Origin of the sequence: Pseudomonas sp. B22129 (assembly GCF_044218875.1) — a bacterium.
Lineage (GTDB): Bacteria > Pseudomonadota > Gammaproteobacteria > Pseudomonadales > Pseudomonadaceae > Aquipseudomonas.
The window spans coordinates 2,545,797-2,601,336 of the sequence record NZ_CP162592.1; the positions used below are offsets into that span (position 1 = coordinate 2,545,797).

At 60.0% G+C, this 55,540-nt stretch carries 59 protein-coding genes and 1 tRNA gene (2 of these 60 only partly in view); 35 read left to right on the forward strand and 25 right to left on the reverse strand.

The window, feature by feature from the left end; genetic code table 11:
* Both AB4P94_RS11545 and AB4P94_RS11550 read right to left on the reverse strand, forming a co-directional pair.
* Positions 1-534, reverse strand: partial view of an aspartate aminotransferase family protein gene (locus tag AB4P94_RS11545; RefSeq protein WP_395610621.1) — the start only. Its footprint begins 717 nt before the window's first position; only the first 534 of its 1,251 coding nucleotides appear in the window; it begins with the start codon at positions 532-534; the stop codon falls past the left edge of the window.
* Positions 535-622: 88 nt separating this feature from the next.
* The gene (locus tag AB4P94_RS11550) at positions 623-1,516 is read right to left on the reverse strand and encodes a LysR substrate-binding domain-containing protein (RefSeq protein WP_395610622.1); all 894 of its coding nucleotides are present in this window, start codon (positions 1,514-1,516) and stop codon (positions 623-625) included.
* Between the two features lie 144 nt (positions 1,517-1,660).
* On the opposite strand from AB4P94_RS11550, the gene AB4P94_RS11555 reads away from it, so the two are divergent.
* Complete coding sequence (locus tag AB4P94_RS11555) at positions 1,661-2,689, forward strand: amino acid ABC transporter substrate-binding protein (RefSeq protein WP_395610623.1); 1,029 nt, start codon at positions 1,661-1,663, stop codon at positions 2,687-2,689.
* Here AB4P94_RS11555 and AB4P94_RS11560 read toward each other — a convergent pair whose 3' ends face one another.
* The 5 genes from AB4P94_RS11560 to AB4P94_RS11580 all read right to left on the reverse strand — a co-directional run bounded on the left by AB4P94_RS11560 (position 2,690) and on the right by AB4P94_RS11580 (position 7,511).
* Positions 2,690-3,703 carry a diguanylate cyclase domain-containing protein gene (locus tag AB4P94_RS11560; protein ID WP_395610624.1) on the reverse strand — a complete coding sequence of 338 codons (1,014 nt, stop codon included), beginning with the start codon at positions 3,701-3,703 and terminating at the stop codon, positions 2,690-2,692.
* A gap of 190 nt (positions 3,704-3,893) precedes the next feature.
* Positions 3,894-4,202, reverse strand: a complete 309-nt coding sequence (locus AB4P94_RS11565) for a Fis family transcriptional regulator (protein ID WP_395610625.1) — start codon at positions 4,200-4,202, stop codon at positions 3,894-3,896.
* An 8-nt stretch (positions 4,203-4,210) separates the two neighbouring features.
* Complete coding sequence (locus AB4P94_RS11570; RefSeq protein ID WP_395610626.1) at positions 4,211-4,552, reverse strand: type II toxin-antitoxin system RelE/ParE family toxin; 342 nt, start codon at positions 4,550-4,552, stop codon at positions 4,211-4,213.
* Between the two features lie 190 nt (positions 4,553-4,742).
* A complete protein-coding gene (locus tag AB4P94_RS11575; RefSeq protein ID WP_395610627.1) occupies positions 4,743-6,638 on the reverse strand; it encodes an alkaline phosphatase D family protein in 1,896 nt (631 codons plus the stop codon).
* 87 nt (positions 6,639-6,725) lie between these two features.
* A complete protein-coding gene (locus tag AB4P94_RS11580) occupies positions 6,726-7,511 on the reverse strand; it encodes a VacJ family lipoprotein (RefSeq protein ID WP_395610628.1) in 786 nt (261 codons plus the stop codon).
* 162 nt (positions 7,512-7,673) lie between these two features.
* On the opposite strand from AB4P94_RS11580, the gene AB4P94_RS11585 reads away from it, so the two are divergent.
* A complete protein-coding gene (locus AB4P94_RS11585; protein ID WP_395610629.1) occupies positions 7,674-8,384 on the forward strand; it encodes a response regulator in 711 nt (236 codons plus the stop codon).
* On the forward strand, positions 8,381-9,700 hold the full coding sequence (locus tag AB4P94_RS11590) for an ATP-binding protein (protein WP_395610630.1): 1,320 nt from the start codon (positions 8,381-8,383) through the stop codon (positions 9,698-9,700). The genes AB4P94_RS11585 and AB4P94_RS11590 overlap by 4 nt, the downstream gene beginning before the upstream one ends.
* Before the next feature lie 159 nt (positions 9,701-9,859).
* Here the strand turns inward: AB4P94_RS11590 and AB4P94_RS11595 are convergent, their stop codons facing one another.
* The 3 genes from AB4P94_RS11595 to AB4P94_RS11605 all read right to left on the reverse strand — a co-directional run bounded on the left by AB4P94_RS11595 (position 9,860) and on the right by AB4P94_RS11605 (position 13,287).
* Positions 9,860-12,103, reverse strand: coding sequence for an ATP-binding protein (locus AB4P94_RS11595; protein WP_395610631.1), 2,244 nt, complete (start codon positions 12,101-12,103; stop codon positions 9,860-9,862).
* Complete coding sequence (locus AB4P94_RS11600) at positions 12,100-12,714, reverse strand: biliverdin-producing heme oxygenase (protein WP_395610632.1); 615 nt, start codon at positions 12,712-12,714, stop codon at positions 12,100-12,102. The genes AB4P94_RS11595 and AB4P94_RS11600 overlap by 4 nt, the downstream gene beginning before the upstream one ends.
* Before the next feature lie 195 nt (positions 12,715-12,909).
* The gene (locus tag AB4P94_RS11605) at positions 12,910-13,287 is read right to left on the reverse strand and encodes a response regulator (protein ID WP_395610633.1); all 378 of its coding nucleotides are present in this window, start codon (positions 13,285-13,287) and stop codon (positions 12,910-12,912) included.
* A 252-nt stretch (positions 13,288-13,539) separates the two neighbouring features.
* Here AB4P94_RS11605 and AB4P94_RS11610 point away from each other — a divergent pair, with 252 nt between their 5' ends.
* Both AB4P94_RS11610 and AB4P94_RS11615 read left to right on the forward strand, forming a co-directional pair.
* A complete protein-coding gene (locus tag AB4P94_RS11610) occupies positions 13,540-14,481 on the forward strand; it encodes a phosphoribosyltransferase family protein (RefSeq protein WP_395610634.1) in 942 nt (313 codons plus the stop codon).
* A gap of 43 nt (positions 14,482-14,524) precedes the next feature.
* Positions 14,525-14,899, forward strand: coding sequence for a c-type cytochrome (locus AB4P94_RS11615; RefSeq protein ID WP_395610635.1), 375 nt, complete (start codon positions 14,525-14,527; stop codon positions 14,897-14,899).
* On the opposite strand, the gene AB4P94_RS11620 is transcribed toward AB4P94_RS11615, so the two are convergent.
* From AB4P94_RS11620 to AB4P94_RS11640, 5 genes are all read right to left on the reverse strand, one after another.
* The gene (locus tag AB4P94_RS11620; protein WP_395610636.1) at positions 14,900-16,921 is read right to left on the reverse strand and encodes an LTA synthase family protein; all 2,022 of its coding nucleotides are present in this window, start codon (positions 16,919-16,921) and stop codon (positions 14,900-14,902) included.
* A gap of 79 nt (positions 16,922-17,000) precedes the next feature.
* Positions 17,001-17,606 carry a hypothetical protein gene (locus AB4P94_RS11625; protein WP_395610637.1) on the reverse strand — a complete coding sequence of 202 codons (606 nt, stop codon included), beginning with the start codon at positions 17,604-17,606 and terminating at the stop codon, positions 17,001-17,003.
* Complete coding sequence (locus AB4P94_RS11630) at positions 17,606-18,874, reverse strand: exo-alpha-sialidase (protein WP_395610638.1); 1,269 nt, start codon at positions 18,872-18,874, stop codon at positions 17,606-17,608. The genes AB4P94_RS11625 and AB4P94_RS11630 overlap by 1 nt, the downstream gene beginning before the upstream one ends.
* Positions 18,875-18,897: 23 nt before the next feature.
* Positions 18,898-19,443, reverse strand: coding sequence for a cytochrome b/b6 domain-containing protein (locus tag AB4P94_RS11635; protein ID WP_395610639.1), 546 nt, complete (start codon positions 19,441-19,443; stop codon positions 18,898-18,900).
* Positions 19,443-19,709, reverse strand: coding sequence for a PepSY domain-containing protein (locus AB4P94_RS11640; RefSeq protein WP_395610640.1), 267 nt, complete (start codon positions 19,707-19,709; stop codon positions 19,443-19,445). The genes AB4P94_RS11635 and AB4P94_RS11640 overlap by 1 nt, the downstream gene beginning before the upstream one ends.
* 146 nt (positions 19,710-19,855) lie before the next feature.
* Here AB4P94_RS11640 and AB4P94_RS11645 point away from each other — a divergent pair, with 146 nt between their 5' ends.
* Together AB4P94_RS11645 and AB4P94_RS11650 are read left to right on the forward strand one after the other, a co-directional pair.
* Positions 19,856-20,518, forward strand: coding sequence for a response regulator (locus AB4P94_RS11645; RefSeq protein WP_395610641.1), 663 nt, complete (start codon positions 19,856-19,858; stop codon positions 20,516-20,518).
* Positions 20,515-21,897 (forward strand): ATP-binding protein, encoded by a 1,383-nt coding sequence (locus AB4P94_RS11650; RefSeq protein WP_395610642.1) that lies wholly within the window; start codon positions 20,515-20,517, stop codon positions 21,895-21,897. The genes AB4P94_RS11645 and AB4P94_RS11650 overlap by 4 nt, the downstream gene beginning before the upstream one ends.
* Here AB4P94_RS11650 and AB4P94_RS11655 read toward each other — a convergent pair.
* From AB4P94_RS11655 to AB4P94_RS11670, 4 genes are all read right to left on the reverse strand, one after another.
* The gene (locus AB4P94_RS11655) at positions 21,854-22,336 is read right to left on the reverse strand and encodes a hypothetical protein (protein WP_395610643.1); all 483 of its coding nucleotides are present in this window, start codon (positions 22,334-22,336) and stop codon (positions 21,854-21,856) included. The two genes, AB4P94_RS11650 and AB4P94_RS11655, sit on opposite strands and share 44 nt — an antisense overlap.
* A 4-nt stretch (positions 22,337-22,340) precedes the next feature.
* The gene (locus AB4P94_RS11660) at positions 22,341-22,628 is read right to left on the reverse strand and encodes a colicin E3-like toxin immunity protein (protein ID WP_395610644.1); all 288 of its coding nucleotides are present in this window, start codon (positions 22,626-22,628) and stop codon (positions 22,341-22,343) included.
* Positions 22,629-22,643: 15 nt separating this feature from the next.
* Positions 22,644-23,807, reverse strand: a complete 1,164-nt coding sequence (locus tag AB4P94_RS11665) for an S-type pyocin domain-containing protein (RefSeq protein ID WP_395610645.1) — start codon at positions 23,805-23,807, stop codon at positions 22,644-22,646.
* Between the two features lie 212 nt (positions 23,808-24,019).
* Positions 24,020-24,391: a PH domain-containing protein gene (locus tag AB4P94_RS11670; RefSeq protein WP_395610646.1), complete on the reverse strand. Its 372-nt coding sequence runs from the start codon at positions 24,389-24,391 to the stop codon at positions 24,020-24,022.
* Between the two features lie 108 nt (positions 24,392-24,499).
* Between AB4P94_RS11670 and AB4P94_RS11675 the strand changes: the two genes are divergently transcribed.
* Positions 24,500-25,135, forward strand: coding sequence for a LysE family translocator (locus tag AB4P94_RS11675; protein ID WP_395610647.1), 636 nt, complete (start codon positions 24,500-24,502; stop codon positions 25,133-25,135).
* Positions 25,136-25,137: 2 nt separating this feature from the next.
* Here the strand turns inward: AB4P94_RS11675 and AB4P94_RS11680 are convergent, their stop codons facing one another.
* Entirely contained in the window at positions 25,138-25,830 is a 693-nt protein-coding gene (locus AB4P94_RS11680) for an NBR1-Ig-like domain-containing protein (RefSeq protein ID WP_395610648.1), read from the reverse strand.
* 95 nt (positions 25,831-25,925) lie between these two features.
* On the opposite strand from AB4P94_RS11680, the gene AB4P94_RS11685 reads away from it, so the two are divergent.
* Complete coding sequence (locus AB4P94_RS11685; RefSeq protein ID WP_395610649.1) at positions 25,926-26,612, forward strand: LysE/ArgO family amino acid transporter; 687 nt, start codon at positions 25,926-25,928, stop codon at positions 26,610-26,612.
* On the opposite strand, the gene AB4P94_RS11690 is transcribed toward AB4P94_RS11685, so the two are convergent.
* The gene (locus tag AB4P94_RS11690) at positions 26,562-26,891 is read right to left on the reverse strand and encodes a hypothetical protein (protein ID WP_395610650.1); all 330 of its coding nucleotides are present in this window, start codon (positions 26,889-26,891) and stop codon (positions 26,562-26,564) included. The two genes, AB4P94_RS11685 and AB4P94_RS11690, sit on opposite strands and share 51 nt — an antisense overlap.
* Positions 26,892-26,985: 94 nt before the next feature.
* A tRNA-Leu gene (locus tag AB4P94_RS11695) sits at positions 26,986-27,070 on the reverse strand.
* A 108-nt stretch (positions 27,071-27,178) separates the two neighbouring features.
* Here AB4P94_RS11695 and queA point away from each other — a divergent pair.
* From queA to AB4P94_RS11725, 6 genes are all read left to right on the forward strand, one after another.
* Positions 27,179-28,228, forward strand: a complete 1,050-nt coding sequence (gene queA, locus AB4P94_RS11700) for a tRNA preQ1(34) S-adenosylmethionine ribosyltransferase-isomerase QueA (protein ID WP_395610651.1) — start codon at positions 27,179-27,181, stop codon at positions 28,226-28,228.
* A 5-nt stretch (positions 28,229-28,233) separates the two neighbouring features.
* Positions 28,234-29,349, forward strand: coding sequence for a tRNA guanosine(34) transglycosylase Tgt (gene tgt, locus AB4P94_RS11705; protein WP_276197995.1), 1,116 nt, complete (start codon positions 28,234-28,236; stop codon positions 29,347-29,349).
* Between the two features lie 43 nt (positions 29,350-29,392).
* Entirely contained in the window at positions 29,393-29,731 is a 339-nt protein-coding gene (gene yajC, locus AB4P94_RS11710; protein WP_003175975.1) for a preprotein translocase subunit YajC, read from the forward strand.
* Between the two features lie 62 nt (positions 29,732-29,793).
* A complete protein-coding gene (gene secD, locus AB4P94_RS11715) occupies positions 29,794-31,662 on the forward strand; it encodes a protein translocase subunit SecD (protein ID WP_395610652.1) in 1,869 nt (622 codons plus the stop codon).
* 9 nt (positions 31,663-31,671) lie between these two features.
* Positions 31,672-32,586, forward strand: coding sequence for a protein translocase subunit SecF (gene secF / locus AB4P94_RS11720; protein WP_395610653.1), 915 nt, complete (start codon positions 31,672-31,674; stop codon positions 32,584-32,586).
* A gap of 123 nt (positions 32,587-32,709) precedes the next feature.
* On the forward strand, positions 32,710-33,252 hold the full coding sequence (locus tag AB4P94_RS11725) for a glycine zipper 2TM domain-containing protein (protein ID WP_017135941.1): 543 nt from the start codon (positions 32,710-32,712) through the stop codon (positions 33,250-33,252).
* Positions 33,253-33,457: 205 nt separating this feature from the next.
* On the opposite strand, the gene suhB is transcribed toward AB4P94_RS11725, so the two are convergent.
* Positions 33,458-34,273 (reverse strand): inositol-phosphate phosphatase, encoded by an 816-nt coding sequence (gene suhB, locus AB4P94_RS11730; protein WP_003175971.1) that lies wholly within the window; start codon positions 34,271-34,273, stop codon positions 33,458-33,460.
* Positions 34,274-34,418: 145 nt separating this feature from the next.
* On the opposite strand from suhB, the gene trmJ reads away from it, so the two are divergent.
* The 20 genes from trmJ (at position 34,419) to AB4P94_RS11830 (ending at position 52,599) form a co-directional block, all read left to right on the forward strand.
* Positions 34,419-35,189, forward strand: coding sequence for a tRNA (cytosine(32)/uridine(32)-2'-O)-methyltransferase TrmJ (gene trmJ / locus AB4P94_RS11735; RefSeq protein ID WP_395610654.1), 771 nt, complete (start codon positions 34,419-34,421; stop codon positions 35,187-35,189).
* Positions 35,190-35,191: 2 nt separating this feature from the next.
* A complete protein-coding gene (cysE, locus tag AB4P94_RS11740) occupies positions 35,192-35,977 on the forward strand; it encodes a serine O-acetyltransferase (protein WP_395610655.1) in 786 nt (261 codons plus the stop codon).
* A 299-nt stretch (positions 35,978-36,276) separates the two neighbouring features.
* Positions 36,277-36,768: a Fe-S cluster assembly transcriptional regulator IscR gene (gene iscR / locus AB4P94_RS11745; protein WP_003194020.1), complete on the forward strand. Its 492-nt coding sequence runs from the start codon at positions 36,277-36,279 to the stop codon at positions 36,766-36,768.
* A gap of 50 nt (positions 36,769-36,818) precedes the next feature.
* On the forward strand, positions 36,819-38,033 hold the full coding sequence (locus AB4P94_RS11750) for an IscS subfamily cysteine desulfurase (RefSeq protein WP_395610656.1): 1,215 nt from the start codon (positions 36,819-36,821) through the stop codon (positions 38,031-38,033).
* A 99-nt stretch (positions 38,034-38,132) separates the two neighbouring features.
* Complete coding sequence (gene iscU, locus AB4P94_RS11755; RefSeq protein ID WP_028617851.1) at positions 38,133-38,519, forward strand: Fe-S cluster assembly scaffold IscU; 387 nt, start codon at positions 38,133-38,135, stop codon at positions 38,517-38,519.
* 28 nt (positions 38,520-38,547) lie between these two features.
* Positions 38,548-38,871, forward strand: coding sequence for an iron-sulfur cluster assembly protein IscA (iscA, locus tag AB4P94_RS11760; RefSeq protein WP_003175963.1), 324 nt, complete (start codon positions 38,548-38,550; stop codon positions 38,869-38,871).
* A gap of 8 nt (positions 38,872-38,879) precedes the next feature.
* Positions 38,880-39,401: a co-chaperone HscB gene (gene hscB, locus AB4P94_RS11765; RefSeq protein ID WP_395610657.1), complete on the forward strand. Its 522-nt coding sequence runs from the start codon at positions 38,880-38,882 to the stop codon at positions 39,399-39,401.
* Positions 39,402-39,454: 53 nt separating this feature from the next.
* Positions 39,455-41,317, forward strand: coding sequence for a Fe-S protein assembly chaperone HscA (gene hscA / locus AB4P94_RS11770; protein ID WP_395610658.1), 1,863 nt, complete (start codon positions 39,455-39,457; stop codon positions 41,315-41,317).
* A gap of 3 nt (positions 41,318-41,320) precedes the next feature.
* A complete protein-coding gene (gene fdx / locus AB4P94_RS11775; RefSeq protein ID WP_032890689.1) occupies positions 41,321-41,662 on the forward strand; it encodes an ISC system 2Fe-2S type ferredoxin in 342 nt (113 codons plus the stop codon).
* Between the two features lie 14 nt (positions 41,663-41,676).
* Positions 41,677-41,880, forward strand: coding sequence for a Fe-S cluster assembly protein IscX (iscX, locus tag AB4P94_RS11780; RefSeq protein ID WP_017135947.1), 204 nt, complete (start codon positions 41,677-41,679; stop codon positions 41,878-41,880).
* 92 nt (positions 41,881-41,972) lie between these two features.
* Positions 41,973-42,398: a nucleoside-diphosphate kinase gene (gene ndk / locus AB4P94_RS11785; protein WP_003175956.1), complete on the forward strand. Its 426-nt coding sequence runs from the start codon at positions 41,973-41,975 to the stop codon at positions 42,396-42,398.
* 29 nt (positions 42,399-42,427) lie between these two features.
* Complete coding sequence (gene rlmN, locus AB4P94_RS11790) at positions 42,428-43,576, forward strand: 23S rRNA (adenine(2503)-C(2))-methyltransferase RlmN (RefSeq protein WP_395610659.1); 1,149 nt, start codon at positions 42,428-42,430, stop codon at positions 43,574-43,576.
* Positions 43,577-43,588: 12 nt separating this feature from the next.
* Positions 43,589-44,347, forward strand: a complete 759-nt coding sequence (pilW, locus tag AB4P94_RS11795; RefSeq protein WP_395610660.1) for a type IV pilus biogenesis/stability protein PilW — start codon at positions 43,589-43,591, stop codon at positions 44,345-44,347.
* Entirely contained in the window at positions 44,347-45,324 is a 978-nt protein-coding gene (locus AB4P94_RS11800; RefSeq protein WP_395610661.1) for a RodZ domain-containing protein, read from the forward strand. The genes pilW and AB4P94_RS11800 overlap by 1 nt, the downstream gene beginning before the upstream one ends.
* A gap of 2 nt (positions 45,325-45,326) precedes the next feature.
* Entirely contained in the window at positions 45,327-46,436 is a 1,110-nt protein-coding gene (gene ispG, locus AB4P94_RS11805) for a flavodoxin-dependent (E)-4-hydroxy-3-methylbut-2-enyl-diphosphate synthase (protein WP_101272844.1), read from the forward strand.
* 23 nt (positions 46,437-46,459) lie between these two features.
* Positions 46,460-47,749: a histidine--tRNA ligase gene (gene hisS / locus AB4P94_RS11810; RefSeq protein WP_395610662.1), complete on the forward strand. Its 1,290-nt coding sequence runs from the start codon at positions 46,460-46,462 to the stop codon at positions 47,747-47,749.
* Between the two features lie 41 nt (positions 47,750-47,790).
* On the forward strand, positions 47,791-48,432 hold the full coding sequence (locus tag AB4P94_RS11815; RefSeq protein ID WP_078738983.1) for a tetratricopeptide repeat protein: 642 nt from the start codon (positions 47,791-47,793) through the stop codon (positions 48,430-48,432).
* A complete protein-coding gene (bamB, locus tag AB4P94_RS11820; RefSeq protein WP_395610663.1) occupies positions 48,425-49,576 on the forward strand; it encodes an outer membrane protein assembly factor BamB in 1,152 nt (383 codons plus the stop codon). The genes AB4P94_RS11815 and bamB overlap by 8 nt, the downstream gene beginning before the upstream one ends.
* Positions 49,577-49,845: 269 nt before the next feature.
* Positions 49,846-51,315 carry a ribosome biogenesis GTPase Der gene (gene der / locus AB4P94_RS11825; protein WP_395610664.1) on the forward strand — a complete coding sequence of 490 codons (1,470 nt, stop codon included), beginning with the start codon at positions 49,846-49,848 and terminating at the stop codon, positions 51,313-51,315.
* Between the two features lie 135 nt (positions 51,316-51,450).
* Entirely contained in the window at positions 51,451-52,599 is a 1,149-nt protein-coding gene (locus AB4P94_RS11830) for a pyridoxal phosphate-dependent aminotransferase (RefSeq protein ID WP_395610665.1), read from the forward strand.
* Between the two features lie 178 nt (positions 52,600-52,777).
* Here AB4P94_RS11830 and leuA read toward each other — a convergent pair whose 3' ends face one another.
* Positions 52,778-54,457 (reverse strand): 2-isopropylmalate synthase, encoded by a 1,680-nt coding sequence (gene leuA, locus AB4P94_RS11835; protein ID WP_395610666.1) that lies wholly within the window; start codon positions 54,455-54,457, stop codon positions 52,778-52,780.
* Between the two features lie 425 nt (positions 54,458-54,882).
* Positions 54,883-55,540: the 3' portion of a peptidoglycan DD-metalloendopeptidase family protein gene (locus tag AB4P94_RS11840; RefSeq protein ID WP_395610667.1), read on the reverse strand. Its footprint extends 164 nt past the window's final position; only the last 658 of its 822 coding nucleotides appear in the window; the start codon falls outside the window, past its right edge; the stop codon is at positions 54,883-54,885.

A 55,540-nucleotide genomic window follows, 5' to 3' on the forward strand; every position in this document is an offset into this window, starting at 1 on the left:
CATGGCCTTGAGTGCTTCGGCACAGGTCACGCCGTTATCCGCGCTGGGGTAGGGCAGGTGGTACACCGGGCCTGGCAGTACGCCGACCTTCTGTTTGTAGGGCGCCACCTTGCCATTGAGGTTGAGCGTGGCCAGGGTGCGCCCGTGGAAGGCCCCGTCAAACGCAATCACGGCGGTACGGCCGGTGGCACCGCGCACGATCTTCAAGGCATTTTCCGCCGCCTCCGCGCCGCTGTTGGTGAGCATGCCGCTGACGGCGTAGCCCACCGGGATAAAGTCGGTCAGGCGATCCATCAGTTCGATGTAGGGGGCGTGAGGTGCGGCGTTGAATGCGTAGTGGGTCAGCTTTGTCGCCTGATCCTGAATCGCCTTCACCACGCCGGAGTGGCAATGCCCCAGGTTGAGCACGCCGATACCGCCGACAAAGTCGATGTAGCGTTTGCCCGTGGTGTCCCAGACTTCAGCGTTCTTGCCATGGCTGAGGCTGATGGGGTGAACGATGGAAATCGACTGGCTGATGGTTTCGCGGCTCATGAATCGGGGACTCGCAATGACGGGCGTCTTTTTATCTAAGCTGCGCCACGGGCACTGCCGCAAACGAAATAAAGTCGCCGGGTCATTATTAAAAGTCGGGATGTGCCTTGATGTAACCCACCATCCAGTTCAGGAAGGCTTTGACTTTCGGGATGTCACCGGCGTGCTCGGCATGGGCGATAAAGTGCGCGCCGGCGCTGGGCATCGTGTAATGCCAGGGGATGGTCAGGCTGCCGTTGGCCAGCTCTTCGGCCACCAGGTACTGCGGCACCAGCGCCACGCCATAACCTGATTGCGCGGCGCGAATGCACATGTAGAACGTGTCGAAACGCGGCCCGTGGTAGCTGTTCTGCGAATGCAGGCCCTGCTCCAGGAACCATTCATGCCAGGCTTCGGGGCGCGAGGTGCATTGCAGCAGGGTGTGGCGTGATGAAGCATCGCTGCCCTCGGCGACAAACCCCGGTGCGCACACCGGTACCACGGCTTCGCGAAACAGCTCAATGCACGTCGCGCCCGGCCATGAACCCTGGCCGAAGAAGAAGGCAATATCGGCCTTGGCTTGCAGCACGTCGAAGGGTTCCAGTTCGTTGCGCACGTCCAGGTGAATGTTCGGGTGCCTGGCGGCGAAATCCTTGAGCTTGGGTACCAGCCAGCGATCGCCGAAGGTCGGCTGAGTGGCGATGCGCAGCACTTCGGTCTCGCCGCCATAGGTGAGGATGTAGCGGCTGGAGATGTCTACTTGATTGAGGATTTTACGCACTTCGGCCAGATACAACGCACCCGCCGGCGACAGGTACAAACGCTGGCGCACCCGTTCGAACAGGTTGTGGCAAAGCATCTCTTCAAGCTGCGCCACCTGTTTGCTCACGGCACTCTGGGTCAGGTGCAGCTCTTCGGCGGCGCGGGTAAAACTCAGGTGGCGGGCGGCGGCTTCGAAGCACTGCAGGGCCGTCATCGAAGGGGTCAAACGTTTCGAAATCATGCAGTTCATTCCAAACAGGAAGGAGCCTTTGCCTAAAGGTCGTTTGTGGCAGGCAGGTAAAGCCGTCGATACTGCCCGGCAACACTATAAACCGGCGCGGGCTGTGCGGCGCCGAATAATAAGGAATGACAGGGAGTGCCTCGCATGAAAAACCTCAAGACCACCTTGGCCGCCATCACCGCCGCTGCCGCCTTGGGCCTGGCTGCCAGCGCTCACGCCGGTGCGACGCTGGACGCGATCCAGAAAAAGGGCTTTATCCAGTGTGGCGTCAGCGATGGCCTGCCGGGCTTCGGCGTGCCGGACAGCACCGGCAAGATGACCGGCATCGATGTGGACGTGTGCCACGCCATCGCGGCCGCCGTGTTCGGCGATGCGTCGAAGGTCAAGTTCAGCCAGTTGACCGCCAAGGAGCGTTTCACCGCGTTGCAATCGGGTGAAGTCGACGTGATCTCGCGCAACACCACCTGGACCAGCTCTCGCGATGCCGGCATGGGCCTGGTGTTCACCGGCGTGACCTACTACGACGGCATCGGCTTTCTGGTGAACAACAAGCTGGGCGTCACCGCCGCCAAGCAACTGGACGGCGCCACCGTGTGCCTGCAGGCCGGCACGACCACCGAACTCAACGTCGCTGACTATTTCCGCACCCACAGCCTGAAGTACACGCCCATCACCTTCGACACCGCCGACGAAAGCGCCAAGGGCCTGGAGTCCGGGCGCTGCGACGTGCTGACCACCGACCAGTCGGGCCTCTACGCGCAACGCATCAAGATGGCCCACCCCGACGAGTTCGTGGTGCTACCGGAGGTGATTTCCAAAGAACCGCTGGGGCCCTTGGTACGCAAAGGCGATGACGAGTGGTTCAGCATCGTCAAATGGACGCTGTTCGCCATGCTCAATGCCGAGGAAATGGGCATCAACTCCAAAAACGTCGAAGAGCAGGCCAAGACCACCAAGAATCCGGACATTGCACGGCTGTTGGGCGCCGACGGCGAATACGGCAAAGACCTGAAGCTGCGCAAGGATTGGGTGGTGCAGATCGTCAAGCAAGTGGGCAACTACGATGAGGTGTTCGAACGCAATATCGGCCAGGGCAGCGTGCTGAAGATCAAGCGCGGGCTGAATGCGCTGTGGAGCAACGGGGGCATCCAGTACGCGCCGCCGGTACGCTGATCAGTCCGACACCGTGTCCTTTCCTGCCGCCTTGGCCCGATACAGCGCCTGATCGGCACGCGCCATCAAGGCGGCAGGGGTTTCACCGCTACACCGTGTCACGACACCCAGGCTCAGGGTCACTTTGAAGTCACCCACGGCGCAGACCTGTGTGATGTGCTGTCGAATCCGTTCCGCCAAGGCTTTCGCATCGTCAAGGCTGCTGTCGGGTAGGACCACCATGAATTCGTCGCCACCCCAGCGTGCCAGCAGGTCACCCGGGCGCATGCAGTCCTCCAGGCTTTTCACCACGCGCATCAGCGTTTGATCGCCCACGGCGTGGCCATGCTTGTCATTGATCGGCTTGAAGTCATCGATATCCATGGCGACCAACGCCAATGGCAGTCGGAAGCGCTCGGCGCGATCACATTCTTCCAGCAGCACTTTATCCAGGCGATAGCGGTTGGCGATGAGCGTCAAGGTGTCACGCTCGGCCAGGGAGCGGTTTTCATCGAGTTGCACTTGCAGTTGCTGGTTGACCCGCGACAGTTCGCGCGTGCGCTCGGCCACCAATGCCTCAAGGGACTGGTTGCGCTGTTCAAGCTGTTCGATGGAGCTTTTGCGCAGATGAATATCGCGGTGGGCCCCCACCATGCGTGCCACTGAGCCGTCGGGGTTACGTGCAATGACGTAGCCACGGTCTTCAATCCACAGGTAGGTGCCGTCTTCCTTGCGGCAGCGGTATTCGGTTCTGTAGTGGGGGGCGCGCTGGCAGATGTAGTCATCAAACACCCTCATGACATGGGGGTAGTCTTCAGGGTGGATCACGCTTTCCCAGGTGTGCACGTTGTTATCCAGGGAGTGGCGGGGGTAGCCAAGCATTTCGTACCAGCCCGGGTTGCGGTACACAAAGCCGGTATTGGCGTTCCAGTCCCAGATCCCGTCGCTGACCAACTCCATGACGGCGTGCAGCATGTCTGAATTGAGGTCGGAAAAGTCATTCCTCAATGGGCTGTCATCAGATGTATCGTCCATCCTCTTGCTTCCCTGCGTGCGCTGGCTTTGAAGGCCAATCTTCGTTGACGCCCAGACTCCGTGGCTGACGTTACTTTACAACGGGGGCGGCTGGGTTTGAATAGGAGGGATGTGCTGCTTTAGTGGGGTGGCGGTGAACTGATCCGTTGTTCGATGCCGCAAGGTCGTCGCGATCACTGCCCTCGATGCATTAAATCACCGAGGGGCTTGCATCATTATCAGGCACAAGGCGCACTTCTACCCGTTGACCCAATGCTCTGGCCGCGCTTGCAAGCGTGGCCAAAGTCATGCCTGCATCGTTTTGATCCAGTGCTCTATCTACGGCTGTGCGACTGGTGTGCATGCGTTCTGCCAACGCCTTTTTACTGACTTTTTGCGCTTTCATTGCTTCTGCCAATTGCCATGCGATGACACGCTTCAATGCGGCGGCGGTCACTTCTTCCAGAAGCCCTTCGTCGCTGAGGAAGTCATCGAGGCTGGAGCCGATATGTTTGTTCATGGGGGACCTCATAGCTTGCTCTTTCGATGCTTTGCGGAGTTCAGGTCGACTAACGGAGTTTTTTGACTTTTTTTGATGAAACCGTGCAGTAGCACCATTTCGCTATTCACTAACGTAAAGATGACACGTGCGATGTTCACATCCAGGTCGGTTCGAATCTCCCAAAGTCGATGCTCCAGCTTGCGTACGAGTGGCATTCCCAGCGGCCAACCCAATTGAACGGACTTGATGTCAGTGCCTATGAGTCGCCTTGATTCCCTGGGCAGTTCCGTCAGCCACTCCCGCACGGGCTCGTTGCCCGCCTGCGTTCGAAAAAAAACAACACTCAGCACAACAGGTAGATCGTTCACAGAGAGTGCACCAAAATAGGTTCATGTGGCAATCGGCGATTGATAAGGTTTTCGCAAAGACCAGCCGGAGCCTGACACTTTCTTCAAGGCGTGAGGGTGTTGAAAATTTTCAGGAAATTTCCATAAAAAACAGAGTTTTGTGAAGTTTCCGGGAGGCGGGTAAGAGTAAGTTTTTGCATGTGTAGGAAACTTAGTCGGGCGCAACCATCCTCGTCCTCGGCCTTCCATCCGCGTTGTGCTGGTAAATCGCCTCTGGCTGGCCCCGTTCATTGAAAAACACCTGGCCGATCCCCGCCGAGTTCCACAGCCGCTCTCCCGCTTGGGCATGCTCGGGAATATGCGGCACGACCTCCATGGCTCGGCGGCGGGTGAACCCGTTAAGCGGCGAACGCGGTGAGTAGAGCCAGCGGTTGAGGCGGTCAAACCACTCCAGCAGGCGCGGGGGGAATTCATTCTTGATGCCGCTGCTGGTGATCTGCCAGATCCTGGGGCCGGCGTTGCGGTGGCGGATCAGCACTTCATAGACGAACGAGTAATGCACGTCACCCGACAGGATCACGTAGTTCCCGGGCGTGCGTGAGTGGCGGAAAATGTTGAGAATCACCTGGGCCGCGCCGCGATGGGCCATCCAGTTTTCGGCGTCTACCAGCAGCGGGTGGCCGCACCAACTGAAGACCTTTTGCACGGTCTCGATCAGCTTGACGCCAAAGACCGGCGCCGGGGAGACGATAATGGCCGAGGGATGATCCAGCAGGGCTTGTTGCAGTTCGCTTAAGGCTTCCCAGTCGAGCAAGCCGGAGGGTTGCTTGAGGGTGAATTCGCTGCGCCAGCGCCGGGTACGTGTGTCGAGTACCACCAGCGCGGGCGTGGTGGGCAGCACGTAGTGCCATTGCTGAAACTGCAACAGGGCTTCGATCAGCTCATCCTGCGCGGCCGCATTGAGAGGGGCATTTTGCACCCCGGTCGTCAGCGCCCGGGTTTGGCTGACCAGCTCGGCAAACACCTGCGGCTGGTTACCCCAGCCCTGACACAGCAGGTACGCGAGCAAGGCGTTGCCGATGATGCGCTTGGAAAACGGGTGGCCGTAGGCCGTTTGCTCCCACTGGGCGCTGAGGTTCCAGTCATCGGTGATGTCGTGGTCGTCAAAGATCATCAGGGTCGGCAGATGGGCAAATACCCGCGCGACGCCCGGCAGCCCGTCGCGAAAGTGTTCAACCTGCACCTGTTCGCGGGTATAGCGTGCCTGTTCCTCACGACTCAATTGCGGTGGTTGCGGTGTGATCAGTGCCCAGGGCGTGGGCGACCACACCAGCAAGTACATCGCGATCACTTCAGCCAATGTCACCAGGTGATTGTCCGCAGTGCTGCTGGTGAAAATCGGCTTTTTCACCCCGCCGAAAAACCGTTCGCGCAAGGTCTCGTTGCTGTCCAGTGCCGGTAGCAGGTCGGCGCGATGGTAATAGCTGGCGCGATGCCCGTAGAGGCCGGCGCTGTCGTCCACCACCGCGCCTTCCAGGTATTCGTCAAACAGCCCCAGGCGCGCGATCAGTGCGTGAATCGCCCGCAGCATGGGGCCTGCGACATCGTCGGCGTAAATCTGGTCGCCGCTCATCATCAACAGAGCCGGGCGTTCGGCCGGGGTGCGCGCATCAGCCAGCAGGCGGTCGACGCACAGCAAACCTTCGTCGGCGCGGTGATGGGGTTTGCGGCAGGAACCGTGGACCAGTTGATGGATACGGCTGTGCAACACGAAATTCGGGTAGCCGGTATCCGTGTGCAAAAGGTGCGGCGCCCATTCGGCGATGCCGCTGCCTTCGGTCAGCAGGTCATAGCCGATCACCACGTCCTGAGGCAGCGCGTCGTCCAGCGGTACGTCAATCAAATGAATGAAGGCGTGGCGCCCCACCGGCACGACCTGGCATTGGCCTTGATCCAGCATGATCTCAATGGTCTGGCCTTCGAGGTATAGCCTGAGCGTCAACGCCAGTTCACGGCTGCCCGCCAGCCACAGCACCAGACGCCGGGGTTCGAGGCGGCGCAGCAGTGGCCCGGCGAGGACGGCGGGCAGTGTGTCGGTGTTTGGCATGCAGGCAAAGGTTCCAGGCAGGATCAAACCGGCGAGGTTAGCGCACTGGATGTCGGCATTTTGTTAAGCGGCCGGGCTGCATCTGTATCAAAAGTCGTCGCTGGCGTTTGCACACTCACTGGCCACAGGCGTTGTCGCGCCTTCCTTGCCTTCCACCACAAAGGCTGCGCGATGCTCCGCCACCACGTTACGCAATGCGCTGTAGTAATCCGGCAGTTTTTGCAGGCTATCGGTGAGCGGCAGCAACGACGCGCGCGTGTCCACGGTGCCACCCACCAGGCTGACAGTGCCCAGGGTTTGTACGGTATCGCTGTCTCCCAGTGGCGAGACCAGGAAACTCAAGACCTTGCCCGCCGCATCACGGCTGTTGCCGGTGCCCAGCAGCGGCAACTCGACAATCGGCCCATTGCCAACGCCCCACACGCCAAACGTCTGGCCAAAGTCAGCGGTATGGCGCGGGATGCCCAGGCGGTCCGACACATCGAACAACCCCACCACGCCCACGGTGGTGTTCACTGCAAACCGGCCCAGGGTGTTGATCGAACGGCGCGGGTTACCTTGCAGCAAGTCATTGATGAACACCTTTGGCTCGCTGAAGTTGGTGGCGAAGTTATGCACACCCTGCTGAAAAAAATCCGGCAGGTGGCGGTAACCCCGTGCCACCGGGGCCAGGGCGTAGTCATCCACGGCCCGGTTAAACGCGAACACCCCACGGTTGACCGGTTCGGCCGGGTCATACACCGGGTAGCTCACCTGCGCGCATTGGGTGGTGGGCGCCACGGGCGTGGGGCTGGCGCAGCCTGTCAGGTAAGACACGGTCAACAGCAGCACCGCCTGGCGGGCCAGGTGCTGGGGATAAGTGAGCGAGCGCATGGTCAGTCTCCGCAAAAGGGAGGCCGATGCTGGCAGCCGCTTCTTGCGCAAAGATGTCTGGTTTATTGCGCTGTTGACGCTTTATTGCACGGTTGAAATATATGACGCGACGCGCCGAATGGTTTTAGATAGCCCCTCGACCAACCCATGTGATGCGTGCCGGTGAGCAACCTTTTGATCGTGGACGATGACCTTGAAGTCCTCGCGCTGCTGAAGAAATTTTTCCTGCAACACGGCTATACGGTCGAGACCGCTGCCAGTGGCGCCGGCCTGTGGGCGGCCATGGAGCGCGAACCTGCGGACCTGATCATCCTCGACCTGATGCTGCCGGGCGATAACGGCCTGCTGCTGTGCCAGCGCTTGCGCCAGGAGTATGCGACCCCGGTGATCATGCTGACCGCCATGGGCGAACTCAGTGACCGCGTGGTGGGCCTGGAAATGGGCGCCGACGATTACCTGAGCAAACCCTTCGACGCCCGCGAACTGCTGGCCCGGGTGCGCGCGGTGTTGCGCCGCGCCGGTGAAAGCCGGCTGCCGGTGGGCGAGGCCGCCCGCCCGTTGATCCGCTTTGCCGGCTGGCAACTTGACCTGACGCGCCGCGAATTACGTTCACCCGACCACGTGATGATTCCGCTGTCCTCCGGCGAGTTCGACCTGCTGTTGGTCTTCGCCGAACACCCCCAGCGCGTGCTCACCCGCGAGCAATTGCTGAACCTGGCGCGCGGCCACAGCCACGATGCGTTCGACCGCAGCATCGATGTGCAGGTCAGCCGCCTGCGCCGCAAGCTGGAGTTCGATACCAAGCGCCCGGCGATGATCCGTACCGTGCGCAACGGCGGCTACCAATTCACCGCCAACGTGACCCGCTCATGAGGCGCCTGCCCCGCGATACCGTGGCGCGCTGGATCGCCCTGACCATTCTGCTCGCCATGTTCACCGCGCTGGCATTTAACGCCTTGTTTGTGCAATTGGCCGGTGTGTGGGCGCGGCCGCCGCTGACCGAAATCGGGTTGCTGGAAAAAATCGCCGTGGTGGTGCGGGCGGTGGAAGCCTCCGAGCCCGCCCAGCGTGAGCGCCTTACTCAGGCGGTGGGTGATGAGCAGTTCAACGTGACGTGGGCGACCGAGCGTGAAACATTCGGCTTGCCCGAGCAACTCGAGCCGGACTTTCACTCGGGCGATGAAGTCTTCAAGCATCTGCTGCCCGGCCCGCTCCGGTTGATGGCCGGCTACGAGCCTTCCGACTGGACGGACGGCAAAGGCCACTATGCCTTGGTCGTCCGGTTGGTTGACCATTCCTGGCTGATGTTCAGCGCGCAGTCTCGCAGTTGGGGCTTGGGGGAGGGCCAGCGCAGCCTGGTCGTGTTGCTGCTGGTATTAATCTCCACCGCGTTGGTGACGCTGGTGGCAACCCGGCGCCTGGCACGGCCCCTGCAACAGTTCGCCCAGGGCGCGCGGCGCTTTGGCTCGGACTTTCGTGCGCCGCCCATCGAGCCGGTCGGGCCCCATGAAATCCGCCAGGCGATCCTCGCTTTCAATGGCATGCAGGCGCAATTGCAGCACTTCATCCAGGACCGCACGCAAATGCTCGCGGCCATTTCCCACGACCTGCGCGCGCCCCTCACACGGTTGCGCCTGCGCGGTGAGTTCATTGAAGACGCCGACCAGCAACAACGCCTGTTTCGCGATGTGGATGAAATGCAGGCGATGATTAACACCGCCCTGGAGTTCTTCCGTGATGACGCCCGTCTGGAGGAAGCCACCCAACTGGATTTGGCTGAGCTGCTGCAAACCCTGATCGACGACTACCGCGACCAGAATATCGACATCAGCTTCCGTGGCCCGCCCCGGCTGGTGTATTGCGGCCGGCCGTTGGGCCTCAAGCGCGTCATCACCAACCTGGTGGAAAACGCCATCCATTACGGCGCGGCACCGGAGATCGAATTGCTGTACATCCCGGGCGAGGTCGTCATTCACGTGCTCGACCGTGGCCCCGGCATTCCTGCCGAGCACCGGGAACAGGTGTTTCTGCCGTTCTACCGCCTGGAAGGCTCGCGCAACAAAAGCACCGGCGGTGTAGGGTTGGGGCTCTCCACGGCGCGGGCGATTGTGCTGGAACATGGCGGAACGCTGACCCTGGCAGAACGCCAGGGCGGCGGGCTGGTGGCGATGATTGTGCTGCCCGTCTGACAAACGGCGACAGACGGCGGAGTGTGAATGCGGGCTTGCTGTGGCGAGGGAGCTTGCTCCCGTTTGACTGCGTAGCAGTCGCCAGCTTCAGGGGCGCTTCGCACCCCAGCGGGAGCAAGCTCCCTCGCCACACAAGCCCGCTCCCACAGGTTAACCGTGTCAGATGTGTGAATCCTCGATCACCTTGGGCACGGTGAAGCGGAACTCGCTGCCACGGCCCACTTCACTTTCAGCCACGATCTTGCCGCCGTGGGCCTGAACGATCCCCTTCGTGATGTACAGCCCCAGCCCGCTGCCGGTAGGGTTGTTTTCGGCTTGGGTCCAGTAGCGGTCAAACACATGGGGCAGTTGCTCGGGTGCAATGCCTTCGCCGGAATCGCGCACGACGAATACGATTTCTTCGCCATTGCTCATGGCGCTGATACCGATATTGCCCTGACGCGGCGTGAATTTGATGGCGTTGCCGATCAGGTTCGACAGCACCTGGAACAGACGCTCCGGGTCAGCGTGGATCTGCAGACCGGGCTCGGTGTTGAACGACAGGTCGATACCTTTTTCCATCGCCAGTGGCGTCAGCAGCGAGTAGGCCTCTTCAAATATCTGGCTGACATCCAGCTTCACCGGTTTGACCACGTAGCGTCCGGCTTCGATTTTCGAGGTGTCGAGCAAGTCTTCCAGCAACACGTTCATGCGCCCGGCGGCTTGCTGCATGGTGTCGATGGCCGAGGAAATGCGCCGCGAGGTGTGTGGGCCGTCGGAGCTGAACGCCTTTTGCATCATGCCGCAGAGCATCGAGATGACCGTCATCGGGTTGCGCAGGTCGTGGGACACCACCGCCACCAACTCATCACGCGCACGCACGGCTTGTTGTTCGCGCAGTACTTGGCGGGCCAAGTCATTTTCCAGGGCCGAGCGGCGCAGGTCATTGGCGGCAAACAGGTCGCCGTGGCTCCACTTGGTGGAGATACCGGCCATTTCCACTTTCCAGATTTCAAACGACGTGCGTGGGCGAAGGCGCAGGCCGGCGTCGGAGTTTTCCAGGTCCAGCGGCTTGTTCGGGTCACCGCTCCAGTTGATGTTTTCCTTCACTTCCGGGCGGAACCACAGCACGCCGTTGTCCACCGGCTTGGGCAAGCTCATGGCCAATACGCCGCTGGCGACCTGTTGAAACTCGGCAGCAGGCGGGTAGACCGACGACAGGTTGTGGCTGGAAAACACCGGCTCGCCGGTTTCGATGAGCCACTTGTGCAACGCCCGAATCTGCGCCGGCTCCGGGCAATTGCCGTAACGGTGCAGTTGCTTGTCTTCGATGATCGCCACGCCGCCGGACAGGGTCAGGTCCAGCAGCCACTGTGGCTGCTGGGCGAGGCCGTCGAACACGTTTTCCTTGGAGGCTTTCATCGCCTGGTCAAGAGAGGCCAGGGTCTCGACTTTTTCTTCGCGCTGGCGACTCAGCTCCAAGGCTTCCATGGCACTGATCTGCAGCGACAGTACCTGGCCGATGGTCTGGCACGCGGTGCGTAAATCGTTCGGCACCAACAAGGGCTCGCGGTTGCCGCAGCTGATCAGGCCCCACAGCTTGTCGCCCTTCATCAGCGAGATGCTCATGGACGACAGCACACCCATGTTCTGCATGTACTGGCAGTGAATCGGCGACACGCTGCGCAGGGTGGCAAAGCTCAGGTCCAGCGGCTGGTCGTTGTCCGGGCGCAGCTTGGGCAGCAGCGGCACGGGCTCGTAGGCCGCGTTCGGGATGATGCGCAGCCAGTTGGTGCGATACAGCTCGCGGGCTTGCTCCGGGATGTCGGATGCGGGGAAGAACAGCCCGTTGAACAGTTCCATGGACGGCGCCGACGCTTCGGCGATCACCTGGCCATGGCCTTCGTCTTCAAAGCGGTAGATCAGCACCCGGTCATAACCGGTCATGGCCTGGATTTCATTCACGCTGATTTCGTACAGCGCCTGCAGGGTTTTCGCTGACTGCAGGCGCTGCAGCATTTTGCCCAGGTCGCTGGTGCGACCGTTCAACGCGCGGGGTTTGAAGTTCTCAAGGCGCGGTTCGAACTCCAGCACCAGCACATGTTGATGGCGATGCAGCAGGCCTTCGAACTCGGCGCCGTTGAGCGTGACGTGCAGCGGCGGCGCGTCGAAGAACGTGTTGTTCTCAGCCATGGTTTTCACGGCCTGGGCATGTTCGGCGCCGAGCAGCGTATGCAATGGCTGGCCCAGCAGCGCCTCGGGTGCTTGGCCGAACAGGGCGCCCACGTTGGCGCTGATCTGCACGATGTTCAGTTCCGGCTCCGACAACGTCAGCAGTACACCGTGGGGCTGAATCGCCCCCGGAAAGCGAATGGGTTCGTCGGCGCAGTTGGCAAGCAGCTCTTCAAAATCTTCGGGTTTCATAGCAGTACCTCCTGGCGGTCGAGCCATTGCTCAAAGCCGCTGAATGTCGAACGGGCCGCGTCCACCGCGCACTGTTTGGCGTGCGTATCCAGTGGCAAGCGGCCCAGGTAATCGAGAAAGTCTTTCCAGCGTCGGCCCGTGTCGGCGCCATACACATTGAGAAACGCACCGCCGTTGTCCGCATCGATGCCCAGGCGCTGAGCCATTTCGCGGCGCAGCACCTGGCCGCCCAGCGTTGCGCCTTCCAGCACATAGAGGGCGCCGAGGCAGGCGGCAGGTGTGTCAAAGGTGGGCAGGTCGGAACAGGCCGGCAGGGCGTTGATGGCGTCATCATTCAGGCCGAGGGCGTGCAGGTCGCCCACCAGCGTCGGCGTTTTCACACGCAGCGTCTGGTCAAAGCCGTCGGGGATCAAGCCACTGTCGTACAGCGCCGCTTCCATCGGCCCATAAAACCCGTAATACGCCTGGAGCAAACGCTGATACCAACCGGTATCGAGGCGCTCGGAGAAAAACGGCAGGCGCTTTTCCAGCGCTACATGCAGCAGGCCGGTGCCTGCGCGCAACGCTTCCAGTAATGAGGGCGCATTAACGTCATGGGCCTGTGAATGCATTCAATGAGCTCGAACTGTGGGCCTTTCGGCCATGAATGACGCATGGAAATGGGCGACGATTCTACACAACTCATGGTCGTCAACTGTACGCACAAGGCGAAAAGGCTGACCGGCGGATCAGAAAAGTCGCTCCTTGCATCTTTAATGACCGCAGGGCATCGCTTGAAGTTCGGTTTAAGTGATATCGCTGCGATATCAGTGCAGAGATCCTTGCTGGGTCAGTGCAGTTTGCACGCATTCCAGCAAATGCTCGGCGCTCCACGGCTTGGGCAGGAACCGCACACTGCTGCCCAATTGCGCCGCCAGTTTGGTGTTGCCGGACGTCAACACCACCGGCACTGACGGCCAGCGATGGGCCACCACCCGGCTCAAGTCATAACCATTGAGCAACCCCGGCATCTGTATATCACTGACAATCAGGTCCACCGGGTCGTCGGCCCGCTCCAGGAAAATCATCCCTTCATCCGCCGAAGGGAAGGACGTGACGTGCGCACCGAACTCCTCCAGTACGTCCACCATTAACGAGCGAATGATCTCGTCGTCTTCCAGCACTAAAATCGATGGCTGAGCCATGATCCTTACTCCACCATCAGGGTTCATACAGGTTGAGTGGGGCGCGATTGCAAGAGTTTCGGCGGTCAGGATTTTTGCCGATGGATGGTCATATAGACGTGTTTGGCCTGCGGTTGTCCCCGGAATCCGGGCTTTCAGCTTGCTGGGTTTTTGCGTTTCATCAGGAATAAATCGTCGCTCCCAGGCGTTGTCCGAAAAGGGGTGCTGCAACCGGCGCCGAACTTCCTGACCCTCCCTGAAAAGACCGCGCCTTTGAACCGACCCGTGCTGCCCATTTCCTACGAACATCTGGACCGCTGGATTGCGTCGTTGCAACCGGCGCTGCTGGAGGAGGCTTTCACCTGCGTGATCGGCATCCTGCGCGGTGGCGGGCCCCTGGCCTTGATGGTTTCCCACGTCACCGGCGTTGCCCCGGCATTTCTGCGTTACCAGCGCGCTGACCGCAGCGTGGCCTGGGACTCGTCGATTCCGATTCCGCCGCCCGGCAGCACGGTGCTGTTGTGCGAGGACATCGCCGGCAGCGGCCACACCCTCAAGGATTGCTCCCACTTCCTGCAGCGTCAGGGCCTCAGGGTGAAAACGCTGACCGCCGGTTTCGACGACCTCAGTGCCACCCGGCCTGACTACGGCATCGACGGTCGCGGTTACTTCCTGCAATTTCCCTGGGAGCGCCAGGCACGCACCACCGCCTACCGCGACCACTGGCAGGAAACCCGTGGCGGGCGCACCGGCGAACTGGCCCAGGACCACGAATACGACGCCTATGCCATTGACCTCGACGGCATCCTGTTGCCCGACATTCCCGAAGCGCAGTACACCGCCGACCTGCACGCCGCGCTGCGGCAACGTGATCAACTGGCACCCTTCGAGCACTTGCCCGCACTGGGCCCTGTCAAAGCCATCATCACCGGCCGCCCGGAAATGGACCGCGCACGCACCCAAGCCTGGCTCGACCGCCATGGCCACGGCGCCACGCCGTTGATCATGCGCGACACCACGCGCTACAGCGACACGCCCGAACACGTCGCCCACCATAAAACCAGCGCCACCCTGCAACTGGCCTGCACCCATTTCGTGGAAAGCGACCCGGTGCAAGCGATCCTCATTGCGCAGCAAGCTCCGCTGTTACGCGTGATCTGGTGGGACGCTCAATCCCGGCAAGGTCGCCTGCTCGGTGCAGCGCAGTGGGGCTGATACAGGCATAATCGGCCCACTGTTGCCCGCTGTGGAGCCCTTGATGAAGTACGCCTTGCTGACCCTCGCCCTGATCCTCAACACCGCCCCGGCCGTTGCCGCGGGGGATGCCGAAGCGGGCGGCAAACTGTTCAGCAAGACCTGCGGCGGCTGCCACAGCATCGGCGAAGGCGCGCGGGGCGGGTTCGGGCCGGAACTCAACGGGATCATCGGGCGGCCCGCCGGGACGACCACCGACTATCAGTATTCCGACGCGATGAAGAACTCGGGCGTGGTCTGGACGCGCGACAAGCTCGCTGCCTACATCGAGGCCCCGAAGAAAGTCGTCAGCGGTACGCGCATGATTTTCTGGGGTATCAGCGACCCGGAGAAGATTGAAAACATCCTGGCCTACCTCGAAACCTTCCAGCCCAAATGATCACTCGCGCACGTTCCTGAACAGCATCAGCCGCGCACTCTCGTGCAGCCCGCGTGTCAGCCCCTGCAAGCGTTGAAACTCCTGCGGGTGTTGCTCGGCCACATCCTCCCGAGGGGTTTGTGAAGCCAGGTCGTGCAAGGTCGGCGAGCTGCCGTCATGTTGCATCTGCAGGAGGAAATGCTGAGTCACGCCACCGATGACCGGAAAGGTCCCTTCGTGCAGCACCAACGGCACCATGCGCTCGCCTTCCGGCGCCGGTTGCTGGATGTCCCGGCCCATCGCGCCATTGGTAAACGGGATGCCCGCCATGCCCGCGACGGTCGGCAGCAGGTCAGCCAGGCCCACGGCCTCTTCGATCACCCGGGGTGCAAGGCCCGGCGCGTGGATCAGCAGCGGCACGTTGTTACTTTCCAGGCCCAGTTGTTCGAAGGCGGGCGCCATGTGCGGGATCTGGCTGATGCGCGTGTTGTGGTCGCCGAAGAGCACGAAAATAGTGTTGTCGTACCAGCCTCCAGCTTTGGCAATCTCCATCAAACGGCCGATGTTGTAATCCAGCAAACGCACCGCGTTGTACTGCTCGACGCTGCGCGAGCCGGCGCCCTGGGCTTGTTCCAGTGTCACGTTGTTTAACTGGAAACCGTCGTTTTGTTTAGGGATGGTAAACGGCCGGTGGTTGCCGGAGGTTTGCAGGTAGGCGAAGAAGGGTTGGTCTTTGGGCACCGCGCGCAACAGTTGATCGCCTTCCTTGAACAGGTCCAGATCGGAAATGCCCCACACATCTACCCGTGGCGAGCGCCAGTGGCTTTCGTCAAACAGTTGCACACCATCGATGCTCTGGCGGATCAGCGCGTTGATGTTGGCCCAACCGGCGTTGCCGCCGATCATGTAGAACTTTTGATACCCCTCGAACGCATTGATCAGCGTGTGTTGCCGGGTAATCAGCGGGTTGCGTGTGGCGGTCTCCTGACGCGTGACGTCCGGCACGCCGGTGATGCTCGCCCACACGGTTTTCGCAGTGCCGGTGACGGGCACGTAGAAGTGCTTGAAGAACAGGCTTTGCGTGGCCAGTTTGTCCAGGTTCGGCGTGGGGTTCAGTGGGTTGCCGTAGGCGCCGACCGCGCTGGTGCCGAGGGATTCAAGCATCACGAAGACCACATTGGGTGGGCGATCGCCCGCCAGCCTGTACGGCTGGACGCCTTGTTCGCGTACGAAGCTCAGGTGTTGGGCGTCTGGCTTTTCCACACCCAGGTACTTCGCCACTTGTGGATACAGTGTGCGCACCTGAGCCTCATCGTATTGCGACTGGCCGACCTTGAGGGTGTCGTACAAAAACAGCACCGGGTTCAGGCCGACGGCAGCGACCTGGCTATTGCCGGAAAAAAACGCATCGCTCCAGCGCAAGGGCACCGGGTTTTCCAGGTTCAGATTGGCCACGCGGCCGAGCAGGGCCAACAGCACGACGACCACGCCAACGACGGAGGCAGAAGCCACTGTCAGTTTGCCGATGGCCTTGGGCTCGCGGTCCAGGGTAAGCCGCTCCAGGCAGACCAACGCCCACACCCACAACGCCACTGCCGCCAGCCAGCAGGCGGTTATCCACAGCACCGGGTAGGTTTCCCACACCATCTGTTGAGAAATCTGCGCGTCTTGCAGGTAACGCAGCACTGTCGCGTTGATGCGCACGCCGAGGTAGGCGTAATGGCCGAAATCGAGGATGTACACCAAACCGACCACGGCCAGTACCACCACCAGATAACCGCGCGCCAGCCAGCGCAGGACGGGCAGGGTGGTGAGGTTCCAGCGCGGCAGCCAGGCCAGCACGCCCAGCGGCAACAGGATCAATACAGCCAGGCGCAAGTCGAAGCGCAGGCCGATGCCGAGGGTTTCGAGCAGTGTCGGGGTGTTCAGGGGCAGGCCGGAAAACGCCAGTACAAACACCAGCCGCAGTGCGGCCAGCAACGCAAACACCAACCCGATAGCGCCCACGCCGTAGCGCAGGCGGCGTGATTGCAACGCACTCATTGTTGACCTCTATTCAATCTCAAAAACACCACAAGACCCCTGTGGGAGCTGGCTTGCCTGCGATAGCGGTGTATCAGTCTCAGCCTGTTTTCCTGACACGCCGCCATCGGGAGAAAACCTCTTCCCACCGTTTGAATTGCATTAACCCAGCGACTACGCAGTAGATCGCCAGCAGCGGATCCACGAGATAGTCCCAATAGTTCTCCGACGCCTTAAGCCGCAACGCAAACGCCAGCGTACCCACCGCCAACATCCACACCGCCAGCCCATTACGCAGCCACAACGCCACCAACGCCGCCGCCGCCATCAGCACAATCATCGGCCGAGGGTTAAACCCCCACCGATACGGATCGAAATACGTCAGCCCCAACGTGGCCGGGTACAACACCAGGCTCAACACGCCAAACAGCACCAGCATCTGCGCCCGATGCGGCCGCTCGAGCGGCTGCACCAACCCCAACCGACCCAGCGTCACCCACGCCAACAACACCAACGTGCTGATCGCCAAGTCATCGGTAAAACTGCGCACATATGCCGCCAACGACAGCCCGTTCAGCGGGATAACACTCAGCACCACCAGCATCGGCAGCAGCCACGGTCGCCAGCGCTCGTTAAACCGAAACAGGCTCAACAACACAAACCCCAGCAACACAAAACTCAAATGGGCCTGCCATAACGAGATCATCACAAACGCTCCGACAGCCAGGCTTCGTTGAAGCTGACGTGTTTGATAAAGGTGTTATTCCACGAGTACACCAAGTGGTACATGCCGTCCGGGCTGCGGCTGAAGTACGGGTACTCGTATTCGAATTCGCAGCCACTTGGCTTGCACACGCGGTAGTCCAGGCTGCTGAGAAAACGCTCCTCCAGCGGCAAGCGCAGGGCGCCGCTGGAGGCGCGAAAGCCCTCGCCGATGATTTCTTTATAAGCCTCGGGAGTGAAGGGTTGGCCGAGCGGGTCTGGCGACTGGTCCAACTGCGCGACGGTGTGCCATTGGCTCATAGTGGCGTCGGTGCCGTAGAGGCTGAGCTTGAAGCGGCCGTCTTGCAGGTCGTTCAGCGCCACCAGCAAACCGTCGCCTCTGGTGCCGACTGCCGCGAGCGACGAATTGGGATTGGACGGCGCCAGCGGATACGGCTCGCTCCACGTCTGCCCCGCGTCTTCAGTGCGGCTAGCGAGCACGCGGTGGTGGGTCTCACCGGCGTAGCGCAGCATGGCGATGGCGCGGGTTCCGTCCAGCGGCACGATGGTCGGTTGCAGGGAATGCTTGCCTCGGCTGATGCGGAATTTGTCGATCACCGCGCCGTCTGCGCTGAGGTACAGGTACTCGGCGAACTTGCCCATGAATTCGTGGTACACCGGCAGGCCGATGGAGCCGTCGGCATGGAACACCGGCGCCGCGCGCACCAGCGTGCTGACGTTAAAGAACGGTGACGTCACCAATTGCCGGGGCGCCGACCAGCTCGCGCCGAGGTCATCCGACACCATCACATTGATCGCGCTGGCGGCCCAACCGCCGACCGACACCGACACATAAAACATCCACAGGCGTTTATCCGGGGCCAGGGCGATGACCGGGTTGCCCAGCTTGCGGATGTAGCGCCCGGTGCCATCGCGCGTGCTTTCGCGGGTGGCCAACACCTGTTCGGCGCCCCATTCGCTGGCGCGCGCATCAAACCGCGCGGTGCGCACCTGCACATCGGCGGCGCCTTCGCGGGAACCGGCAAACCACACGGCCATCAAGTCGCCACCGGGCAAGGTGGTGACGGAGGAAGAGTGCACAAAGTCGGTGAGGGTCGAAGACACAAAACGGCTGGTGTATTGCGGCGCGTCGGCCACCTTCGAGGTGTTCGGGCCTGTTTGGGCAAATGGCGCCAGCACGTGGGGCGGATGGCTTAGCCAGGCGGCAGTAAAAACGCCGAGCAAGCTGATGATCAGTAGGGCGGAGCGCATAGGGAACCTGTCCGGGAAAAGGATTACTGCGCACGTTCATCCGGCAGGCGCTTCCTGCGACCGGTGAGCATGGATAACGGCAGGTTGTCCTTGACCTGAATACTTTCAAACAGCGCTGCCAACACATGTACGCAGACCAGACCGAGCAGCGTATTGGCGGCGTTTGCATGGAGTTGCAGTGGCCAATCTGCGCCCCACAAGGCGTCGACTTCCTGCATCAGGAAGCCACTGATGCCAAGGGTCAGCAGCGCCGACAACATCAACAGCATCACCAGCGCACCCAGAGGGGAATGGCCCAGGCGATGCTGCGGCGTACGATTGAGCAACGAACGCACGTGGGCCTTGAGCCGCGCCGGTGTAGGCCAAAAGTCCACCCAGCGCGCGCTACGCGGCCCGACAAATCCCCACATCGTGCGTAGCAGCAGCCAGGCCATGGCGTAGTAACCCAGCCAGACATGCCAGTCGTCGCCGGCTTCGTTAAAGAAGTAATTGGCGACAAAGACCCCGGCGATCGACAAGTGAAACAGCCTCACCAGCGGGTCCCACAGGCGCAGGGAGTTGCCTGGCATCAGCCCTTGATCTCGGTCTTCACGGCTTTGCCGGTGACCGGGTCGTGGTAGATCTCGACCTTGCGCTTGTCTTTGTCGAAGCCGTAGATCTCGTAGCAGTTGCCGTCGGTGACCTTGAACTTGCTGATCGTGTAGCCGTCGGCCTTGAGCTTGTCCTGGAAGGCTTTTTCGTCTTGCCACTGCGAGCGCTCGGCGGTGGTGCACTGCGGGCCGGCCAGGGCCATTGGGCTGACGATAAGCAGAGACAACAGGAGAATTTTGCGCATGGAAAAGCTCTCAGCAGAGGTGGGAGATTTCACAGTGCAAAACCAACCTTAGCGCAACCTTAGTTGGCAATGCGCCGTAACATCTTTCCCGGAATGGCCCCTGATAGAACCGGCATGATTCCGCCGTTTCCCATAGAGAATTCTTCATGCGCCTACTCCTCGTCGAAGATGACCGCGCCCTCGGCCAAGGCATTCGCGTGGCATTGGGCGCCGAAGGCTACACGCTGGATTGGTTGCAAGATGGCCTCAGCGCCTTGCACGCCCTGCGCACCGAAAGTTTCGACTTGCTCCTGCTCGATCTCGGCCTGCCACGCCTCGACGGCCTCGACCTGTTGCAGCAACTGCGCGCCGGGCAACACGACTTGCCGGTGCTGATCCTCACCGCCCGCGACGGCACCGCCGCGCGCATCGCTGGCCTTGACGCGGGGGCCGATGATTACCTGATCAAACCCTTCGACGTCGAAGAACTCAAAGCCCGCGTGCGCGCCCTGTTGCGCCGCAGCCAGGGCCGCGCGCAACCGATGCTCGAACACGCCGGCATCAGCCTCGACCCGGCCACCCAGCAAGTGCGCTATCAAGAGGAAGACATCGTCGTCACCCCCATGGAATACCAACTGCTGCACCAACTGATGGTGCGCCCGGGCAAAGTGGTGACTCGCGAGCGGCTGTCCCGTGCGTTGTATGGCTGGCAAGACCGGGTGGAGAGCAACACGTTGGAGGTGTTGATCCATAACCTGCGCAAGAAGTTATCCACCGAGCTGATCCGTACCGTGCGCGGCGTCGGCTACGTGCTGGTGCTTGAACCATGAACTCGGTTCGTGCGCGCATCCTCATCCCCGTGTTGGTGCTGATCCTGCTCGGCGACGCCCTCATCAGCTGGCTGGTGCTGCGCGACAGCCACCACGAAATCGAAGAAGTCTACGACGCCCAACTCGCCCAAAGCGCCCGCCTGTTGCAAGGCGTGCTGCGCCAGCGCGACCCCGGTGACGCGGATTGGTCGCGGTTATATGAGGCGTTCGACCAGGCCATGAGCCGCGTCGGCGAGGAGGGTGTGGCCCACCCGTATGAAACCCGCCTGACCTTTCAGGTATGGCGCAATGACGGTCAGCTACTGATGCGCTCTGCCGAAGCCCCGGTGCTCGCCGCGCCGCCCACCACCCTCGGTTCCCACGACCTGATGGACAGCGGCAATGACTGGTGCGCTTTTTTGTTGGCCGACCCGCAACAGGGGCTGTTGATCTGGGTGGGCGAGCGCGACGACATCCGCCAGGACCTCATCGAACGCATCGTGCGCCACACCCTCTGGCCCAGCCTGATCGGCGTGCCGCTGCTGGCCCTATTGATCTGGCTGACCATCGGCTGGGGCCTCACACCCCTGCGCGCCATGGTCCTGTCCATCCGTGGCCGCAACACCGACACCCTGCAACCGCTGCACCTCAAGCCACTGCCCACCGACCTGGAACCGATGCAAACCGCGATCAACCGGTTGCTGGTGCAGATGGATGACCTGCTGGAACGCGAACGCCGCTTCATCGCCGACGCCGCCCACGAACTGCGCACGCCGCTGGCGATCTTGAGAATCCACGCGCAAAACGCCCAAAGCGCCGCGACCGAAGAACAGCGGCGCGAAGCCCTGGACTTTCTGGTGAACGGCGTAGACCGCGCCACGCGGATAGGCAGCCAGTTGCTGACCATGGCGCGGATTGAACCGCACCTGAGCAACCCGGTACGCAAGCGGGTGCAACTGACGGAATTAGTGCGCGAGGAGTTGGCCGAGTTGACGCCGCTGGCGATGGAGAAAGGCGTGGAGTTGGTGCTGGAAGGCGAGGAGGAATGTTGGGTGGAGACAGAACCGGTGGCGTTGGCGATTGCGTTGCAAAATCTGGTGACGAACGCGCTGAATTTTTCACCGGTGGGGGGAGAGGTGAGGGTGGTGATGGGCGCGGACTGTTTGAGTGTGGAGGACCAAGGGCCGGGGATTGATGAAGTGGAAATGGAGCGGTTGTTCGAGCGGTTTTATAGCCGGGGGAATGCCAATGGGGCGGGGTTGGGATTGGCGATAGTGGAGATGATTGTGGGGAAGATTGGATGCAGATTGAGGTTGGGGAATTTGGAGCGGGGTGGGTTGTGTGCGCGGTTGAGCTTCACGGCGTGCGCGGTGGAACCATCGGAAAAACCACACCGTTGAAGGTGTGGGTGCAGCAGTTGCAAAACGGCTTCATCTGTTCGGGCGTCAGTTGAGGGTTTACCTTTTGCAGCAGACCTGTTTCGTCGACCCATAAGCCGCTGAAATAGGCGGATTCATCTGTCCCCACATATTCCTTCTTATCGCATTCATGCAGCGCAACCATCCAGAATACGGGCTCCGGGCGATCAAGGCGGGCGTTGGCTTCGCTGAACACCTGGTCCCACGGCTGACCAACTTTGGCCAGGAGGAATCGGAATAGCGGCGTGTAGTCAAAACCGTGTCGTTGGTGGCTGTGCATTGAGCCGCGGGTGGCCAGTGAGTTCTTTTCACCTTTGGTGTGCCGTTCATAGCGATAAGCGAAACAGCTGCCATGGCGCACACCGTGGGTTCGGGTGTTGACCGAGCGGTAGAGGAGGGGCTTTTTGATTGTGGGCCTCATTGCATCAGGACTCCTTTTTGGGTTGTTTGGATGGTGGTGGCCAGGCGCCTTGGTAGCGAAAGGAAATTTGATAGTCGTAAAGGCTGGGCGCTATTACGTGCTGGAAATGGGGTTGGAGGATTGCTATCCAACCCGGGAGTACATTGAAAACGTCGGCATATATTGCGGTCTCATTGCTCAAGCCCAGTGCTTCAAAAGAACTGTCTGCGTCGTCGATATCTGGTGAGTACTCATCCGCTTTTAAGTCATTGCTGTGTTTTTCGTACCAGCGCAATCTGATTTTCATGGTCATCTTTCGCGTTCCTCTTTATCTGTAAATTCGGCGTTTTGGGTCGGCAGGTCCGCGACGTTCGGCGGTATAGGGATCAAATGCGCCAAGGTGTTCCAAATCGCTGTTTCGATACACTTCCAGCTCGCCTTTCTTGGCGTCCCATTCAAAAAGCTTTCTCCTTTTTGCATCTATCCAACGCTCACGTAGGCCAGCCCCGCCTTGTCTGGGTGTCACCGGCCTTTGGAGAATCAAGCCTGGGAAGCCGGTTATGTCTTCGGCTTTTGGCGCCGGAAAGTAATCATGATCCGGATTCCTCATGCCTTTCCGAGGCTCATTAACCACCACATACAGCGACCGAACCCCCGACTCCACCGGGAACACCAGAATAAAATCCCGATACTCCGGCGGATAAACCGGGTTCACCAGAATCTGCGCCGCCTTCTCCGTCGGCGGGTAAATCCACATCACCGGCGCTTGCGGCGCTGCCTCCAAAGCCGGAATACCCAGGGTGTCCCCCGGATCAACCGCTGGCGTCCAGATCAGCTCCGCGCCCTCACCCAAATCCGCCACAAACTGATCGCCACGGCGTTGGAACTGCACCACATCAATCATTTGCCAATCGGCATGGTTGCCCGTGTAAAACCCATACCCCTTCAGCGTGCCGTCCTCACGCTGCTCCACATGCAACCGCATCTGCGACCGCGCCCGTTGCATCGAACGCAATTGCTCCTCGCTGTAGAGCGCGCTGTCGCCCAACTCTGAGGGCCAGACCAGCGCCACCAAACCCGTCAGCAACCCCCCGGCGACTGTGCCAGCAGCGGTGGCTGCCGACTCCACGACCGCCGTACGCAATGCCAACTGCCCCAAGCCAACGGGCAGAGCGCTGCCACTGATCTTGCGCAGAGCGATCGCGCCCTCGCTATCCACCTCGCGCCCACCTAACAGGCTGAAATGGCCGTAGTCCTTGATCAGCTCCAGCGGTACGTAACCGGTGGGGTTGGTGTAGTGAATGATGCCGTCGGGCAGTTGGCAGGGTTTGGTGAAAGTGCAACCAGGAAGTTTGGCGGGCGCAGGTTTTGGCCCGGGTGTGGGCGTGAATGGATTGATCGGCGGTGAATAGGGCGCACGCGGCGGTTGCCGGCTCAGGATTCGGCGCTTGAGCTTTTCTTCTTCGGTGTGAGGGTAAAAGCGTTCTGACATGACCGGCTCACTTCCTTGTGCTGGGGGGAGTGAGCGTACGAAGGCGGATTGGAAACTGATGTCGGGGTTGTTCGATGGTGGGTGTGGGAAAAGGCGTCTAATTCCTGGCGATCTCCAAACTCAGCTCCCACATTGGAGGGTATATATCCGTTGAATCAGCCTTGGCAGTGAAAGAGACCTTGGGACGCCAAGGTCTTTTTTTTGCCTGCTGATCAGCTCAGCAGGTGCCTGGAAATGACCCGGGAAATTTCGACGATTGAGGTCTTGCCGGTGAATTCGAACTTCACTTTGCCCAGTGACGAAAAGTAAATCTCCAGCTCCGAGTCCAGGTCAAACGTGCCGGACGTTTCCACCGAATACGCCACGATATTTTTGTAAGGCAACGAGGTGAAGTCTTTCTTGCTGCCGGTAATCCCCTGCACGTTGACGGCGATGATGCGTTTGGTGGTGAAGACCACGCCGTCGCGCATGGCTTTGTAGGCGTCGATCACTTCTTCGCCGTCCAGCAGCAGGGCCGAGACGCGTTCGGCGTATTCGTTGTTTTGCTTGAGCTTGAAGAAGCCTTTGTTGTTGAAGTCGATCATGGGCCTGCCTCTTGGGTGTATGCCGTTTTGCGGGTGAATCTGTATCTAACGGCCTGCTTTTCAACACCCTACCATGGCCATCTGCACAACAAATCAGGAGCACCTTCCATGCCCGAACTGTCCAGCTTGCTTGCCTACGGCCTGATCTCCCTCGGCATGGTGCTCACGCCCGGCCCGAACATGATTTACCTCATTTCGCGCTCAATCTGCCAGGGGCGCACGGCGGGTTTGATTTCGCTGGGCGGCGTGGCGCTGGGGTTTGTGGTTTACATGCTGTGTGCGGCGTTAGGGATCACTGCGTTGGTAATGGCGGTGCCTTTTGCCTACGACGCGCTGCGAATCGGCGGGGCGTTGTATCTGATTTATCTGGCGTGGCAGGCGCTCAAACCGGGTGGGCGTTCGCCGTTTCAAGTGCGGGATTTACCCCAGGACAGCCCGCGCAAGCTGTTCATGATGGGCTTTGTGACCAACCTGCTGAACCCCAAGGTGGCGGTGATGTATTTGTCGTTGCTGCCGCAGTTCATCGACCCGAACGGCCATGGCAGTGTGCTGACGCAATCGTTGATATTGGGCTTCACGCAGATCGCAATCAGCGTGAGCGTCAACGCGGTGATTGCCCTCATGGCGGGCTCCATCGCGGTGTTCTTCGTCACCCGGTCGAAATGGCAGGTGGTGCAGCGCTGGCTGATGGGGTCGGTGTTGATGGGGCTGGCGGTGCGGATGGCGGTGGAAGGGCGGCGCTAAGGTCAGCGCGCCATGACGTTGACGATCACGTGCAGGATGAAGGCGGGGTCGTAGCAGGGTTGACCTTGTTCGTCCTCGATCCGCCAGATTGATGTGACGGTGCAGGTTTCCTTCGGCGCGGCAAATTCTACGGTAATGTGCACTGGCTGGCCGGGCAGGGTTTCGGCGATGGGGATTTCGGTACTCAGGCTGCGCAGGTGCGTGTCCATCACCACTTCCAATGGCGCGCCCGAGTCGCTGCGGCGGGCGATGACGTATTCGCCGTCTAGCCGTACCAGCTTTCGCTCGCGCCAAGGGCGGGTGCCGAGGTTCTGGAGCTCCCAGGTTTTCTGAAAGATTTCGCCGGGCAGTACGACGGTTTGGTCGGGTGTGGTGACGTCTGCATTGAATACGGCGATGTCGCTGGGATCGCGCAGGTTGATAGCGCGGTTGGTGGTGGCCATTGCATGGGCGTCGGCTGGTGCGCCGTCCAGGTCAGCGAAGTAGCGGAAGAGTAATAGTGGAGAGACTTGGAGCGCTTTGGCCAGTTTGATCAGGGTGCGTACAGAGGGATCTTGTGAGGCGCCACCTGCCAATCCGTACAGGTAGGTTCGGGAAATACCAGCTTCCTTGGCCAAGGTGGTCATGGATTTTCCCAGTTCTCGGCTGCGTCGGGTAATCAGCGCCCTTAGGGCGTCTCGCGTTCTGATAGTCATGCCCCACCTTTGTACGCCAAAAAAGACAACCTGCTCGCCGCTGCGTTTAGTGAGGTATGCACACTACACGCCGCGCTGGCCGTTGCGATTCTGGCGTGTGTTTCATTCCTTTACATCAAATTCGAAAGGTCGCCATGACGCCTTACTTCATTGAGGGGTTGATGCTTGGCCTCGGGCTTTTTATTGCCCCAGGCCCAAAAGACACCTTGGTCATCCGCCAAGCTGTCAGCCGCGGTCCCATCTGGGGCGTAGTCGCTATCTGCGTGTTGGCCGATGTCCTGCTGATCGCTTTTGGCGTGACAGGACTAGGTTCGCTGCTGGAAAGTTGGCCAGAGGTGATGGCAGTGATGCTGGTAGCCAGCGCGGCTTATCTGCTGTGGTTCGGTAGCCAACGCTTGCTCGCCTGCATCCGTAACCAATCCATACCGGACACTCGAGGCGGTAACTCGCAGCGAGGGCTGTTGCGCACGGCGGTGGTTCTCGGTTTCGCCAACCCCTACGCCTGGCTCGATACCGTTGTGCTGATCGGCTCTATCGGCGCAGCCAAACCCTCGGGCCAACAAGCGCTATTCGCGACAGGCGCGATGACGGCATCATTGGTGTGGTTTGTGTTTCTGGCGCTGGGTTGCCAGCGATTGACGGGGCTGTTTCGTTCGCCCGTCGTCTGGCGATGGCTGGACGCGGGCGTGGCGGTGTTGATGGTTTATCTGGCGGGAATGCTGATCACCGACTCACTGGATATCTTTCAGGTAGTCCTGAAGGTGGGTCAATGGAGCGCTTAGTGCTTCAAGGCTATGCGCCTGCTGTACTTCGATGGACAGTTTGAGCAGTTCACGGCCCAGCACCGTGTCGGCACCTCCTAGCGCGTTCAATGCCTGGGAGATGCACTCATCCAGCTTCCCCTGAATCCCAACCAAATCCCCCTGACGCACCAACAACCCAAACACCTCCCGCTCATACCCATCCATCACCAAATCATCCCGCAGAATCGGGCTCGCGCCTTCGGTCTCATGCACCAGCTTGAGAGCAAAAAGCGCAACAGCTTCCAGCGTCAATTCCATGGTCCCGGCTCCTCAGTTTCTGCGTTCGCCTGCGCAGTCTCACTTTTCTGCAGGCGAAAAAAAAGACCTTGAATTTCAAGGTCTTTTTTTAAGATGGTGCCCCGAGGGAGACTCGAACTCCCACTCCTTTCGAAAACGGATTTTGAATCCGCCGCGTCTACCAATTCCGCCATCAGGGCTCAATGGCGGCGAAGTATAGAGATGAGATTACCGTTGGTCAATCACGTTTCATGGTCTATTTTCACTATTTCCGCTAGACTTCCCGGCCCTGCTAGACGAACCCCATCATGCGCGTTGCTGACTTTACTTTTGAGCTCCCTGATTCGCTGATCGCTCGCCACCCTTTGGCCGAGCGTCGCGCCAGTCGACTGCTGACCCTGGACGGGGTGAGCGGTGCCCTCGCACACCGTCAATTCACTGATTTGCTTGAGCATTTGCGCCCGGGCGATCTGATGGTGTTCAACAATACCCGGGTGATTCCGGCACGGCTGTTTGGCCAGAAAGCGTCCGGCGGCAAGCTGGAAATTCTGGTCGAGCGGGTGCTGGACAGTCATCGCGTGCTGGCCCATGTGCGCTCCAGCAAGTCGCCGAAACCGGGTTCGAACATCCTCATCGATGGCGGTGGCGAGGCCGAGATGGTCGCGCGCCATGATGCGCTGTTCGAACTCAAGTTCGCCGAGGAAGTGTTGCCGTTGTTGGAGCGCGTCGGCCATATGCCGCTGCCTCCTTATATAGACCGCCCCGACGAAGACTCGGACCGCGAGCGCTATCAAACCGTTTACTCCCAGCGCCTCGGTGCCGTGGCCGCGCCAACCGCCGGGCTGCATTTCGACCAGCCGCTGCTGGATGCGATTGCCGCCAAGGGCGTCGAAAGCGCCTATGTGACCCTGCACGTGGGGGCCGGCACGTTTCAGCCGGTGCGTGTGGATAACATCGAAGACCACCATATGCACAGCGAGTGGCTGGAAGTCAGCCAGGAAGTGGTGGATGCAGTGGCGGCGTGCAAGGCGCGCGGCGGTCGGGTGGTCGCGGTGGGCACCACCAGCGTGCGTTCGCTGGAGAGTGCGGCGCGCGATGGCGTGCTCAAGCCGTTCAGTGGCGACACCGATATCTTTATTTTTCCGGGCCGGCCGTTCCATGTGGTCGATTGCCTGGTGACCAACTTCCATTTGCCGGAATCCACGCTGTTGATGCTGGTGTCGGCCTTTGCCGGTTACCCGGAAACCATGGCCGCTTATCAAGCCGCCATCGCCAACGAGTACCGTTTTTTCAGCTACGGTGATGCGATGTTTATCACCCGTAACCCGGCGCCGCGCGGCCCTGAGGAACAATCATGAGTCGTATGTCGTTTGAATTGCTGGCCACGGATGGTAAAGCTCGCCGCGGCCGTTTGACCTTCCCACGTGGCACCGTCGAGACCCCGGCCTTCATGCCGGTCGGCACCTACGGCACCGTTAAAGGCATGATGCCGCGCGACATCGTCGCCACCGGCGCCGAGATCATTCTCGGCAACACCTTCCACCTGTGGCTGCGCCCGGGCACGGAAGTGATCAAGAAGCACGGCGACCTGCATGACTTCATGAAGTGGCAGGGCCCGATCCTGACGGACTCCGGTGGTTTCCAGGTGTTCAGCCTGGGCGCCATGCGCAAGATCAAGGAAGAGGGCGTGACCTTCGCCTCGCCGGTGGACGGTTCCAAAGTGTTCATGGGCCCGGAAGAGTCGATGCAGGTGCAGCGTGACCTCGGCTCCGACATCGTGATGATTTTCGACGAGTGCACGCCGTACCCGGCTGACGAAGACGTGGCGCGCGTTTCCATGGAGTTGTCGTTGCGTTGGGCCCAGCGCTCGAAGAATGCGCACGGCGACAACACGGCGGCGCTGTTCGGTATCGTCCAGGGCGGCATGCACGAAAGCCTGCGCAAACGCTCGCTGGAAGGCCTCGACAAGATCGGCTTTGACGGCCTGGCCATCGGCGGTTTGTCGGTAGGCGAGCCCAAGCACGAGATGATCAAGGTGTTGGATTACCTGCCGGGCCTGATGCCGGCTGACAAACCTCGTTACCTTATGGGCGTTGGCAAACCCGAAGATCTCGTAGAGGGTGTGCGCCGCGGGGTGGACATGTTCGATTGCGTGATGCCAACCCGTAATGCCCGCAATGGGCATCTGTTCATCGATACAGGCGTGCTGAAGATCCGTAACGCGTTTCATCGCCATGATGATTCGCCGCTGGATCCCACCTGTGACTGCTACACCTGCCAGAACTTCTCGCGTGCTTATCTGCACCATCTGGACAAGTGCGGGGAAATGCTGGGTAGCATGTTGAATACCATCCACAATTTGCGCCACTACCAAGTCCTGATGGCTGGTTTGCGCGAGGCTATTCAACAGGGTACATTGGCCGCCTTCGTCGATGCCTTCTATGCCAAGCGCGGGCTCCCTGTGCCGCCCTTGGACTGAGTTTTCCGACCCTAAGATTCACTATTTGCAACTGGAGTGCTAAATGAGCTTTTTTATCTCTAATGCCATGGCTGACGCCGCTGCGCCTGCCGCTGCCGGCCCAATGGGCGGTGGTTTCGAGTGGATTTTCCTGGTCGGCTTCCTGGTCATCTTCTACCTGATGATCTGGCGTCCACAGGCCAAGCGCGCCAAAGAGCAGAAAAACCTGCTGGGCAGCCTGCAAAAAGGCGACGAAGTTGTGACCACTGGCGGCATCGCCGGCAAGATCACCAAGGTTTCCGACGCTTTCGTGGTTCTGGAAGTCTCCGACACCGTAGAAATGAAGTTCCAGAAGGGCGCCATCGCCGCCACGCTGCCAAAAGGCACGCTCAAAGCGATCTGAGTAACAACCTTTACCAATCGACGGGGCGCGCAAGGCGCCCCGCGTTATAAGCGGGCGGCGTGATGCTGAACAAATACCCTCTGTGGAAATACGTACTGATCCTGGCGGTGCTGGCGATCGGTTTTATTTATTCCGCTCCCAATCTCTATCCTGATGACCCTGCGATCCAGATCACTGGCGCCAGCACTTCGCTGCAAGTCAATCAGGCTGACCTGGAGCGCGCGAGCAAAGCGCTCACCGACGCGGGTATCCAGGTTAAAGCGGCAACGTTGGCGGCTGACGCGAAGGGCGGCTTGTTGCGCCTGACCAAGGCAGAAGACCAATTGCCGGCCAAAGATGTCGTGCGCAAGGCCATGGGTGACGACTACGTTGTCGCGCTCAACCTGGCACAGACCACGCCAAAATGGCTGCGCAGCATTGGCGCGCACCCGATGAAGCTGGGTCTGGACTTGTCCGGTGGTGTGCACTTCCTGCTGGAAGTCGACATGGACAAAGCCCTCGACGCACGCCTGAAAGTCTACGAAGGCGACGTGAAGAGCCTGCTGCGCAAAGAGAAGTTGCGTTATCGCAGCCTGCCGCAGCTCAACGGTGCCATCCAGCTGGGCTTCTCTGACGAAGCTTCACGCGAACAGGCCCGTGCCCTGATCCGCAAGAATTTCAATGATTTCGACATCGTACCGGCTGACCTGAATGGCCAGGCTGTACTGCGTCTGGCGATGAGCCCGGCCAAGATCGCGGAAATCCGCGAATACTCCATCAAGCAGAACTTGACCACGGTACGTAACCGCGTCAACGAACTGGGTGTGGCCGAGCCGATCGTTCAGCGCCAAGGTGCAAACCGCATCGTGGTTGAACTGCCGGGTGTACAGGACACTGCTGAAGCCAAGCGTATCCTGGGTAAAACCGCCAACCTGGAATTCCGTCTGGCGGCCGAGCCGGGTGCTACCCGTGCCACTTCCGAAGAGTTTGAGTTCCGTGAAGGCAACCGTCCTCCAGCGCTGATCGAGCGTGGCTTGATCATCACCGGTGACCAGGTAACTGACGCCAAAGCCGGTTTCGGCGAGCACGGTACCCCTGAAGTGAACATCCGTCTGGATGGTCACGGCGGCGAACTGATGAGCCGCGCCACGCGCAGCAACGTCGGTCGCAGCATGGCGGTGATCTTCATCGAACAGCGCCCTGTTACCACTTACACCAAGCAAGTGGTTGATGGCGTCGAGAAAGACGTGCCGGTGCAGACCTTCAAGGAAGAGAAGAAGATCATCAGCCTGGCGACCATTCAGTCGCCGCTGGGTGCTCAATTCCGCATCACTGGTCTGAACGGCCAGGGCGAGTCGTCCGAACTGGCGCTGCTGTTGCGTGCCGGTGGCCTGGCGGCGCCGATGTACTTCGCTGAAGAACGTACCATTGGCCCGAGCCTGGGTGCCGACAACATCACCAAAGGTATCGATGCAGCCTTGTGGGGCATGCTGTTCGTGTCGCTGTTCATCATCGCCATCTACCGCTTCTTCGGTATCATCGCCACCGTGGCCCTGGCGGGCAACATGGTCATGCTGCTGGCGCTGATGTCGCTGCTGGGCGCTACGCTGACCCTGCCAGGTATTGCCGGTATCGTACTGACCATGGGTATGGCGGTAGACGCCAACGTGCTGATCTTCTCGCGGATTCGTGAAGAGATCGCGGCGGGCATGACTGTACAGCGTGCAATCAACGAAGGCTTCGGCCGGGCATTTACCGCGATTCTCGACTCCAACCTGACCACTCTGTTGGTCGGCGGGATTCTCTTTGCCATGGGCACAGGCCCAGTCAAAGGTTTTGCGGTGACCATGTCCCTCGGTATCTTTACCTCGATGTTCACGGCCATCATGGTGACCCGCGCAATGGTCAACCTGATCTTTGGCGGGCGTGACTTCAAGAAGTTGTGGATTTAAGGGGCTGCCATGTTACGTACAATCAACTTCATGGGCGTTCGCAACGTTGCGTTCGGCTTCACCATGCTCCTTACCGTTCTGGCGTTGTTCAGCTGGTTCCATAAGGGCCTGAACTACGGTCTGGACTTCACCGGCGGTACGCTCATCGAGCTGACCTACCAGAAGCCAGCCGACGTCACCCTGGTGCGCGGCGAGCTGGTCAAGGCCGGCTACCACGAAGCCATCGTGCAGAGCTTTGGTGCAACGACCGACCTGCTGGTGCGTATGCCGGGCGAAGACCCGCAACTGGGTCACCAGGTCGCCGAGGCTTTGCAGAAGGTTGGCGGTGACAACCCTGCGTCGGTCAAGCGCGTCGAGTTCGTGGGCCCGCAAGTGGGTGAAGAACTGCGCGACCAGGGCGGCCTCGGCATGCTGATGGCGCTGGTCGGCATCATGATCTACCTGGCGTTCCGCTTTCAGTGGAAGTTCGGTGTTGGCGCTATCGTCTCGCTGATCCACGACGTGATCGTGACCGTGGGTATCCTGGCGTACTTCCAGATCACCTTCGACCTGACGGTGTTGGCGGCGGTGCTGGCGATCATTGGTTACTCCCTCAACGACACCATCGTGGTATTCGACCGGGTTCGCGAGAACTTCCGTGTGCTGCGCAAGGCTTCGTTGATCGAGAACATCAACGTCTCCACCACCCAGACCCTGCTGCGGACCATGGCGACGTCGATCTCCACCTTGCTGGCGATTGCAGCCCTGATGATCTTCGGTGGCGACAACCTGTGGGGCTTCTCCCTGGCGCTGTTCATCGGCGTTCTGGCGGGTACCTACTCGTCGATCTACATCGCCAACGTGGTGCTGATCTGGCTGAACCTCAACAGCGAAGACTTGATCCCTCCTGCCGCCACCGGCAAGGAGGTCGACGACCGCCCTTGATGGGTGTTTGTTGATCTGCTGTTACAAAGAAGGCGCGAGTATTGAACTCGCGCCTTTTTTTTTGCTCCAAGGCTGGGTATAGCGCGGACGTTTCAGTCCGCTTGTGATGGTCAGGAGGTTCACGTGAACAAGTCGTTACTGGTTGGTGCGGTATTGGGTGCTGTCGGTGTGACTGCCGGGGGTGCTGTTGCCACCTACAGCCTGGTAAAAAGCGGCCCTGAGTATGCGCAAGTGCTGGCAGTGCAGCCGGTGAAAACCCAGATAAAAACCCCGCGTGAGGTCTGCAAGGACGTCACCGTAACCCGGCAGAAGCCGGTGCAGGATCAACATCAAATCGTCGGCACCGTGGTCGGTGCGTTGGCAGGTGGCCTGTTGGGCAACCAGGTCGGTGGTGGTAATGGCAAGAAACTGGCCACCGTCGCTGGCGCAGTCGGTGGTGGTTATGCCGGTAACAAGGTTCAGGAAGGCATGCAGAACCGCGATACCTACACCACGACCCAGCAGCGTTGCAGCACCGTCAACGACATCAGTGACAAGGTTGTCGGCTATGACGTGCGCTACAACCTGGACGGTAAGGAAGGTTCGGTGCGCATGGATCGTGACCCGGGTGGCCAGATTCCAGTCGATAAGGAAGGCCGTTTGATTCTGGGTCAGAACCAGCAATAATTTCAGGCCAGGAATCGATGCAAGTGTGGGAGCTGGCTTGCCTGCGATGCAGACACCTCGGTCTTTCCTGTAAGACCACAGTGATGCTATCGCAGGCAAGCCAGCTCCCACATTGGATTCTGCTCAGGTCAGTTGGAACTGGGTTCTCCCCAAAATCCAGGCATAAAAAAAGCACCCCCAGGGGTGCTTTTTTGTGCTCGCTCGCTTAGCGCTTCAGCGAAGCCGGCAGGTGCGGCTGGATAGCCGTCAGTACTGCTTTAAAGCATTTGGTGTTACCGGCAACCACGTGGCCTTTTTCAAGGAAGTCGTGACCGCCGGTGAAGTCGCTCACCAAGCCGCCCGCTTCTTGAATCAGCAGCGCACCTGCAGCCATGTCCCACTCGGACAGGCCCGACTCCCAGAAAGCGTCAAACCGGCCGGCTGCAACGTAAGCCAGGTCCAGGCTTGCCGCGCCAGCGCGGCGGATGCCGGCGGTCTGGCCAACCAGGGCGCGGAACATGCCCAGGTAGTTTTCCAGGTTGTCCATCTGGTCGTCACGGAACGGGAAGCCGGTGCCCAGCAGGGCGCCGTCGAGGCTGGTGCGACCGCTGACGCGCAGGCGACGGCCATTCAGTTGGGCGCCACGGCCACGGCTGGCGGTGAATTCTTCCTGACGAACCGGGTCGAGAACAACAGCGTGTTCCAGGCGGCCACGGTATTTGCAGGCGATGCTCACGGCAAAATGCGGGATACCGCGCAGGAAGTTGGTGGTGCCGTCCAGCGGGTCGATGATCCACAGGTAGTCTTCGCCTTCGCCGCTGCCTTTGTGCAAACCGGTTTCTTCACCGAGGATGCCGTGGGTAGGGTAGGCCTTGCGCAGAGCGTCGATGATTTTCTGTTCGGCGGCGCGATCCACCTCGGATACGTAATCCTTGGCGTCTTTTTCGTCGACCTTGATGGTATCCAGGCGCTCGATGGAGCGGAAGATCAATTCACTGGCGCTGCGGGCGGCGCGCAGCGCGATATTCAGCATGGGCTGCATGGATGTGTCACCTAAGGTTGTTAAAGAAAGCCGAGCATTCTAGCAGAAACTTTCTTCAGGTGAAGGACGACGTTAGCTTTCATGGCATAACCTTAGGCTGTTCTGTAAGATTTGCTCCCCTTTCCCGTGTCCGAGAGCGCCTCCCTTGCTGCAAAACATTCGTGTCGTCTTGGTCAATACCAGTCACCCCGGCAACATCGGCGGGGTGGCGCGAGCCATGAAAAACATGGGATTGACGCGTCTGGTGCTGGTCGACCCGCGCGTGTTCCCGCACCACGAGGCTGATGCCCGTGCGTCCGGCGCCAATGACTTGCTTGAAAAAGCTCAGGTCGTCGCCACTTTGGAAGATGCCTTGGTCGGCTGCAATCTGGTGCTTGGCACCAGCGCCCGTGACCGTCGCATCCCCTGGCCACTGCTGGACCCGCGTGAATGCGGTACCAAAGTCGTGGAGGAAGCGGCTGGCGGCGCCGAAATAGCCTTGGTATTTGGTCGTGAAGATTCCGGCCTGACCAATGAAGAGCTGCAGCGATGTCATTACCACGTGCACATTCCATCAGACCCCGAGTTCAGCTCGCTGAACCTCGGTGCGGCGGTGCAGGTGTTGAGTTATGAAGTGCGCATGGCTTGGCTGGCGGCACAAGGTCAGCCGAGCAAGGTGGAAAAGGACGAGGTTGCCTCGACCAAAAGTGGCGAGTTGGCCACCATGGACGAGCTGGAGCGGTTCTATGAGCACCTGGAGCAAACCCTCGTGGCCATTGAGTTCCTCGATCCTGAAAAGCCACGGCACTTGATGGCGCGCCTGCGTCGCCTGTACGGGCGCAGCTCGGTCAGCCGGGCGGAAATGAATATATTGCGTGGCATCCTCACGGAAACCCAAAAAGCAGCCCGTGGTGAGCTTCTTAAGCGGAAGGATTAAAAATGTTCGAGCGTTTGCGAGAAGATATCCAGAGTGTTTTCCACCGTGACCCGGCGGCGCGCAACGCCTTTGAAGTGCTGACCTGCTACCCGGGCATGCACGCGATCTGGATTCACCGCCTGTCCGGCGCCTTGTGGGGCATGGGCTGGAAGTGGCTGGCGCGGTTGGTGTCTAACTTTGGTCGCTGGCTGACCGGGATCGAGATTCACCCGGGGGCCAAGGTGGGGCGTCGCTTCTTTATCGATCATGGTATGGGCATTGTCATCGGTGAGACCGCTGAAATCGGCGACGACGTGACCCTTTATCAAGGTGTGACCCTGGGCGGTACTAGCTGGAACAAGGGCAAGCGCCATCCGACACTCGGTGATGGCGTCGTGGTAGGGGCGGGTGCCAAGGTGTTGGGGCCGTTCACGGTCGGTGCGGGTGCCAAGGTCGGTTCCAACGCGGTCGTGACCAAGGCTGTACCGCCTGGTGCGACTGTCGTCGGTATTCCGGGGCGCATCATCGTCAAGCCTGAAGCTGGCGACGAGCAAGAAGCCAAGCGCAAGGCCATGGCCGAGAAGATTGGTTTTGATGCCTATGGCGTCAGTGAGGACATGCCCGACCCGGTGGCGCGCGCCATTGGTCAACTGCTCGATCATCTGCAAGCGGTGGATGGCAAGCTGGACGGTATGTGCGGCGCGCTGAAAGACCTGGGCAGCCCTTACTGTGCGAAAGATCTGCCTGAGCTGCGCGAAGAAGACTTCGCCGAGATCAAGGACGAAGCCGCCGCCACCAAGGCTGGCTAGATCTTAAGGTCGACAAAAGTCTCCTGTGGGAGCTGGCTTGCCTGCGATAGCGGTCTGCCAGCCACCCTTGAGCTGCTGATCCACCGCTATCGCAGGCAAGCCAGCTCCCACATTTGGTCTCCATTGGTCTTGAGATCGGGCATTGGCCCGGTTCCCGCTGTTCGTCCCCACCCCATCCTGCTATGATTCGCGCGCCCTTTTTACGGGTAATCCTGACTAAAGTACTAGGTCTTATAGTTGACTTAAATACTCGGGAATCGCATACTTGCTCCCATTCTGAAACACCTTGGTACTTGTCCATGAGACTGACTACAAAAGGCCGATACGCGGTGACCGCCATGCTGGATCTGGCTTTGCACGCGCAAACTGGGCCGGTGTCCCTGGCCGATATCTCCGAGCGCCAAGGCATTTCCCTGTCCTACCTCGAGCAACTGTTCGCCAAATTGCGCCGCAGCAACCTGGTGTCCAGCGTGCGTGGGCCGGGTGGCGGCTATCAGTTGTCCCGCGACATGCAGGGCATCCAGGTCGCTCAGGTGATCGATGCGGTCAACGAATCCGTCGATGCCACCAAATGCCAGGGTCTGGGTGACTGCCATGCCGGCGACACCTGCCTGACACACCACCTGTGGTGTGACTTGAGCCTGCAGATCCATGAGTTTTTGAGTGGTATCAGCTTGGCTGATCTTGTGACTCGCCGTGAGGTGCAAGAAGTAGCCCAGCGTCAGGACCAGCGCCGTTGCAACACCAAGGCGCCGCGTCTGGACAAGATTGAAGCGTCCGCCGTCGAGTGACAGCCGAAGAGCTAACGGCACGCCAGCCAGCCTGATTTAGGAGAAAGTCCATGAAATTGCCGATTTACCTTGATTACTCTGCGACCACCCCGGTTGATCCGCGTGTCGCGCAAAAGATGAGCGAATGCCTGCTGGTTGACGGAAACTTCGGCAACCCGGCCTCCCGCTCCCACGTATTCGGCTGGAAAGCCGAGGAAGCGGTCGAGAACGCGCGTCGCCAGGTGGCTGACCTGGTGGGCGCCGACCCGCGTGAAATCGTCTGGACCTCCGGTGCCACCGAGTCCGACAACCTGGCAATCAAGGGCGCGGCGCATTTCTATGCGAGCAAAGGCAAGCACCTGATCACCACCAAGATTGAGCACAAGGCTGTCCTCGACACCATGCGCCAACTGGAGCGTGAAGGTTTTGAGGTCACCTACCTCGAGCCAACCACCGACGGTATCGTCACCCCGGCCATGATTGAAGCGGCCCTGCGTGAAGACACCATTCTGGTTTCCGTGATCCACGTAAACAACGAAATCGGCACCATCAATGACATCGCAGCCATCGGCGAACTGACCCGTTCCAAGGGCATCCTGCTGCATGTCGACGCTGCTCAGTCCACCGGCAAGGTCGATATCGACCTGTCGAAGCTGAAAGTCGACCTGATGTCGTTCTCTGCCCACAAGACCTACGGCCCTAAAGGCATCGGCGCCCTGTACGTGAGCCGCAAGCCGCGTGTGCGCATCGAAGCCACCATGCACGGTGGCGGTCACGAGCGCGGCATGCGTTCGGGCACCCTGGCGACCCACCAGATCGTGGGCATGGGCGAAGCCTTCCGCGTAGCCAAGGAAGACATGGCTGCGGAAAACGTGCGCATCAAGGCCCTGAGCGATCGCTTCTACAAGCAGGTCGAAGGCCTCGAAGAGCTGTACATCAACGGCAGCATGACTGCCCGTGTACCGCACAACCTGAATTTGAGCTTCAACTATGTCGAAGGCGAGTCGCTGATCATGGCACTCAAGGACCTGGCGGTTTCGTCCGGTTCGGCCTGCACCTCGGCTTCCCTTGAGCCGTCGTACGTTCTGCGCGCCCTGGGCCGCAACGACGAACTGGCACACAGCTCGATCCGCTTTACGTTCGGCCGCTTCACCACCGAAGAGCAAGTCGATTACGCCGCGCAGAAAGTCTGCGAAGCGGTCAACAAGCTGCGCGTTCTGTCGCCGCTGTGGGACATGTACAAAGACGGTGTCGATATTTCCAAGATCGAGTGGGCGGCACACTAACTATAGAAGCCGCCACCCCAGCTCTGTAGGCACGTGGCGGAAAACGCAGGCGTGTCTACAGGGTTCCAGAGCGGCCCTGATGAGTGAGGATTCAGTACCATGGCTTACAGCGAAAAGGTCATTGACCACTACGAAAACCCGCGTAACGTCGGCAAGATGGACGCGGAAGACCCGGATGTCGGCACCGGCATGGTCGGCGCTCCGGCGTGCGGCGATGTGATGCGCCTGCAGATCAAGGTCAACGACGCTGGCGTTATTGAAGACGCCAAGTTCAAGACCTATGGCTGCGGTTCGGCCATCGCCTCGAGCTCCCTGGCGACCGAATGGATGAAAGGCAAGACCCTGGATGAGGCTGTGACTATCAGCAACACCCAGCTGGCCGAAGAACTGGCCCTGCCGCCAGTGAAAATCCACTGCTCGGTACTCGCGGAAGACGCCATCAAGGCGGCCGTTCGCGACTACAAGCAGAAGAAAGGCTTGATCTAAGCATTTGGCGACGAGTAAGGAGTCAACGATGGCTATCAGCATGACAGAAGCGGCAGCGCAGCACATTCGCCGCTCCCTGAATGGGCGCGGCAAAGGTGAGGGGATTCGTCTGGGTGTTCGCACCACGGGCTGTTCCGGCCTTGCCTACGTGCTGGAGTTTGTCGACGAGGTGGTTGCGGAAGACCAGGTGTTCGAAAGTCACGGCGAGAAAGTGATCATCGACCCTAAAAGCCTGACCTACCTGGACGGCACCGAGCTCGATTTCGTCAAGGAAGGGTTGAACGAAGGTTTCAAGTTCAACAACCCCAACGTGCGCGGTGAATGTGGCTGCGGCGAAAGCTTCAACATCTGAGGCTATTCGTGGGTACTCCTTGTCATTTCGCTTTATTCGAGCTGCAGCCGAGCTTTCGGCTGGACCTTGAGCAACTCGCCACGCGCTATCGAGAATTGGCGCGTGGGGTGCATCCGGACCGTTTTGCTGACGCTTCCGAGCGTGAGCAGCGTGTGGCGCTGGAGCGATCAGCCAGCCTCAACGAAGCCTATCAGACGCTGAAAAACCCGCCCAAACGCGCGCGTTACCTGCTCGCAATGAAAGGCGGCGAGTTGCCGATGGAAGTCACGGTGCACGACCCGGACTTCCTGATGCAGCAAATGCAGTGGCGCGAGGAACTCGAAGAGTTGCAGGACGAGGCCGATGTGGCGGGTGTCGCAGTCTTCAAGCGCCGTCTGAAAGTGGCCCAGGATGAGCTCAACGAAAGCTTCGCAGCCTGTTGGGATGATGCGGCGCAACGTGAACAGGCCGAGCGCCTGATGCGGCGCATGCAGTTCCTCGACAAGCTCACCTACGAAGTGCGCCAGCTAGAAGAGCGCCTCGACGATTAACCCCGTGTGCTGCCCGTGATGCACGCCTGATAGACAGATAAGACCTGATTACCATGGCCCTACTGCAAATCGCCGAACCCGGCCAAAGCCCTCAACCGCACCAGCGTCGCCTGGCGGTCGGGATTGACTTGGGCACCACCAATTCCCTGGTTGCTGCCTTGCGCAGTGGCCTGTCCGAGCCGTTGCCCGACGCCGATGGCCAGGTGATCCTGCCGTCCGCTGTGCGCTACCACGCCGATCGCACCGAAGTCGGTGAGTCGGCCAAGCTGGCTGCGTCTACCGACCCCTTGAACACCGTGCTGTCGGTCAAGCGTTTGATGGGGCGTGGTCTGTCCGACGTCAAGCAATTGGGCGACCAGCTGCCGTACCGCTTTGTTGGCGGTGAATCCCATATGCCGTTCATTGACACCGTACAGGGCCCGAAAAGCCCGGTAGAAGTGTCGGCAGACATCCTCAAGGTGCTGCGCCAGCGTGCAGAAACCACTTTGGGTGGCGAGCTGGTGGGCGCGGTGATCACGGTTCCAGCGTATTTCGATGACGCTCAGCGCCAAGCCACCAAAGATGCGGCCAAGCTCGCTGGCCTGAACGTGCTGCGCCTGCTCAACGAGCCGACTGCGGCGGCCGTGGCCTATGGCCTGGATCAGCATGCAGAAGGCTTGGTCGCCATTTACGACTTGGGTGGCGGCACCTTTGATATTTCGATCCTGCGCCTGACTGGCGGCGTTTTCGAAGTGCTGGCCACCGGTGGCGATACTGCCCTGGGCGGCGATGACTTCGACCACGCCATTGCGGGCTGGATCATCACCGGCGCCGGCTTGTCTGCCGACCTGGACCCGGGTGAGCAGCGCAGCCTGCTGCAAACCGCCTGCGCCGCTAAAGAAGCGCTGACTGATGCTGCTTCTGTCGAAGTTTCCTACGGCTCCTGGTCGGCTCAACTGACCCGGGAAGCCTTTGATTCGTTGATTGAGCCCATGGTCGCCCGCAGCCTCAAGGCCTGCCGCCGTGCCGTACGCGACTCTGGCATTGAGCTGGAAGACGTGGCCGCTGTGGTCATGGTCGGCGGTTCTACTCGCGTGCCGCGTGTTCGCGAGGCCGTGGCTGAAGCGTTTGGTCGCCAGCCACTGACCGAAATCGACCCGGATCAAGTCGTTGCCATTGGCGCTGCGATCCAGGCCGACACCCTTGCGGGCAACAAACGCGATGGTGGCGAATTGCTGCTGCTCGACGTGATTCCTTTGTCCTTGGGGTTGGAAACCATGGGCGGCTTGATGGAGAAGGTGATTCCACGCAATACCACCATTCCTGTCGCCCGCGCCCAGGACTTCACCACGTACAAAGATGGCCAGACGGCCATGATGATTCACGTGCTGCAAGGCGAGCGCGAGCTGATCAGCGACTGCCGCTCCCTGGCGCGCTTCGAATTGCGCGGTATCCCGGCGATGGTCGCGGGTGCGGCGAAGATTCGCGTGACCTTCCAGGTCGACGCCGATGGCCTGCTGAATGTGGCGGCGCGCGAGCTGGGCTCAGGCGTTGAAGCCAGTATCCAGGTCAAGCCGTCCTACGGCCTCACCGACGGTGAAATCGCCAAGATGCTCAAGGATTCCTTCCAGTACGCCGGTGACGACAAGGTCGCCCGTGTGTTGCGTGAGCAGCAAGTGGACGCCCAGCGCCTGCTTGAAGCCGTGCAGGGCGCCCTTGATGCTGATGGCGAACGCCTGCTGGACGCCGAAGAGCGCATGGTCATCGACCTGCAGATGCAGGAATTGGCCGAATTGATGAAAGGCGCCGATGGTTATGCCATCGAGCAACAGACCAAGCGTCTGTCGCAAGTGACCGATGCTTTTGCCGCCCGTCGGATGGACCAGTCGGTAAAAGCCGCCCTGGCGGGACGCAACCTGAATGAAATCGAGGAATAATTAATGCCGCAGGTCATTTTTCTGCCACACGCCGAGCATTGCCCGGACGGTATGGTCGTGGAGGCTGAGACCGGCAAGTCCATCCTCGAAGTTGCCCATGACAACCACATCGAGATCGAAAGTGCCTGCGGTGGCGTCTGCGCCTGCACCACTTGCCACTGCATCATTCGCGAGGGGTTCAATTCCCTTGAAGAAGCCGATGAGCTGGAAGAGGACTTTCTGGATCGCGCGTGGGGCCTGGAGGCGCAATCGCGCTTAAGCTGTCAGGCAAAGGTCGGGACTGAAGACATTACCGTCGAAATTCCGAAATATTCCCTCAACCATGCCGCCGAAGCGCCGCATTGATTCAAGGAAATGTCATGAGCCTGAAATGGGTTGATGTACAAGAAATCGCTATACAACTTGCTGAAGCGCATCCTGAGGTCAATCCTCTTACCGTGAACTTCGTGAAGTTGCGCGACCTCGTAATGGCGCTGCCGGAATTCGACGACATCCCGGACCGGGGTGGCGAAAAGGTTCTGGAGGCGATTCAGGGTCTGTGGATCGAAGAAGCAGACGACTGAGCCGCATTTTTACGCAGTTAGGCAATACCTGATAACCCGCGTATAATTCGCGGGTTTAATTTTTCGTAAATTACCGTTTCTGGAGTTACACCATGGCTGTTCAACGTACTTTCTCCATCATCAAGCCTGACGCTGTTGCAAAAAACGTCATCGGCGAGATCACCACTCGTTTCGAAAAAGCCGGCCTGAAGGTTGTAGCTTCGAAACTCAAGCAACTGTCCAAAGCCGAAGCTGAAGGCTTCTACGCTGAGCACAGCGCTCGTGGCTTCTTCGGCGACCTGGTGGCCTTCATGATCTCCGGCCCTGTTGTTGTTCAGGTTCTGGAAGGCGAAAACGCTATCGCTCTGAACCGTGAGCTGATGGGCGCTACCAACCCTAAAGAAGCAGCTGCCGGCACCATCCGTGCTGACTTCGCTGAGTCCATCGACGCCAACGCTGTTCACGGTTCGGACTCCGAAGCCGCTGCTGCCCGCGAAATTTCGTACTTTTTCGCTGCTACTGAAGTAACCGCTCGCTAAGCATTGGCTTAAAGAGTGAGGGTGAATCCATGACTACATCGACTGTTAAAACCAACCTGCTGGGTCTTACCCAGCCGGAAATGGAGAAATTCTTCGACTCAATCGGGGAGAAGCGTTTCCGTGCCGGTCAGGTAATGAAGTGGATTCACCACTTTGGCGTCGACGATTTCGACGCCATGACGAACGTCAGCAAGGCCCTGCGCGACAAGCTCAAGGCCATTGCCGAGGTTCGTGGTCCCGAGGTTGTCAGCGAGGACATCTCCACCGACGGCACCCGTAAGTGGGTGGTGCGTGTGGCGTCCGGCAGCTGCGTCGAGACCGTTTACATTCCCCAGGGCAAACGCGGCACATTGTGCGTTTCGTCCCAGGCTGGCTGTGCCCTGGACTGCAGTTTCTGCTCCACCGGCAAGCAAGGCTTCAACAGCAACCTCACCGCCGCCGAAGTGATCGGCCAGGTGTGGATTGCCAACAAATCCTTTGGCAGCGTCCCGGCAACCGTCGACCGTGCCATCACCAACGTGGTGATGATGGGCATGGGCGAGCCGCTGTTGAACTTCGACAACGTCATTGCGGCCATGCACCTGATGATGGATGACCTGGGCTACGGCATTTCCAAGCGCCGCGTAACCCTGTCGACCTCCGGCGTGGTACCGATGATTGATGAGCTGGCCAAGCACATCGACGTCTCCCTGGCGTTGTCGCTGCACGCACCGAATGACGCATTGCGTAACCAATTGGTGCCAATCAACAAGAAGTATCCGCTTAAGATGCTGCTCGAATCTTGCCAGCGTTATATGGCGACCTTGGGTGAAAAGCGTGTGCTGACCATTGAGTACACCATGCTCAAGGACATCAACGACAAGGTCGAGCACGCCGTCGAGATGATCGAGTTGCTCAAGAACACCCCGTGCAAGATCAACCTGATTCCGTTTAATCCGTTTCCCCATTCTGGCTACGAGCGGCCGAGCAACAACGCCATCCGCCGTTTCCAGGATCAACTGCACCAGGCCGGCTATAACGTCACCGTGCGCACCACCCGTGGTGAAGACATCGACGCCGCCTGTGGCCAATTGGTAGGGCAGGTGATGGACCGCACCCGCCGCAGCGAGCGTTATATCGCCGGACGCGAACAGAACGCCGCCGACGATTTACCGCTGATTGCTGTGAATCGACTCTGAGAGAGGATCTCTATGCCCTTGCGCCTCGCGCTGCTTTTACTGGTTACCGGCCTCGTGGCCGGTTGCGTTTCATCGGGCCATGACAGCCCTTTGCAGACCGGTAAAGGCCGTGACGAGGCGCGAGTTGCCTATGTGCAGCTGGGCTTGGGTTATCTGCGCCAAGGCATGAGCGAGCAGGCCAAGGTGCCGCTGAAAAAGGCCCTCGAACTGGAGGGGGACGACGCCGACGCCAATGCCGCACTCGCATTGGTGTTCCAGGCCCAGTCTGAGCCTGAACTGGCCGATCAGTATTTTCTCAAAGCCCTGGCCTCACGTCCCGCCGACCCGCGGCTGCTGAACAACTACGGCAGCTTCCTGTTCTCGCAGAAACGTTATGACCAGGCTTCCCGTTATTTCCAGCAGGCCTCCTCCGATACTCTCTACCCGGAGCGGTCGCGGGTGTTCGAGAACCTTGGGGTGACCTCAATGCGCCTCGGCCAGCGCGACAGCGCCCGCCAGCAGTTGGAAAAAGCCCTGCATTTGAACGGTCGTCAGCCTCGCGCGTTGCTCGAAATGGCTGAGATGTCTTACGAAGACAGGCATTATGTGCCGGCACGTGACTATTACGAGCGTTTTAGCCTGCTCAGCGGGCAAAATGCACGTAGTCTATTGCTCGGTGTGCGGCTGGCGACGGTTCATGAAGAACGCGACACGGCTGCACGTTTTGGCCAGCAACTCGAACGACTCTATCCCGGTACGCCGGAATATCAGCAATACCTGTCGGAGCAATGATGAAAGCGGCGCACCCGGAAGTTGTAGCAGCTAATCGCGTAAACCCAGGCGAGACCTTGCGTCAGGCCCGCGAAAGCAATGGTTGGTCGCTGGCGGAAGTGGCCCTCAAGCTCAATTTGACCACCACGTCCCTCGGCAACCTGGAAGCCGGCGCGTTCGACAAGCTGCCTGGGCATACCTTTGCCCGCGGCTATATCCGCGCCTACGCCAAGTTGCTGGGTATTGACCAGGCCGTGCTGGTCCAGGAGTTCGACCAGTTCACCGGCACTGACTCCCAGGGCAGTAACGTGCATGGCCTGGGTCGTATCGAAGAGCCTGTACGGGTTTCCCATACGATTTTGCGCATTGTCAGCCTGTTGCTGCTGATCGCCGTGATTGGCGGTGGCTTCGTCTGGTGGCAAGACCAGACCACCCAGCGCGCCAAAGACCTGACCAGCAACGCGATGGAACACGTCGAAGTCGAAAGCGCCGACGGCACCACCCAGATTCATCCGCTGGACGAGCCGGAAGACCAGGCCGTTGCCGAAGGCCAGGCCGCGCCGCAAGCACCAGCTGCTGTCGAGCAGCCCGCTACCGAAGCGAACACTGCGCCTGCTGCAGCCCCCGCTCCAGCGGCGCCCGCGGCTCCGACAGCGCCAGTGGCACACGCGCCGGTCGCGCCTGTGCAGGCCCCGGCGCCAACCGCCCCGGCAGCTCCGGCTGTTTCTGCGCCGACCACACCTGCGTTGATCGCCGGTGACGGGCATATCCAGATTACCTTCGTCGCTGACTGCTGGACGCAAGTCACCGATGGCAACGGCAAAGTGCTGTTCAGCGGTCTGAAGCGCAAGGGAGATACGCTTGACCAGGGCGGCAAGCCTCCTTTGACGCTGCGTCTGGGCTTTGCCCGTGGCGCGCAAGTGGCCTACAACGGCCAGCCTGTGGACGTGGCGCCGTTCACCAGTGGCGAGACTGCTCGCCTGAAGTTGGGACAATAGTCATGCACGGCGAATCTCCAATCAAACGTCGCGTATCGCGCAAAATCTGGGTCGGTTCGGTGCCGGTGGGTGGCGATGCCCCCATCGCAGTCCAGAGCATGACCAACAGCGACACCAATGATGTGGCCGCCACCGTGGCCCAGATCAACCGTCTGGAAGCTGCCGGCGTCGACATCGTGCGCGTTTCGGTGCCGGATATGGATGCTGCCGAAGCGTTTGGCCGTATCAAGCAACTGGTCAAGGTGCCGCTGGTCGCCGACATTCACTTCGACTACAAGATCGCCTTGCGCGTAGCCGAGCTGGGTGTGGATTGCCTGCGCATCAACCCGGGCAATATCGGTCGCGAAGACCGGGTGCGCGCTGTGGTTGACGCCGCCCGTGACCGTGGCATCCCCATCCGCATCGGCGTGAACGCCGGTTCCCTGGAAAAAGACCTGCAAAAGAAATACGGCGAACCGACCCCGGCCGCGCTGGTTGAATCGGCGCTGCGCCACGTTGAGCACCTTGAACGCCTGAATTTCCAGGACTTCAAGGTCAGCGTAAAGGCCTCGGACGTGTTCATGGCGGTAGAAGCCTACCGCCTGCTGGCCAAGGAAATCGTGCAGCCGCTGCACCTGGGTATCACGGAAGCGGGCGGTTTGCGCTCAGGCACAGTGAAATCTGCAGTGGGTCTCGGTATGCTGCTCGCCGAAGGGATCGGCGATACCATCCGCATCTCCCTGGCGGCAGACCCCGTAGAGGAAGTGAAGGTCGGTTACGACATTCTCAAATCCCTGCGTTTGCGTTCCCGTGGCATCAATTTCATTGCCTGCCCGAGCTGCTCGCGGCAGAACTTCGACGTGGTGAAAACCATGAACGATCTGGAATTGCGCCTTGAAGACCTGCTGGTGCCGCTGGATGTTGCAGTGATCGGTTGCGTGGTCAACGGCCCAGGTGAAGCCAAAGAGGCGCACGTAGGCCTGACCGGCGGTACACCGAACCTGATTTACATCGACGGCAAACCGTCGCAGAAGTTGACGAATGACAATCTGGTGGATGAGCTCGAAAGACTGATCCGCGAGAAAGCGGCCGAAAAGGTCGCGGCTGACGCAGCGCTGATCGCGCGCGGCTGATTGAACGAATTTAAGGATCAGATGTGAGCAAGTCTCTGCAAGCCATTCGTGGCATGAACGACATCCTGCCGGAGCAGACGCCACTGTGGCGTTACTTCGAGAACACGGTCGCGCGCCTGCTGGATAACTACGGTTACAAGCAGATCCGTATGCCGATCGTCGAGTTCACCGAGCTGTTCAAGCGCTCCATCGGCGAAGTCACCGACATCGTCGAAAAAGAGATGTATACCTTTGAAGACCGCAACGGCGACTCCCTGACCCTGCGTCCGGAAGGTACTGCCGCGTGCGTGCGTGCGGTGCTTGAGCATGGCCTCACCGGTGCCGGCCAGCCGCAGAAGCTGTGGTACATCGGCCCGATGTTCCGTCACGAACGCCCGCAGAAAGGCCGTTATCGCCAGTTTCACCAGATTGGCCTGGAAGTGTTCAACATCGATGGCCCGGACATCGACGCCGAGCTGATCGTGCTGACTTGGCGCCTGTGGGGCCTGCTGGGCATCCGTGACGCGGTCAAGCTTGAACTCAACAGCCTGGGTACCAGCGAGTCCCGCGGCCGCTACAAGGTTGCGCTGGTCGAGTATCTGTCCGCCCACCTGGACAAGCTGGACGAAGACAGCCAGCGCCGCCTGAAAACCAACCCGTTGCGCGTGCTGGATACCAAGAACGCCGACACCCAGGCCGTACTGGTCAACGCGCCGAAAATGGCCGACTACCTGGACGATGAATCCCGCGCGCACTTTGAGGGCCTCAAGGCTCGCCTGGATGCAGCGGGTATTCCGTTCGTGATCAACACGAAGTTGGTGCGCGGCCTCGATTACTACAGCAAGACCGTGTTCGAGTGGGTTACCGACAAACTCGGCGCCCAGGGCACCGTCTGCGCGGGTGGTCGTTACGACGGTCTGGTCGAACAGATGGGCGGCAAGCCGACCACGGGCGTGGGTTTTGCCATGGGCATCGAGCGCCTGATCCTGTTGCTCGAAACCCTGGAGCAAGTTCCAGAAGAAATTTCCCGTCAGGTGGACGTGTACCTCTGCGCTTTTGGCGAGGCCGCCGAACTGGCTGCCCTGGCCCTGAGCGAAAAGGTGCGTGACCAACTGCCCAACCTGCGTCTGCAAGTCAATGCCGGCGCCGGCAGCTTCAAGAGCCAGTTCAAGAAGGCCGACAAGAGCGGTGCGCTGTACGCACTGATCCTTGGCGATGACGAACTGGCCCAGCAAGTGATAGGTTTCAAACCCCTGCGTGGCCAGGGCGAGCAACAGAACATTGCCTTTGATGCGCTCGCTGCGCACTTGGCCACCTGCGTAGTGCAGGGTTGAAGCTGTCGAACAGCCGAATTTAGCGATTAAGGAGTATTGGGGTGTCGAGTACTGATGATGATCAACTGGCCGAGTTCAAGGACTGGTGGCAGCGTAACGGCAAGCCCTTGGTTACTGGCGGTCTGCTGGCTTTAGTGGTGGTGTTCGGCTGGCAGGCCTGGCACAAGTATCAGGCCAACCAGTCCCAGGGCGCCTCGATCCTCTATCAGCAATTGCTGGAAACCACGCTGACGCCGGATGGCAAGCCAGACCCTGCCCAAGTGGCAGACCTGGCCAGCAAGCTGAAAAACGAATTCGGCGGTAGCACCTACGCCCAGTACGGCAGCCTGTTCGTCGCGAAAGTTGCGGTCGACACCGGCAAGCTGGATGACGCCGCCACCGAGCTGAAGGCCATCGCCGACAAACCGACCAACCCTACCCTGGGTGAAATCGCACGTCAGCGCCTGGCGCAGGTATTGGCGGCACAGAACAAGGCTGACGAAGCACTCAAACTGCTCGACGGCGATGCTGACAAGGCATTTGTGGCCACTCGTGAAGAGCTCAAGGGCGACCTGTTGGTCCAATTGGGTCGTACCGATGAAGCCCATGCTGCGTACCAAAAGGCCAAGGCGGCGCTGTCTGATGAAGCGGCGGTCGGTGGCTTACAAATCAAGCTCGACGACTTGGCCAAAGGGGATGCGTGACGTGATCCGTTGGAAACATGCAGCATTGCTGGCTCTGGCCGTTCTGGCCGCGGGTTGCAGCAGCAACAGTAAAAAAGAACTGCCTCCGGCCGAGCTGACCAGCTTCAAGGAAGAAGTGGTCCTGCAAAAGCAATGGAGCCGCTCCGTCGGTGACGGCCAGGGCGACCTCTACAACCTGTTGCAGCCGGCAATCGACGGCGACAACATCGTGGCCACTGACTCCACTGGCGTGATCATCGCCATGGATCGCATGAACGGCGACGTGAAGTGGAAGAAAGACCTCGAACTGCCGGTTTCCGGTGGTGTGGGTGTCGGCTACGGCATGGTGCTGGTCGGCACGCTCAAAGGTGACGTGGTGGCTCTGGATTCGGCCACCGGTGAAGAGAAATGGCGCGCCCGCGTGACCAGTGAAGTACTCGCATCGCCAGCCACCAACGGTGATGTTGTCGTGGTGCAGACCCAGGATGACCGTGTAATCGGCCTGGACGCTGCTACCGGCAACCAGCGCTGGTTGTACGACAGCACGCCGGCGGTACTGACGTTGCGCGGCACCAGTGGTCCGATTGTGACCAATAATCTGGCCGTGGCAGGCCTGTCGACCGGTAAAGTGGTCGCCCTGGACACCCAGAACGGCGTGCCGGCCTGGGAAACCCGCGTGGCCATCCCGCAAGGTCGTTCCGAACTGGACCGCGTAGTGGACATCGACGGCGGCTTGCTGCTGTCGGGTGAAACCATCTATGTGGCCACCTACCAGGGCCGCGTTGCGGCGCTGGACCTGCAAAGCGGCCGCATCAACTGGCAGCGTGATGCTTCCAGTTATGCCGGTGTCGCCCAAGGGTTTGGCAGCGTCTACGTAAGCCTTGCTTCCGGCACTGTTGAAAGTGTCGACGAGCGTTCCACCACTGCACTGTGGAGCAACGACTCCCTGGCCCGTCGTCAACTGTCGGCCCCGGAAGTGTTCTCCAGCTACGTAGCGGTAGGTGACTTCGAAGGTTACCTGCACCTGCTGAGCCAGGTGGACGGTCGCTTCGTAGGTCGTGAGCGTATCGACAGCGACGGCCTGCGTGCTCGTCCGCTGGTCGTGGGTAACATGCTTTATGTGTTTGGCAACAGCGGCAAGCTGGAAGCCCTGACCATCAAGTAAGAACTATGCTTGGGGGTAGCCCTCAAGCAGCTTCACCTGTAGAAGCCGCGCTATGTGGCGAGGGAGCTTGCTCCCGCTGGAGTGCGAAGCGCTCCCAAACCGATTGATGAGGTGTGTCAGATGCATCTCGGTCGAATGGTTCAGGGGCTGCTTCGCAGCCCAGCGGGAGCAAGCTCCCTCGCCACAGGACGCTCGCTGCTACAGTCGAGCACCAGCCGCTGCCTTGCAGCGGCTTTTGTATTTTCTGAAATAACGAAGTGGAGAGCCGCATGGTTCCCGTAATCGCCCTGGTGGGCCGACCTAACGTCGGCAAGTCCACCTTGTTCAACCGCCTGACCAGGACTCGCGACGCCATTGTCGGCGACTTGTCCGGTCTGACCCGTGATCGCCAATACGGTGAGGCAAAGTGGCAAGGGCGCTCCTACATTATTGTCGACACCGGTGGTATCTCCGGCGACGAACATGGCATGGACGAAAAGATGGCCGAGCAGTCACTGCTGGCCATTGAAGAAGCTGATGTCGTGCTGTTCCTGGTGGACGCCCGCGCGGGCTACACCGCCGCCGACCAGATGATTGGCGAGCACTTGCGCAAGCGTAACAAGCGCTCGTATTTGATCGCCAACAAGATCGACAACATCGATCCTGAGCAGGCCCGTGCCGAGTTCAGCCCGATGGGCCTGGGTGATGCAATCCCGATCGCCGGTGCCCACGGTCGCGGTATCACCCAGATGCTGGAAATCGCCCTGCGCGACTTCCCGAAGGATGATGTCGAGGAAGAAGAGGGTGAGGAAGAGATCGTCGCCGAAGGTGAGGAAGCCAAGCGTATTCCTGGCCCGAGCGAAAAAGACGGTATCAAGATCGCCATCATCGGCCGCCCGAACGTCGGCAAGTCGACCCTGGTCAACCGTATGCTCGGTGAAGACCGTGTAATCGTGTATGACCAACCCGGCACCACCCGCGACAGCATCTACATCCCGTTCGAACGTAACGAGGAAAAGTACACGCTGATCGACACCGCCGGCGTGCGCAAGCGCGGCAAGATCCACGAGGAAGTTGAAAAGTTCTCGGTGGTCAAAACCCTGCAAGCGATCAAAGACGCCAACGTGGTGATCTTTGTGATGGACGCCCGCGAAGGCGTGGTGGACCACGATCTCAACCTGCTGGGCTTTGCCCTGGAGGCCGGTCGGGCACTGGTGATCGCGATCAACAAGTGGGACGGCATGACGCCGAGCGAGCGCGATTTCGTCAAGATCGAGTTGCAGCGTCGTCTGTTCTTCGTTGAGTTCGCCGATATCCACTTCATCTCGGCCCTGCACGGCACCGGCGTGGGTAACCTCTACGCGTCCGTACAGAACTCGTTCAAGTCCGCGGTCACCCGCTGGCCGACCAACCGCCTGACCCAGATTCTGGAAGATGCGGTGGGCGAGCATGCGCCGCCGATGGTCAACAACCGCCGGATCAAACTGCGTTACGCCCACTTGGGTGGTGCCAACCCGCCGATTATCGTGATTCACGGTAACCAGATCGAGAAGGTGCCCAAATCCTACGTGCGTTACCTGGAAAACACCTACCGCCGCGTCTTGAAGCTGGTCGGTACGCCGATCCGTATCGAGTTCAAGGGTGGTGATAACCCGTACGAAGGCAACAAGAACACACTGACTGACCGTCAGGTGAACAAGAAGCGTCGTTTGATGACTCACCACAAGAAGGCCGACAAGAAGCGTCGTGACAAGAAATAACGACCGCTTCACGTTGTAAGCTACAAGCTGCAAGAGAGGGCCCTTTCAGGGCCCTTTTTTGTGTGCGATGGTTTGTCGCTTGACCTGCTTGCGGCTTGCAGCTTAAAACTTGGGGCTCACCTGCAGGGGCCACCGATGATCACCAGCAAGCTGCCGAATGTCGGCACGACCATTTTCACCACCATGTCGCAACTCGCCGTTGAAACCGGCGCGCTCAACCTGTCTCAGGGCTTTCCGGATTTCAATGGCCCACAGGGCCTGCTCGATGCGGTGGGCAAGCATATCGCCCTCGGTCATAACCAGTACGCGCCAATGACCGGCCTGCCAGTGTTGCGTCAGCAGGTGGCCGCCAAGATCGCCCGCAGTTATGGCGCCACGGTCAATGTCGACAGCGAGGTGACTATTACTCCAGGCGCTACCGAGGCGATTTTCTGCGCGATTCAGGCGGTGATTCGCAATGGCGATGAGGTCATTGTGTTTGACCCCAGCTATGACAGCTACGAGCCGTCGGTCGAGCTGGCGGGTGGCCGGTGTGTGCATGTACAACTGAGCTTGAGCGGTTTTGCCCTCGACTTCGAGAAGATCAAGGCGGCGCTGTCACCGCGCACGCGGATGATCATCCTCAACTCCCCACACAACCCGACCGGTGCGCTGATCAGCCGCGCCGAGCTGGACCAGTTGGCCGACATGATCCGCGACCGCGACATCTATCTGGTCAGTGATGAGGTTTACGAGCACCTGGTGTTCGACGGCATGCCCCATATCAGCGTGCTGGCGCATGAGGAGCTGTACCAGCGTGCGTTCGTGGTGAGTTCCTTCGGCAAAACCTACCACGTCACCGGCTGGAAAACCGGCTACGTCGTCGCGCCACCGGCCCTGACCGCAGAGCTGCGCAAGGTGCACCAATACGTGAACTTCTGCGGCGTGACGCCTTTGCAGTACGCACTGGCTGACTTCATGGCCGAACACCCCGAGCACGTCGAGGAACTGCCGGCGTTCTACCAGGCCAAGCGTGATCTGTTCTGCGACCTGCTGGAGCCGTCGCGTTTCAGCTTTACCCGGGTGGCGGGCACCTACTTTCAACTGGTGGATTACTCACAGATTCGCCCGGACCTGGACGACGTAGCCATGTCCCTATGGATGACCCGCGAACACGGCGTTGCAACCATTCCGGTGTCGGTGTTCTATCAACACCCACCCCAAGGCCAGCGTCTGGTACGCCTGTGCTTTGCCAAGCGCGAGGAGACGCTGCAACAGGCGGCGGAGAAACTGTGCGTGATCTGACTGCCGACAGTTTTCGGTTTGTCTGATAGACCGCCATCGCGGGCAAGCCCGCTCCCACATTTGGAATGCATTCCCCTGTGGGAGCGGGCTTGCCCGCGATGAGGCCCTCACATACAACACCAACAAAAAGGCCCCTGGATTTTCATCCAGGGGCCTTTTGCATTTCTGCGGCAGGCGTTTACGCCGCTTTCGCTTCCTGCTGGCTCAACGAGCGGTTCAGCGCACTGAACAGCGCCTTGAAGCTGGCTGTGGTGATGTTTTCATCAATGCCCACGCCATGCACAGGGCGTTCACCATTCACACGCAGCTCAATGTAAGCAGCGGCTTTGGCATTGGTGCCCGCGCCAATCGCGTGTTCGTTGTAATCCATGATCTCCACACCAATCGGCAGACCCGCCACCAGCGCTTCCAGCGCACCGTTGCCTTTGCCTTTCCAGTGCAGGTTGGTTTCGCCCTGGCCTTTGCCGGAGACTTCTACCTCGACAAAGCTGTTGCCGTTTTCTTCCTGCAGGCGATGGCTGACCAGCGCATACGGGGTGTTGGCTTGCAGGTATTCGCGCTGCAGCAACGCGTAGATCTGTGGTGCCGTCATCTCCAGGCCCACGCGGTCGGTTTCGGCCTGTACCACCTGGCTGAATTCGATCTGCATGCGGCGCGGCAGGCTGATGTCGTATTCCTGCTCCAGCAGGTAGGCGATGCCGCCTTTGCCCGACTGGCTGTTCACACGAATGACGGCCTCGTAGCTGCGGCCAATGTCGGCCGGGTCGATCGGCAGGTACGGCACTTCCCACAGGGCGTCGTCTTTCTGCTGGGCGAAGCCCTTGCGGATCGCGTCCTGGTGGGAGCCGGAGAACGCGGTGTGCACCAGGTCGCCAACGTACGGGTGACGCGGGTGCACCTGGATCTGGTTGCACTCTTCGACGACTTTGCGCACGCCGTCGATGTCTGAGAAGTCCAGTTGCGGGTCGAGACCCTGGGTGTACATGTTCAGGGCCACGGTCACCAGGTCAACGTTACCGGTGCGCTCGCCGTTGCCGAACAGGCAGCCTTCGACACGGTCGGCGCCGGCCATCAGGCCCAGTTCGGTGGCGGCCACGCCGGTGCCACGGTCGTTGTGGGTGTGCAGGCTGATGATCACGCTGTCACGGCGGTTGATATGGCGGCCGAACCATTCGATCTGGTCGGCATAGATGTTCGGCGTGGCGCACTCAACGGTGGCGGGCAGGTTGAGAATCATCTTGTGCGAAGGCGACGGGTTCCACACCTCGATCACCGCGTCACAGACTTCCTTGGCGAACTCCAGCTCGGTCGCGCTGAAGGTTTCCGGGGAGTATTCGAAGGTCCACTGGGTTTCCGGCTGCTGGGCGGCATATTTGACGAACAGCTTGGCCGCGTTCACGGCGATGGCCTTGATGCCCTCTTTGTCCTGGTTGAACACGATGCGGCGGAAGGACGGCGAGGTGGCGTTGTACAGGTGCACGATGGCCTTTTTGGCACCGCGCAGGGATTCGAACGTGCGTGCGATCAAGTCTTCACGGCCCTGGGTCAGCACCTGGATGGTGGTGTCCTCGGGGATGTGGTTGTCTTCGATCAGGGTGCGCACAAAGTCAAAGTCGGTTTGCGAGGCAGCGGGGAACGAGGCTTCGATTTCCTTCACGCCCACGGCGACCAGGGTCTTCCAGAAGCGCAGCTTTTTCGCGGCGTCCATCGGCTCGATCAGCGACTGGTTGCCATCACGCAGATCAGAGCTGCACCAGATCGGCGCTTCGGTAATGGTCTTCGACGGCCAGGTGCGGTCCGGGATATCAATGGTCGGGAACGCGCGGTACTTCGAAGACGGGTCTTTGAGCATGCTCATCGGAAAATCCTTTGTTGTAGGGCCGAGAAGAGGCGGCCTGCCAGAAAGCGTTTATTAGGGATAAAGCGGAAGACGAGGCGGATCGATTCAGCCTGGCAGTCGTGCGCTGACGAGGCACAGGCTGCGGTGCTGGCGGAGCTGAATGAGGGTGTGAGAGGTTTTCATAAGCTCAACCCTAACCGCCGGGGTGAAAGATGGCAAGCAGTCGAGAAAAATTGAGATAAGTTTTGCTGTGTGCGCAAGGGGCGAGATTTTATTGCTTTATTTAAGGTTTTATCGTGTTTTGTTTGCGTGGCATTTGTCAGCTGCGCAATAGCGTCGACTGGCCTGGCGTCATTGCAGGCAAGCCAGCTCCCCCAGTAAAGGGTGTTCCAATGTGGGAGCCGGGCTTGCCCGCGATGGCGCCAGTAGCCTCACCCTTCCTATCAGGGCTGGAAAGCACCAATGAAGATCGCCGGGTCGACCCGCGCGTCATTGAGGCTGATGTTCCAGTGCATGTGGGGTCCGGTCGCGCGGCCCGTCGAGCCGACCTTGCCCACCACTGCGCCGCGCGGCAGCTGATCGCCGACTTTTACGTCGATCTTCGACATATGGCAGAACATGCTGATAAAGCCCTGGCCATGATCGACAAACACGGTATTGCCATTAAAGAAGTAGTTGCCGGTCAGGATCACCTTGCCTGCTGCCGGGGTCTTGATCGGCGTGCCGGCGCCGACTGCGAAGTCCAGGCCTGAATGCGGGTTGCGCTCCTCGCCATTAAAGAAACGGCGTACGCCAAACTTGCTCGACAGTGGCCCGTTGACCGGTTTGTCCAGCAGCAGGTTACTCGGTGTGTTCGGGCTGAAGCTGCGGTAGGCCTTTAGCTGCACGGCCAGTTCGCCCTCGATGCGTTTGAGCTGCGCGGGGTCCGGGTTCACCTGGCTTTTGTTCTTCAGGGTGATGTGCTGTTCGGGGTATTTCTTGAAGCCCACCACGAACGGCAAGTTCTGCCCGCCGCTGACGACGCGTTCAGTGCCGGGTTTGACCGTCAGGGGGATGCCGACGATCGCCAGCCAGTTGTTCTGTTCCTTCACCACCAGTACC

Bases quoted from the DNA above. Each gene is read 5' to 3' on its own strand.
- AB4P94_RS11550 (WP_395610622.1), bottom strand. From the start codon at position 1,516: ATGATTTCGAAACGTTTGACCCCTTCGATGACGGCCCTGCAGTGCTTC.
- AB4P94_RS11555 (WP_395610623.1), top strand. From the start codon at position 1,661: ATGAAAAACCTCAAGACCACCTTGGCCGCCATCACCGCCGCTGCCGCC.
- AB4P94_RS11560 (WP_395610624.1), bottom strand. From the start codon at position 3,703: ATGGACGATACATCTGATGACAGCCCATTGAGGAATGACTTTTCCGAC.
- AB4P94_RS11565 (WP_395610625.1), bottom strand. From the start codon at position 4,202: ATGAACAAACATATCGGCTCCAGCCTCGATGACTTCCTCAGCGACGAA.
- AB4P94_RS11575 (WP_395610627.1), bottom strand. From the start codon at position 6,638: ATGCCAAACACCGACACACTGCCCGCCGTCCTCGCCGGGCCACTGCTG.
- AB4P94_RS11580 (WP_395610628.1), bottom strand. From the start codon at position 7,511: ATGCGCTCGCTCACTTATCCCCAGCACCTGGCCCGCCAGGCGGTGCTG.
- AB4P94_RS11590 (WP_395610630.1), top strand. From the start codon at position 8,381: ATGAGGCGCCTGCCCCGCGATACCGTGGCGCGCTGGATCGCCCTGACC.
- AB4P94_RS11595 (WP_395610631.1), bottom strand. From the start codon at position 12,103: ATGAAACCCGAAGATTTTGAAGAGCTGCTTGCCAACTGCGCCGACGAA.
- AB4P94_RS11600 (WP_395610632.1), bottom strand. From the start codon at position 12,714: ATGCATTCACAGGCCCATGACGTTAATGCGCCCTCATTACTGGAAGCG.
- AB4P94_RS11605 (WP_395610633.1), bottom strand. From the start codon at position 13,287: ATGGCTCAGCCATCGATTTTAGTGCTGGAAGACGACGAGATCATTCGC.
- AB4P94_RS11615 (WP_395610635.1), top strand. From the start codon at position 14,525: ATGAAGTACGCCTTGCTGACCCTCGCCCTGATCCTCAACACCGCCCCG.
- AB4P94_RS11620 (WP_395610636.1), bottom strand. From the start codon at position 16,921: ATGAGTGCGTTGCAATCACGCCGCCTGCGCTACGGCGTGGGCGCTATC.
- AB4P94_RS11625 (WP_395610637.1), bottom strand. From the start codon at position 17,606: ATGATCTCGTTATGGCAGGCCCATTTGAGTTTTGTGTTGCTGGGGTTT.
- AB4P94_RS11630 (WP_395610638.1), bottom strand. From the start codon at position 18,874: ATGCGCTCCGCCCTACTGATCATCAGCTTGCTCGGCGTTTTTACTGCC.
- AB4P94_RS11635 (WP_395610639.1), bottom strand. From the start codon at position 19,443: ATGCCAGGCAACTCCCTGCGCCTGTGGGACCCGCTGGTGAGGCTGTTT.
- AB4P94_RS11640 (WP_395610640.1), bottom strand. From the start codon at position 19,709: ATGCGCAAAATTCTCCTGTTGTCTCTGCTTATCGTCAGCCCAATGGCC.
- AB4P94_RS11645 (WP_395610641.1), top strand. From the start codon at position 19,856: ATGCGCCTACTCCTCGTCGAAGATGACCGCGCCCTCGGCCAAGGCATT.
- AB4P94_RS11650 (WP_395610642.1), top strand. From the start codon at position 20,515: ATGAACTCGGTTCGTGCGCGCATCCTCATCCCCGTGTTGGTGCTGATC.
- AB4P94_RS11655 (WP_395610643.1), bottom strand. From the start codon at position 22,336: ATGAGGCCCACAATCAAAAAGCCCCTCCTCTACCGCTCGGTCAACACC.
- AB4P94_RS11660 (WP_395610644.1), bottom strand. From the start codon at position 22,628: ATGACCATGAAAATCAGATTGCGCTGGTACGAAAAACACAGCAATGAC.
- AB4P94_RS11665 (WP_395610645.1), bottom strand. From the start codon at position 23,807: ATGTCAGAACGCTTTTACCCTCACACCGAAGAAGAAAAGCTCAAGCGC.
- AB4P94_RS11670 (WP_395610646.1), bottom strand. From the start codon at position 24,391: ATGATCGACTTCAACAACAAAGGCTTCTTCAAGCTCAAGCAAAACAAC.
- AB4P94_RS11675 (WP_395610647.1), top strand. From the start codon at position 24,500: ATGCCCGAACTGTCCAGCTTGCTTGCCTACGGCCTGATCTCCCTCGGC.
- AB4P94_RS11680 (WP_395610648.1), bottom strand. From the start codon at position 25,830: ATGACTATCAGAACGCGAGACGCCCTAAGGGCGCTGATTACCCGACGC.
- AB4P94_RS11690 (WP_395610650.1), bottom strand. From the start codon at position 26,891: ATGGAATTGACGCTGGAAGCTGTTGCGCTTTTTGCTCTCAAGCTGGTG.
- queA (WP_395610651.1), top strand. From the start codon at position 27,179: ATGCGCGTTGCTGACTTTACTTTTGAGCTCCCTGATTCGCTGATCGCT.
- tgt (WP_276197995.1), top strand. From the start codon at position 28,234: ATGTCGTTTGAATTGCTGGCCACGGATGGTAAAGCTCGCCGCGGCCGT.
- yajC (WP_003175975.1), top strand. From the start codon at position 29,393: ATGAGCTTTTTTATCTCTAATGCCATGGCTGACGCCGCTGCGCCTGCC.
- secD (WP_395610652.1), top strand. From the start codon at position 29,794: ATGCTGAACAAATACCCTCTGTGGAAATACGTACTGATCCTGGCGGTG.
- secF (WP_395610653.1), top strand. From the start codon at position 31,672: ATGTTACGTACAATCAACTTCATGGGCGTTCGCAACGTTGCGTTCGGC.
- suhB (WP_003175971.1), bottom strand. From the start codon at position 34,273: ATGCAGCCCATGCTGAATATCGCGCTGCGCGCCGCCCGCAGCGCCAGT.
- cysE (WP_395610655.1), top strand. From the start codon at position 35,192: ATGTTCGAGCGTTTGCGAGAAGATATCCAGAGTGTTTTCCACCGTGAC.
- iscR (WP_003194020.1), top strand. From the start codon at position 36,277: ATGAGACTGACTACAAAAGGCCGATACGCGGTGACCGCCATGCTGGAT.
- AB4P94_RS11750 (WP_395610656.1), top strand. From the start codon at position 36,819: ATGAAATTGCCGATTTACCTTGATTACTCTGCGACCACCCCGGTTGAT.
- iscU (WP_028617851.1), top strand. From the start codon at position 38,133: ATGGCTTACAGCGAAAAGGTCATTGACCACTACGAAAACCCGCGTAAC.
- iscA (WP_003175963.1), top strand. From the start codon at position 38,548: ATGGCTATCAGCATGACAGAAGCGGCAGCGCAGCACATTCGCCGCTCC.
- hscA (WP_395610658.1), top strand. From the start codon at position 39,455: ATGGCCCTACTGCAAATCGCCGAACCCGGCCAAAGCCCTCAACCGCAC.
- fdx (WP_032890689.1), top strand. From the start codon at position 41,321: ATGCCGCAGGTCATTTTTCTGCCACACGCCGAGCATTGCCCGGACGGT.
- iscX (WP_017135947.1), top strand. From the start codon at position 41,677: ATGAGCCTGAAATGGGTTGATGTACAAGAAATCGCTATACAACTTGCT.
- ndk (WP_003175956.1), top strand. From the start codon at position 41,973: ATGGCTGTTCAACGTACTTTCTCCATCATCAAGCCTGACGCTGTTGCA.
- rlmN (WP_395610659.1), top strand. From the start codon at position 42,428: ATGACTACATCGACTGTTAAAACCAACCTGCTGGGTCTTACCCAGCCG.
- pilW (WP_395610660.1), top strand. From the start codon at position 43,589: ATGCCCTTGCGCCTCGCGCTGCTTTTACTGGTTACCGGCCTCGTGGCC.
- AB4P94_RS11800 (WP_395610661.1), top strand. From the start codon at position 44,347: ATGAAAGCGGCGCACCCGGAAGTTGTAGCAGCTAATCGCGTAAACCCA.
- ispG (WP_101272844.1), top strand. From the start codon at position 45,327: ATGCACGGCGAATCTCCAATCAAACGTCGCGTATCGCGCAAAATCTGG.
- bamB (WP_395610663.1), top strand. From the start codon at position 48,425: ATGCGTGACGTGATCCGTTGGAAACATGCAGCATTGCTGGCTCTGGCC.
- der (WP_395610664.1), top strand. From the start codon at position 49,846: ATGGTTCCCGTAATCGCCCTGGTGGGCCGACCTAACGTCGGCAAGTCC.
- AB4P94_RS11830 (WP_395610665.1), top strand. From the start codon at position 51,451: ATGATCACCAGCAAGCTGCCGAATGTCGGCACGACCATTTTCACCACC.
- leuA (WP_395610666.1), bottom strand. From the start codon at position 54,457: ATGAGCATGCTCAAAGACCCGTCTTCGAAGTACCGCGCGTTCCCGACC.